The following is a 56,277-nucleotide window of genomic DNA, read 5'->3' as shown; positions in this document are numbered from 1 at the left end:
CGGGGTCCAACAACACCGCCGAGGCGATCGAGCTTGCCCGGTATGCGGAGAAGGCCGGCGCCGACGCGCTGCTGGTCGTGACCCCTTACTACAACAAGCCGAACCAGGCCGGGCTCTACGCGCACTTCAAGGCGATCGACGCGGCCGTCGGGATTCCGATCCTGATCTACAACATCCCCGGCCGCTCGGTGATCGACATGACGCCGGAGACCATGGCGCGGCTCTACAAGGACTGCCGCAACATCGTCGGCGTGAAGGACGCCACCGCGAACATGGCGAAGGCCAGCCTTCAGCGCGCGGCGTGCGGGCCGGACTTCATCCAGCTCTCCGGCGAGGACGCGACGGCGCTCGGCTTCAACGCCCACGGCGGCACCGGCTGCATCTCGGTGACGGCGAACGTCGCGCCGAAGCTGTGTTCGGCCTTCCAGACCGCGTGCTTGGCCGGCGACTACGCGGAGGCGCTTCGGCTCCAGGACCTGCTGATGCCGCTGCATCAGGCGCTGTTCCTTGAACCGAACCCGACCGGCACCAAATACGCTCTTTCGGTGCTTGGACGCTGCGCCAACGAACTCCGCCTGCCGCTCGTGCCGGTGGAGCCGCAGACGGCCAAGGCGATCGACGCGGCCATGGCCCACGCCGGGATCGTCTAGCGCGTCCGGGCGTCCTTAGCGCCGGCGGCCGCCTTCGGACGGCGAGCCGGTATCGGTTTCCCTTCGACGGGATGTGTTCAATGATTGCCGGGGGCGCGGGCGCGCCCCCGTTCGCGGGAGTGTCGACATGAATACGAAGAAGAAGGGGCACGACCCGAGCACGAAGCCTGTGGCCGAAAACCGCAAGGCGCGCTTCAACTATGAAATCACCGAGACCTTCGAGGCCGGCATCCAGCTGCAGGGCACCGAGGTCAAGTCGCTGCGCCAGGGGCGCAGTAACATCTCGGAGGCTTATGCCGCCGAGTACGGTGGCGAGATGTATCTCTACAACGCCTACATCCCGGAATATCTGCAGGCGAACCAGTTCAATCACGAGACCCGCCGGCCGCGGAAGCTGCTGCTGCACAAGCGCGAGATCGCCAAGTTCGCCGGGGCCGTGCAGAAGGACGGCATGTCGCTGGTGCCGCTGCGCGTCTTCTTCAACGCGCGCGGCTTCGCCAAGGTCCTCATGGGGCTGGGTCGGGGCAAGAAGACCCACGACAAGCGCGAGACCGAGAAGGAGCGGAGCTGGAACCGCGAGAAGGGCCGGCTGCTGCGCGAAAAGGGCTGATTCGCCCGATCACCCGCCGCCGGACAGCGCCCGCCGTTCCGCCTCGAGCTCCGCGCGCCACGGAAACACCGCGCCCGGGCGGCGGCAGACATAGGCCGCCACGTCCTGCGCGGTCTCCAGTGCCGCACCGAGGCTCGCTTTGTCGAGGCCGGCGAGGCCCTCCGCGGTCACCGCGCCCATCTCCCACAACCGTGCCAGCAGTCCCGTCATGAACGCATCTCCGGCGCCGACGGGATCCTTCAGGGCGACGCGCGGCGCTGGCAGGCGCAGGTGGTGCGACCGGGTCGCCGCGATCACGCCGTCGCCTCCGAGCGTCACGATGCCGAGCGGGACGCCGGCGGTCCGCCAGCGTTCGAGGAAGGTCTCGGGCGGCGTTCCGGGCTCCAGGAAGGCGAGATCCGCATCGCTCGCCTTGACGATGGTGGCGACCGCGACCAGCCGGTCGAGACGCGCCCGGTAGGCGGCGAGGTCCGACACGCTCGGCGGCCGCACGTTGAAGTCCAGCGAGATCGAGACGCCGTCGGAGGCGGCCTTCACGAACGCCTCGATGGCCGCGCCGCCCGGCTCCAGCGACAGGATGGCCGAGCCGGTGTGCAGCACGCGGGCGCCTTCGGGAAGCCGGCCGCTGGCGGCTGGATCGAACGTGCTCATGATGCGGCCGGCATCGACGATCTGGAAATGCGGCTCGGGTCCGGACAGGTCCACGAAGGCCAGCGGCGAGGGGCGGGGGCCACGGGCGAGGCAGTCCAGCGCCACCCCGGCGGCCTCGAGCTCCCTGGCGAACCATTCGCCGAACGGATCCGTCGACAGTTCCCAGAAATAGGCGGCGGGCACGCCCAGCCGGCCGAGGCCGAGTGCGACGTTGAACAGTGAGCCGCCGAGAACCGGCCGGAAGAGCCGCTGCCCCTCGGGATCGGTTTCGGGGAGGAAGTCCACCACCGCTTCGCCGCAGGTCACGATCATGGCGTCGAGGCTTGCTCCGTTTTCAGCCGACCTTCGACCCGCACATGCGGTTGCCGTTGCGTCGGCGAAGGTCGCGAGACTATAGACCGCACTGATGGCCGCAACCGACACCCCCAATGCGATTTCCCCGCTGATCGCGGCGTTTCACGCCCGCTCGCCGATCCGTGCCTGGTCGCTGATGATCACCATCTACGGGGATGCCGTGGCGCCGCGCGGCGGCGAGCTGTGGCTCGGCACGCTGTCGCGGATCGTCGAGGCGATCGGCATCGACGACCGGCTGGTGCGCACCGCCATGTCGCGGCTTGCCGGCGAGGGCTGGCTGGAGCGCACCCGCATCGGCCGCAAGAGCTTCTACCGGCTGTCCGACGGCGGGAGCCGGGCCTTCGCCGACGCCACCCGCCGGATCTACTTCGCCGCGCCGCCCGACTGGGCCGGCAACTGGCGTCTGGCGATCCTCACCGCCTCCGGCGAGATCCGCACCGCCCAGCGCGACATGCTGAAGGGGCACGGGTTCGGCCAGCTGTCGCCGACCGTGTTCCTGGCTCCGGCGACCGCGGACGGTGACCTGTTCTCCGGCAACGCGCCCGCCTTCGCCGGCATCGTCTGGATGGATGCCGCCGGCAGTGCCGCCGACGCCCAGGTGCTGGCCGGCGAGGCGTTCCAGCTGCAGGCGGTGGCGAGCGGCTATCGGCGCTTCGTCGAGGTCTTCTCGGCGCTCGATGCGGCGCTGGAGCGGGGGGAGCCGCTCGCCGACCTCGACCGGCTGGTCGCCCGCATCCTGCTCATCCACGAATTCCGCCGCCTGGTGCTGCGCGACCCGCTGCTTCCCGGTGCGCTCCTGCCGGAAGACTGGCCCGGCCATGCCGCCCGGGCGCTTGCCGCACGGATCTATCGCCGGCTGGTGGAGGGTTCGGAGCGCTGGCTCGACCAGCACGGCGAGTGCGTCGACGGTCCACTGCCCCCGCCAGAACCTGATTTCTACAAGCGATTCCAGGATCTTAAGAAGCCGTCCGCAGAACCCGCGCGCTAGGGTCGCACGCGGAAGAGGAGGTCTGTTGCACCGCAATATGTGACAGAAAACGACTTGACGAAGGAGCTTTCTGTCACATATAATCGTTCCAGATAGGACGCCGATGGTGGACCCTCGTCCGCAGGCGGAACCGTCAGGGAGGTCTTTGGCATGTACACCCAGGCACTCAACAACCTCGACATCGAGACCGGCACCGACGACGCCGCGCTGGAAGCCCGCTTCCAGAAGCGCGTGGACGACGAGGAGCGGATCGAGCCGAACGACTGGATGCCGGAGGGGTACCGCAAGACGCTGGCCCGCCAGATCGCCCAGCACGCCCATTCCGAGATCGTCGGGATGCTGCCGGAGGGCAACTGGATCACCCGCGCGCCGACGCTGCGCCGCAAGGCCGCGCTGCTCGCCAAGGTTCAGGACGAGGGCGGCCACGGCCTCTATCTCTACGCCGCTGCCGAGACGCTCGGCAAAAGCCGCGAGGAGATGGTCGAGGAGCTGCTGTCGGGCAAGGCCAAATACTCGTCCATCTTCAACTATCCGACGCTGACCTGGGCCGACATCGGCGCGGTCGGCTGGCTGGTGGACGGCGCGGCGATCATGAACCAGATCCCGCTCTGTCGCTGCTCCTATGGCCCGTATTCCCGCGCGATGATCCGCGTCTGCAAGGAAGAGAGCTTCCATCAGCGCCAGGGCTACGAGCTGATGATCTCGCTCGCCAAGGGCACGCCCGAGCAGAAGGAAATGGCCCAGGACGCGCTGAACCGCTGGTGGTGGCCGTCGCTGATGATGTTCGGCCCGCCGGACGGCGAGTCGATCCACTCGGGCAAGTCGATGGCGTGGAAGATCAAGCGCTTCACCAACGACGAGCTGCGCCAGAAGTTCATCGACGCCACGGTGCCGCAGGCCCACTTCCTCGGCCTCGAGATCCCGGATCCCGAGCTGAAGTTCAACGAGGAAACCGGTCACTGGGACATCGGCGAGATCGACTGGGAGGAGTTCCAGCAGGTCGTCGCCGGCAACGGCCCGTGCAATCGCCAGCGGCTCAAGCAGCGCCGCGCGGCCCACGACAACGGTGCCTGGGTGCGCGAGGCCGCGATGGCCTATGGCGACAAGCGTCGCGCCCGCAAGGCCGCCGCTGCGGCAGCGACCGAGAAGCAGGCGGCCTGATCGGCCGGGGCAGTCCGCGCCGCCACGTTCACTGGTTCTGAAAGGGCAGCCCGAGCGAGGGCGCCCAGGAGACATCGTCATGGCTGAGAAGAAGATCCCGCTCTGGGAAGTGTTCATCCGCTCCCGCAACGGCATGGCCCACCGGCACGTCGGTTCGGTGCACGCCGCCGACGCCGAGATGGCGCTGCAGGCCGCCCGCGACGTCTACACGCGCCGCAGCGAGGGCCTGTCGATCTGGGTGGTGCCGTCCACCGAGATCATCGCGTCCGATCCGGACGACAAGGGCATGCTGTTCGAGCCCACCGGCTCCAAGATCTACCGCCACCCGACCTTCTACGAGATCCCGGAAGAAGTCGGAAACATGTGACGGACGACCGCTTGCACCGCGTCGAAGACGGTGGAAGCGGGGAGGAGACCACGATGACCACCCTTCATATCGACGACGCCTCGCCGCTCGTCCTCTACACCCTGCGGCTCGCGGACAACGCGCTGGTGCTTGGCCACCGCATCTCCGAATGGTGCGGCCATGCGCCGATGCTGGAGGAGGACATCGCGCTGACCAACGTCGCGCTCGACCTCATCGGCCAGGCGCGCGCGCTCTATGCCTACGCCAGCGAGGCGGAGGGCAAGGGGCGCGACGAGGACCAGTTTGCCTACCTGCGCGACGCCGAGGGCTTCCGCAACGTGCTGCTGGTGGAGCAGCCGAACGGCGATTTCGCCGTCACCATCATGCGGCAGTTCCTCTATTCGGCGTTCATGCTGCCCTACTGGCGCAAGCTGATGGGCTCCAAGGACGAAACGCTGGCCGCGATCGCCGCCAAGGCCGAGAAGGAGGTCGCCTACCACGTCCGCCACTCGGCCGAATGGGTGATCCGCCTGGGCGACGGCACCGACGAAAGCCACGAGAAGATCGCCTCGGCGCTCGAGGACCTGTGGATGTACACGGGCGAGATGTTCGAGGTCGACGACGCCGACCGGGCGCTGATCGAGCGCGGCATCGCGGTCGATCCGGCGGCCCTCAAGGCCGAATGGGAGGCCGCCATCGATGCGGTCTTCGCCGAGGCCGGCCTCACCCGGCCTGCGGGCGGATGGATGCAGACGGGCGGCCGCGGCGGCCGTCATTCCGAGCATCTGGGCCTCATCCTGGCCGACCTGCAGTTCCTGCAGCGCGCCTATCCGGGCGCGAGCTGGTAGGGCGGGAGGCCGCGACATGGCGAGCGGACCGATGACTGCCGATCGCACGGAGCTCGAGCGCCGCGCCTGGGGCGCCGCCTCGACGGTGACCGATCCGGAGATTCCGGTGCTGACGATCGCCGATCTCGGCGTCCTGCGCGGCGTTCGCGTCGACGGCGAGGGTGCCGTCGTCGCCGACATCACGCCCACCTATTCGGGCTGCCCGGCGATGAACATGATCGCGATCAACGTCGATGTCGCGTTGCGCAACGCCGGCTTCTCCGACGTGAAGGTCAACACCGTGCTGTCGCCGGCCTGGACCACCGACTGGCTGACCGACGAGGGCCGGGCGAAGCTGAAGGACTACGGCATCGCGCCGCCGTCCGGGCAGACCGGCCGCCACGCGCTGTTCGGCGAGGACGAGGTCGCGTGCCCGCGCTGCGGGTCGCATGAGACCGAGCGGCTCGCCGAGTTCGGCTCCACCGCCTGCAAGGCGCTGTGGCGCTGCACCAGCTGCGGCGAACCGTTCGACTACTTCAAGTGCCACTGAGGCTTCGCTGAGGCCCGGGACGGGCCGGAACAGGCTTCCGTCCGGCCTTGCGCTGACAACAGATCGAGATCCGCGCGCTCCGACGTGCGCCGCGGGCAGGGGAGAAACCGGGAATGTCGCCTCGCTTCCACACGCTGACCGTCAAGGACGTCCGCCGCGAAACCCCCGACGCGGTGTCGATCGCGTTCGACGTTCCGTCCGATCTCCAGGACGCCTACCACTACGAGCCGGGCCAGTACCTGACGCTCAAGACCGACATCGACGGCGCGGAAGTGCGCCGATCCTATTCGATCTGCTCCGGTGTCGACGACGGCGAGATCCGCGTCGCGGTGAAGAAGGTCGATGGCGGGACGTTCTCCACGTTCGCCAACGACGGTCTCGCCGCCGGCACCAACCTCGACGTGATGACGCCCATGGGCCGCTTTGTGGTGCCGGTCGATCCGTCCCAGTCGAAAGTCTACGTGGCGATTGCCGCCGGCTCGGGCATCACGCCGATCATGGCGCAGATCAAGACCATCCTCGCCCGCGAGCCGAAGAGCCGCTTCTTCCTGTTCTACGGCAACCGCTCCGCCCAGAGCATCCTGTTCAAGGACGAGATCGAGGACCTGAAGGACCGCTTCCTGGACCGCCTGTCGGTGGTCCACGTGCTGTCCGGCGAGGCGCAGGACGTGCCGATCCTTTCCGGCCGCCTGGACCCGGAGAAGGTGAGGGCGTTCCTCACCCACGTCATGCCGGCCGCCGAAGTCGACCATTTCCTGGTGTGCGGCCCGGGGCTGATGATCGAGGGCGCGCGCAAGGTCCTCGCCGACATGCACGTGCCGGAAGACAAGCTGCATGTGGAGCTGTTCACGCCGGCCGGCAGCGAGATCACGTCCGCGCCGCCGGTCCGCAAGACGCCGGTCGAGGACACGGCCGAATCGGCCTCCGCCGACGTCATCGTCGACGGAACCACCACCACGCTGTCGGTGAAAGACGGTGAAACGATAATTGATGCCGCAATTCGGGCAGGTCTGGACCTCCCATATTCGTGCAAGGGCGGCATGTGCTGCACCTGCCGGGCCAAGGTTCTGGAAGGCTCGGTGACGATGGATCTCAATTATTCTCTAGAGCCTTGGGAGCTTGAGGCGGGTTTCGTGCTGACCTGCCAGTCGCACCCGACGACGCCGAAGGTGGTGCTCGACTACGACGCCATGTGAGCGAACGTGGCGAGAAGGCGGCGAAAGCGGGGCGGGCCGGACGGGCTGCCCTCTCCCCGTCCGCGAAAGCCTGTGTTAGGCACCGCACCATGGTTAGTCCCCTACGCGCCGGCGTCGTGGGCGTCGGCTACTTCGGCCGCTTCCACGCTCGCCATTATGCGCTCAACCCTGATGTGACCCTGGCCGCCGTCGTAGACGCCGATCGCACCCGTGCGCAGGCGATCGCCGACGAGCATGGCTGCGAGGTCTTCACCGATCCCGCCGACCTCGTCGGCCGCGTCGACATGGTCTCGATCGCGGTGCCGACGCCGTACCATCACCGGACGGCGCGCATGCTGCTGTCCGCGGGTATCCACTGCCTGATCGAGAAGCCCATCACCTCGACGCTTGAGGAGGCCGACGATCTGATCGCGCTCGCCGATGCGCGCGGCCTGGTTCTGCAGGTCGGGCATATCGAGCGGTTTTCCGCGGTCTACCGCGCGCTGGCCGCGCGCGTGCGCAAGCCGCTCTTCATCGAGAGCGTGCGCACCGGCCCGGTGCGCGAGCGCGCCAACGACGTCGACGTGGTGCTGGACCTGATGATCCACGACATCGACATCGTTGCGGGGCTGGCGGGCGCACCCATCGAGAGCATCGAGGCGGTCGGCACACCGGTGGTCAATCCGACCTCCGACATCGCCAATGCGCGCCTGACCTTCGCCAACGGCGTCGTCGCGACCGTGACGGCCAACCGGATCGGCGAGAAGGTGGAGCGCATCACCCGGGTCTTCGAACAGGACCGCTACACGGTCTGCGATTTCGGCCAGTCGGCGATCTTCGAGTTCGACCGCACCGGCGACCTGAAGACCGACGGCCTCGCCGCCGTGCGCACCCAGGCCCACGAGATCGAGCGCGAAGACAGCCTCGCCAACGAGATCGCCCACTTCGTGGACTGCGTGCGGACAGGCGCACGCCCGATGGTCGACGGCCGCGTCGGACGCGAGGCGCTCGAAATCGCCCAGGGCGTGATGGAGAGCGTCGAGGGACGTCTCGGCCGCTTCGCCCTGCCGGGCCACACCCCGCCGCCGGTCGATGGCCGGTCGGCGCCGGAGATTCTCTAGAGCCCCAGTCGCCCGGGTGGGATCACCAGGGCGGCCGGACAAGGCTCCGGACCCAATGCCAAGAGCAGGCCGGACGGCGCGATGGTCGCGCCGGATCCGAGCCTGAAGCCCCGTGTTCTTGCGCCCTTTCGCATTATCCGGCGTCTGGGCCTGTGAAGGAGGATAGGTTGTTGCGTAGCAGTGAAGCTGTCGTCGCCGCGTCTGCCCCGGTCCGCTCCGTGCCGCTGTTCGACCTGAAGCGCCAGCAGGCGCGTCTGAGGGCGGACATCGACACTCGCATTTCCCGGGTGCTCGACCATGGCCAGTTCATCCTCGGCCCGGAGGTCGACGCGCTGGAGCGCGAACTGGCCGGCTTCGCCGGCGCCCGCCACTGCATCGCCGTCTCCTCCGGCCGCGACGCCCTCATCATGGCGCTGATGGCGCTGGGAGCAGGACCGGGCGACGCGGTCTTCGTGCCGGCCTTCACCTTCTCCGCCACCGCCGGCGTCGTCGCCTCGGTCGGCGCCTCGCCGGTCTTCGTCGATGTGGACGAGGCGACCTTCAACATGAACCCGGCGGCGCTCGACGCCGTGGTGAGCCAGGTCGTCGCCGACGGCATGCTGCGGCCGCTCGCGGTCATGCCGGTCGATCTCTACGGCCGGCCGGCCGACTATCCGGCGATTTCCGAGGTCGCGGCCCGCCACAACCTTCAGGTCGTCGCCGACGCCGCCCAGAGCTTCGGCGGCAGCCTCGGCGAGACCTCGGTCGGCGCGCTGGCGCCGATCTCGTGCACGAGCTTCTATCCGACCAAGCCGCTGGGTGCCTTCGGCGACGGCGGCGCGGTCTTCACCGAGGACGACCAGCTGGCGGAGGCCGTCAGCCAGATCCGCACCCATGGCCGTCAGGGCGACGGCGACGAGGCCCTTCGCCTCGGCATGACCGGCCGCCTCGACACCATCCAGGCCGCGGTCCTGCAGGCCAAGCTCTCGGTGTTCGCCGACGAGCTTACGCGCCGCCAGGAAGTCGCCGAGCGCTACAACGCGGCGCTCGCCGATGCCGTCGCCACGCCGATGAACGAGCAGGGGGTCGGCTCCGCCTGGGCGCTTTATACCGTCCGGCTGCCGAACCGCGACGCCGTGCGCGCGACGCTCCAGGCCGACGGCGTCTCGACGGCGCTGTTCTACCGCATTCCGCTCAACCGGCACCCGGCCTTCGCCAAGTACCTGACGGGCCGCGAGGACCTGCCGGTGTCGGAGCGCCTCGCGTCCGAGGTGCTCAGCCTGCCGATGGGCCCGGACATCACCGACGACGAGGTCGACTACGTGATCGAGCGCCTGCTCGCCGCCGTCGCCTGACCCAATCTGATCGACGTGCTCTGCAATCGCCGCGCGGGCCAGCCTGCGCGGCGATTTGCGTTGGCGATCACCATTCCGTGCCGTGGCACGCGATTGTGCCGGCCGGCGCGGGGGATTATGTGTGATGGCAAGCGTTGGCCGGCCGCACGTCCCATGCGCTTCGCCCTGGCCGGCTGACAGAGCCGCTCGCCACCGGTCTTGCCGGCGGCGGGCGCCGGGGCCTTTTCCGATCGGGTGGCGCTGCCGGCCGGCCGGGAGCGGGCTTCGGGTTCACGTGTCTTGAGCCGTTTTCCCACCCGGACCGCTATGGTCCGGACGGGAAATGCTGCAGGCTCGGTTCCAGGAAGCGCGCAACGGACCGGAGACGTCCCCCATGGCTGCCACTCAGACCGCCCCGCTCGAGCTCTACTACTGGCCGACGCCGAACGGCTGGAAGATCACCATCATGCTCGAGGAGCTGGGCGTTCCCTACAACGTCAACTTCGTCAACATCGGAGCCGGCGACCAGTTCAAGCCGGAATTCCTGGCGATCTCGCCGAACAACCGGATGCCCGCCATGGTCGATCCGGAAGGGCCGGACGGCAAGCCGATCTCGATCTTCGAATCGGCGGCGATCCTCATGTATCTCGGCCGCAAGTTCGGGAAGTTCTACCCGGCCGACGAGCGCAAGCGTGTTGCCGTGGAGGAATGGCTGATGTGGCAGATGGGCGGCTTCGGCCCGATGCTCGGCCAGAACCACCACTTCTCCAACTACGCCCCGGAGAAGATTCCCTACGCCATCAAGCGCTACCAGGACGAGACGCATCGCCTCTACGGCGTGCTCAACAAGCGCCTCGAGGGGCGCGATTTCGTCGCCGACGAATACTCGATCGCCGATATGGCGATCGTCGGCTGGGCGCGCTCGTGGAAGAACCAGCACATCGAGATCGACGAGTTCCCCAACGTGAAGCGCTGGTTCGATGCGATGATGGAACGTCCGGCGGTGGCCAAGGCCGTCCTCGTCGGCAAGGAGGAGCGCGAGAAGATGCAGCTCGCCTCCGACAAGAACGCCCAGTCCGTTCTGTTCGGCCAGCGCGCGCGCTGACATTCCCGGAGATCTGCCTGATCCAGACGGCGCCGGACCTTCGGGTTCGGCGCCGTTTTCATGTCGCGCGCCTGTGGGCTCCGTCGAGCGGCAGGCCGCTGCCTGCCCGGCAAGGGCCGCCATCGCGCCGGTTGACGGGTGATGCCCGGGCGTCGTGTAAATGCGACTGGAGGTCAACAGGGCGGCGGGCGACTTCGGATGCAGACGCGTCGGTCCGTTGACCTGATCGCCTTCCAACGGCAGCCAGATTCGGGGCGGACCGCGTGAAGAAAGAGCTCATCGTCAACGTGGCGCTCCCCTACGGCACCTATCTGGTGCTGTCCCATTATTTCGGCCTGTCGACGGTGATGGCGCTGGCGATCGGCGCGCTGTTTCCGGTTGCCTCGATCATCGTGACGGCGCTCGCCGAGCAGCGTGTACAGGCGATCGGCATCATCGTCCTGGCGGCGACCGGTGCGTCGATCCTCGGATCGTTCGTTCTCGACGATCCGGTGCTGCTCCTTGCCAAGGGCTCGCTGATCACCGGGATCGTCGGCCTCGTCTTCGGCGTCTCCCTCATGCTGAAGCGCCCGCTGGTCTATTACATCGCCACCTCCGACAGCGCCGAGGCGCGGAGCGAGGGCGAGGTGCTGTGGGAGATCGAGCCGCGCTACCGCCGGGCGATGCGCACGCTCACGTTGGCCTGGACGATCGCGCTCTTCGTCGAGGCAATCGTCCGGCTGATCCTCATTCCGCTGCTGCCCCTGGAGGTCTTCCTGCCGGTCAGCGAGACCATGTGGATCGCCGTGTTCGGGCTGATGACGGCGTGGAGCTGGCGCTACGGGCGCCGCGTGATCGGCCCGATCATGGCGGAGCGGGGCGTAGGCACGCCCCCGGGCGACGCCGCGACGTCCACCCACCCCTGAATGGGACTTCCGAAGGTCGGTCGTTGCGAACGGCTCGATGTACGCGCGGTTCTGCGCGTGAGATGATCGGTCGCCGGAAGAAGGGCGGATTCGCAGGGAAGGGACGAGGACATGATCAGGGAGTTTCGGGACTTTATTGCCAAGGGCAACGTCATGGACCTTGCCGTCGGCATCATCATTGGCGCCGCGTTCACAGCGATCGTGCAGAGCCTGGTGAACGACCTGATCAACCCGGTGATCGGACTGATCATCGGCGGCATAGATTTCACGTCGATGTACGTCGTCCTGTCCGGCGACGTGCCGGCGGGCTCCAGCCTCGAGGCGGCCCGCGAAAGCGGCGCGGCGATCTTCGCCTACGGCGCGTTCCTGACGGCCTGCATCAACTTCCTGATCATCGCGTTCGTCGTCTTCATGCTGGTCAAGGCGGTGAACCGCATCCGCGCCGAGGCGGAACGTCCCAACGACGTCGAGCCGTCGGTGAAGACCGGCCCGTCGCAGCTCGACGTTCTCATCGATATCCGCGACCAGCTGAAGTCGCGCCCGGCTCCGTAGCCGGTCGCCTCTGGACGGGCAAGGCCTCCTGATCGCGCCCGTCAGGGGCACACCGCCGGCCGATGTGCCCCGGGTTAGCCGGCCGCCAGCCGCCGCTCGATGACGCGGGCGAGGATCGAGGCGCCAACGGGCAGGATGCCGTCGTCCAGGATGAACGCCGGATTGTGCAGGGGCACGTCGCCGGCGTGGCCGACCCAGCAGTAGGCGCCGGGCACCATCCGCAGCATGTCGGCGAAGTCCTCGCTGCCCATGACCGGCCGCGGCGTGGTGTCGACACCGTCCGTGCCGACCACGTCGCCGATGGCCTCGGCCAGCGCGTCGGTCTCGTCCGGGTGGTTCTCCAGCACCGTGAACACGTCCCGGACGTCCACCTCGATCGCCACGTCGAAGCTCAGGGCGAAGCCCTCGCACATCCGGGCAAGCCGGCCCCGCACGAGGTCGCCGACGGCATCGTCGAAGTAGCGGATCGTGCCGGCAAGCAGGGCTTCCTCGGGGATGACGTTGTAGGCCGTTCCCGCCATGATTTTGGTGATGGAGAGGACCGCGGCCTTCAGCGGGTCGACGTTCCGGCTGACGATGCTCTGCAGGCTCTGGGCGAGTGCGGTCGCGACGACCACGGGGTCCTTCGCATCGTGCGGGCGTGCCGCATGGCTGCCGCGGGCCCGGATGCGGATGTCGAAGAACGACGCCCCGGCCATCGCCTTGCCGGGAAACACCGAGACCTGGCCCGGCGGCAGGTCGGGCGCGTTGTGCAGCCCGTAGACCTCGTCGCACGCGAAGCGGTCGAACAGCCCGTCGGCGATCATCGCCCGGGCGCCGCCCAGCCCTTCCTCGGCCGGCTGGAAGATGAACACCGCCGTGCCGGAGAAATCCCGCGTCTCGGCCAGATAGCGCGCCGCGCCCAGCAGCATCGTCGTGTGGCCGTCATGTCCGCAACCGTGGAACCGGCCGGGATTGGTCGAGCTGAACGGCAGGCCGGTCTGCTCGTCCATCGGCAGCGCGTCCATGTCGGCGCGCAGGCCGATCCGGCGGTTTCCCGGATGGCGCCCCTGCAGGATGCCGACCACCCCGGTGCCGCCGATCCCCGTGTGGGTCTCGATGCCCCAGGCCGCAAGGCGCTCCGCTACGATGGCCGAGGTGCGCGTTTCCTCAAAGCCGATCTCGGGATGGGCATGCAGGTCGTGGCGGATGGCGACGAGATCGTCGGTGAAGTCGGAGATGCGGGAAATGACGGTCATGTCCGGGTCCTTCGTGGGCTGTGCGCGGCGCGGCGGGCGCTCAGTCGGTATCGGGGTCGGCCTCGGGGCCGGACGGCTTGGCCCCGAGCATGGCGATCGCATCGGCGAATGCGTTGAGCTGCTCCATCAGCGCCTGCCGGCCATCCTCGCCCAGCGGTTCGAGGCGCTGGGCCTGGGCGGCGAAGACGATCGGAATGACCTCGTTGATGACGTCCTCGCCGGCGGCCGTCAGCTGGATGCGGACGGTGCGCCGGTCCGACGGCTCGGGCAGGCGGGCGACGAAGTGGAGATCTTCGAGCCGGTTCAGCCGGCTCGTCAATCCGGCACCGCTCAGGAGGAGATGCCGGGACAGCACCTTGGGGGTGAGGCAATAGGGGGCGCCTGCGCGCCTCAGCGCCGTCAGGACGTCGTAGGTTCCGCGCGCCAGCCCGTAGGGCGCCAGCACGTCGTCGATGAACGCCGTCGCCTGCAGGTGGATCTGACCGATCAGCCCGTAGATGCGCACCGGGGTGGGGTCGATGTCCGGCCGCGCCGTCTGCCACTGCCGGAAGATCTCGTCGACCTGCTCACGCGCCGCGCGGGTTTCCGCCGACCGCCGGCGTGGGCGGCGGGCCGGTCCCTCGGCCGCCGCCGTCGTCCCGTGTCCATTCTGGTCCGGGCGGTCTTCAGCTGCCATGACGGTTTCCCTCGCTCGCTCCGGCGGCGTTGCGCATCCGCCCGCCGGTCCTCACGTGGTCCAGCCCACGACCCTGCGCTGCACCAGCTCGATGGCGCCAAATAGCACGACGCCCATCAGGGTGAGGACAATGATCGCCGCGAAGGCAAGCGGCGTCTGCGACTGGGACGTGGACATCAGGATGAGGTAGCCGAGCCCTTCCTGGGCGGCAACGAACTCGCCGATGACCGCGCCGATGATGGCGAAGGTGATCGCCACCTTGCAGCCGGTGAAGAGATGGGGCAGCGCGTAGGGCATGCGCAGCCGGCGGAAGATCATGATCTCGGAGGCGCGCAGCGAGCGCATCAGGTCGAGCATGCCCTTCGGGGCCGATTCCAGCCCCGCCACCACGTTCACCAGGATCGGGAAGAAGCAGACCAGCACGACGATGACGATCTTCGGCCATTCGTTGATGCCGAACCAGAGCGTCACCAGCGGCGCGATCGCCACCTTCGGGACCGACTGCAGCGCCAGGACCAGCGGATAGATTACGCGCCGGGCGCGCGCGCTGAAGGCGATGATCATCGCAAGCGGCACCGACAGCACCAGGGCGAGCACGAAGCCGACCACGGTCTCCCGCAGCGTCACGATGGTGTTGAAGGCGAGCTCGGGCGCCCACAGGACGGCCGCGCTCCAGATCTCGCTGGGCGCCGGCAGGATCCAGGTCGGCACGTCGAAGGCCTGCACGCCGATCTCCCACAGGGCCAGCAGCGCGATGTAGATGAGGGGAGTGGTCGCCCGGTCGGCGATGCGGGAGGACGTGCTCACGAGCCCGCCTGCCGCCGGTCCTTGCCGAAGAACATGGCTCTCACCGTCTGCATGATTTCCTGAAAGCGTGGGTGGTTTTCGGTCTCGATGGTGCGCGGGCGGGGCAGATCCACCTCGATGTCGGCGCGGATGACGCCCGGCCGCGCCGACATGACGATCACCCGGTCGCCGAGCAGGATCGCCTCGCCGATGTCGTGGGTGATCAGGAGGGCGGTGCGCGCGAGCTCCTGCCAGAGGCGGGAGAGCTCCAGCGACAGCTCCTCGCGGGTCAGTGCGTCGAGGGCGCCGAACGGCTCGTCGAGAAGCAGCAGCTGCGGATCGGACAGCATCGCCCGGCAGAACGCGGCGCGCTGCTTCATCCCGCCGGACAGCATCTGCGGCTTGTGGTGGGCGAATTCCTTCAGGCCGGTCAGCTCCAGCAGCCGGAAGGCGCGCTCGCGCGCCTCGTCCTTCGCCATGCCGAAGACGTCGGCCGGCAGCAGCACGTTCTCCAGCACGGTCGCCCACGGGAACAGCACATGGTCCTGGAACACGATGCCGACGTCGCGGGACGGGCCGTCGAGCGGCGCTCCCGCCCGCGTCATGGTGCCGGCGCTCGGCGCTTCCAGGCCGGCGATCAGCCGCAGCAGGGTGGACTTGCCGCAGCCCGACGGTCCGACGACCGACACGAAGCTGCTGGTCTCGATGGTGAGGTCGATCGGGCCGAGCGCGTGGACGGCCTTGCTGTCGGCGCCGTAGGTCTTGGTGACGCCCTTGAGGTCGATCATGGCAGGGCAGGTGCCTTCGCTTGCAGGAAAGCCGCCCCGGCCGGATGCCGGGGCGACAGGCGGGCGGGTGCCCGTGGATGGATCGAGGCTCACTCGACGAAGCCGGGGGCGTAGACGTCCTTCGCCTCGACCGGGTTGTTGAGCTGGAAATTCTCGGAGATCACCTCCACCGTGCTCTCGACCCGGGCCGGATCGATCTTGCCGAGCGGCTGGCCGGGCACCTGGGCGAGCTCGGCGACGGCCTCCGTCTCGCCCTTGCCGACTTCCGGCGCGATCTGCTTCTGGTACTTGGCCAGGATTTCCGCCGCCTCCTCGGGGTCGGCGAAGGCGTCCTTCATGCCCTTGATGGTGGCGCGCACGAACGCCTTCACCATCTCCGGGTCCGTCTCGATCGTCTCTTCGGTGGCGATGATGCCGTTGCCGTAATAGTCGAGGCCGGCATCCTTGTAGGCAAGGCGCGCCAGCTTCTTCGGCGCGGCGGTGGCGGCCAGCAGCGGCTCGCCGACGATGAACTGGCCGATGGCGTCGACGCGGCCGTTGGACAGCAGCGAGGGCAGGGAGCCGCTTTCCGCCGCCACCCACTCGACCTTGTCGGGATCGATGCCGGCGGCCTTGGCGTAGGCCGGGAAGAGCAGCCGGATCGAGCTCGACGCGGTGTCGGCGACCGTCTTGCCCTCCAGGTCCTTGGGGCTGGTGATGCCGCTGTCGGCGAGCGCGTAGAGTGCCTGCGGCGGGGAGGCGTAGACGATGGAGACCAGCTTAACCGGAACGCCGTCATTGCCGCGCGCCAGGATCAGGGAGCCGGCGTCGGCGAACCCGATGTCGGCGGCGCCGGAGGCCACCTTCTTGATGGCGTCGGCCGATCCCTGTCCGCGCAGGATCGTCACGTCGAGGCCTTCGTCCTTGTAGTAGCCCTTGTCCAGCGCGACGTAATAATAGGCGTGGCGGCCGTTGAAGCCGAAGTCGGTGATGAAGTTCACGTCCTCGGCCTGCGCCGACTGCGCGGCGCCGACGATCAGCCCGGCAAGGGCGGCATGCTTCAGGATGTTCATGGTCTACCTCGATTGCTGAAGGCGCTGGTCCTGCGAAGAAGGTCGATGCGTGGGGCCGTCAGGGGCATCCATCCCCCGAACCGCCGGTACCCTCCCGCTCCGAGCTGTCCGGGCAGGGTCCGGAATATCGTTCGCTATCGAATGAAATGAGCCTATGGGCGCCCCGGTTGAGGGTCAACGCGGCGGCCTCGCAAATGATAGGCAGATTGACCGCTTCTCCTGCCTAATCGGTCGGCTGACTGGTCAATTTTGATGCAGATGCGGCGGTATCAGTTGGGCCTGGCCGGTTTCGGGTCGCCGTCGCTTGACACGGTCGATCCCGCCTGAATACCGTTATTCATTCGCTATCGAACGATTTGGTTTGACGGTGCCCGCCGGTTCCAGGCGGGCCGGGTGCGGCGGCTTGTTCTGCGCCGCACCGGTGTCGTTCCTGCAGTCAGAAGGTCGAGCAATGGATCTCGGAACCAGAATCGCGGTCGTGGGCGGCGGGCTTGGCGGTCTGAGCGTGGCCGGCCTCCTCCAGCGGCGCGGCTATGCCGTCACCGTCTACGAACAGGCGGAGACCTTCTCGCGCATCGGCGCCGGCATCATCCTGAGCGCCAACCCCGTCAAGGTGCTGCAGCGGCTCGGGCTGGAGCCGGGGCTCGTCGGCCGGGGCATCAAGCCGGACGCCTATGTGAGCCGGGACTGGGAGACCGGCGAGACCACCTACGAGATCGAGTTCGACGCGGCCTCTGAGCAGCGCTACGGGGCGCCCTACTTGAACATCCACCGCGCCGACCTGCACGACGTGCTGCAGGAGCCGCTCCGGCCCGGCTCGCTGCTGTTCGGCCACCAGCTTGCCGGCATCGAGACGCGCGGCGACGCGCTCCGCCTGCGCTTCGAGAACGGCGCCACGGCGGAGGCCGATCTGGTGATCGGCGCCGACGGCATCGACTCCCGGGTCCGCGAGGCGCTGTTCGGCGCCGAGCCGCCGCGCTACACCGGCCGAATCGCGCCGCGCGCGGTGTTCCCGAGCGCGCAGATGGACGGCCTGGCGATCCGCGACTGCACCAAATGGTGGGGCCCCGACCGGCACATCCTGACCTATTACATGACCAAGCGCCGCGACGAGGTCTACGTGATGGGGTCGACGCCGGCGCCCGACTGGGACCTGGACCAGGGCGTCGTCCAGGGCACCCGGGACGACTTTCTCGACACCTTCGGCCACTTTCATTCCGACCTCGTCAGCGTGATCGAGAAGGCCTCGAACGTCACCGTCTGGCCGATCTGCGACCGCCCCCGCAACGACCGCTGGAGCGACGGGCGGATTGTGCTCCTGGGCGACGCATGCCATGCGATGCGGCCCTACATGGCGGCCGGCGGGGCCATGGCCATCGAGGACGCGGCCATTCTCGACCGCTGCATCGCGGGCTTCGACGACCCGCGGACCGCCTTCGCGGTCTACGAGGCAACCCGCATCCCGCGGGTCGGGGAGGTGCAGCAGATCTCCATCGACAACACCTGGATGCACGGCCCGACCGAGGTCGACTGGTTCTTCTGCTACGACCCGTGCACCGCCGAACTCGCTCAGCCCGTCGCCGCCTAGCGCCGTTTCCGGTCGGGGGGCCGCTCCCGGTCGTGCTACCGGCCGGCACTTCCCTCCGCTCAAGATCCAAGGTCCATCAGCGATGCCCCTTCTGCCCCCTGACCCGATGATCGAGCGCGACCTCGTCGGCTACGGCGAAACGCTGCCCGATCCCGCCTGGCCGGGCGGCGCCCGCATCGCGGTCAACTTCAACCTCAACGTCGAGGGCGGCGGCGAGGCGAGCCTCGCCAACGGCGATCCCATCTCGGAGGGAATGCTCAACGACATCGGCGTGGAGACCAAGACCGGCAAGCGGGTGCCGCTGGTGGAGTCGCTGTTCGAGTACGGAGCGCGGCGCGGCGTCTGGCGGGTGCTGGAGATCTTCCGCGAACACGACATCAAGATCAGCGTGCTCGGCGTGGTGCGCGCGCTGGAGCAGAACCCGGCGCTCGCCCGCGCCTTCGTCCGCGACGGACACGAGGTGGTCAGCCACGGCTACCGATGGATCGACTACGTGGAGGTGCCGGAGGACCTCGAGCGGGAGCACGTCCGGCTGGCCGTCGAGGGCCTGACACGCCTGCTCGGCGAACGGCCGCTCGGGTGGATGACGGGCCGGCCCGGCCCCAACACGCGGCGGCTCGTGGCGGAGGAGGGCGGGTTCCTCTACGACCGGGATTCGCTGGCCGACGAGCTGCCGTACTGGGTCCGCATGCCGGCCGGCCCGCATCTGGTCATCCCGTATTCCTACGAGACCAACGACAACCGCTTCAACGAGAACAGCGGCTTCTCGACCGCCGACGACTTCTTCCACTACATACGCGACGCCTTCGACCTGCTCTACCGCGAGGGCGAGCAGGGTTCGCCCAAGCTGCTCTCCATCGGCCTGCACGACCGGCTGATCGGCCGCCCGGGCCGCGCCGTCGGGCTCATCCGGCTGCTGGAGCACATGCGCGGCTTCGACGGCGTCTGGTTCTGCCGCGGCATCGACATCGCCCGCCACTGGCGCACGACGTTCCCGCCGGAAGGCTAGCGCGCTCCCGTCCCGCTCACGCGCTCGCCCGCCGCAGGATGTCGAACCCGGTGTCGGACGTGGCCGGAAAGTCGATGGCGGCCTCAGGCCGCCAGGACGACCTGGTCGCGGCCACCGGCCTTGGCTTCGTAGAGAGCCTTGTCGGCGCGCTGGATGGTGTCGTCGATGTCGCGGTCGGTGTCCTCGGCGAGCGCCGCGCCGATGCTGACGGCCACCGACATCTCGGGATCGATGGTGTCGAACCGGATGGCGGCGATTTCGGCGCGGATGCGATTGGCCAACGCCTCGACGTCGAGCTCCCCGATCTCGCGCAGCAGGACGACGAACTCGTCGCCGCCGAAGCGGGCGACCTTGTCGGTGTCGCGCATGTGCGTCAGCGTGACCTCGCCCACCCGGCGGATCACCTCGTCGCCGGCCGCGTGTCCGAAGGTGTCGTTGACCTGCTTGAAGTGGTCGATGTCGAACAGCAGCACGCCGATGTTGCGGCGATAGCGCTTCCAGTAGTCCATCGCCTCGTTGGCGGCGAACAGGAAGGCGCGGCGGTTGAGCAGGCCGGTGAGGGGATCCGTGTCCGCGAGCTTCCGCAGCGTCTGCAGGTCGCCGTCGAGAATGCGGGTCGCCTGTTCCACCGCGGCCTGGCGCGCCTCCGCCTCGCGGCGCAGGTCGTTGACCTCGTCGTGGGCGCTCGCGCTCCTGGCCTCCGCCGTGCCGATCCGGCGCAACAGGGAGCGGATCGACGACGACAGCTGCACGATGTCGCGCGAGCCGTTCTGCCGCCCGATGATCGTGACCGTCGGCTCCCGGCCCACCAGATCGACGTTGCGCGACAGCTTCGCCAGCGGCTTCGTGACCGTGCCGGCCAGGAACCAGGCCAGCAGTCCGGCTGCGATGGAGATGCCGATGCCGGCGATCATGATCTTCAGGCCGAGCGCGTTGGCCGGCGCCTCCACCACCGCCCGCGGACGCTGGGCGGCGACGACCCAGCCGAGGCCCGGGTAGCTGCCCTGTCCGGCGGTGGTCGCCAGCGCGGTGATGATCGGATCGCCGGGGTTCTCGATGACGACCGGGCTCTGCGTCCGCACCGCCTCGATGAGCGCGACGGTCCGCTCGGACTGGTCACCCGGTCCGATCAGCACGCGGCCGTCCCGCGACAGGACCCGCAGGTCGGTGGTGTCGGCCACCCCGGCGCGGGTCAGGATCGACGCCTGCACGTCCTGCGCCCACCGCCAGCTCAGATGGGCGCCGACCACGCCGGCGAGCGTCCCGTCGGGCGCCAAGACCGGCACCGCAACGTCGACGAAGCGAAACGGCTCTTCCTCGGGCGACTTGCGGAGATAGGAATCGAGCAGCTTGGCGTCGTGGACGTCCTGAACCGTGATCCCCTTCAGACCCTCGATGAACCAGGGCCGCTCGGCGACCGATACCCCCTCCAGCAGTCCGCCGGTTGCGACCTTGACGACCCCGTCGGGCGTCGCAAGGCCGATCCAGGCATAGTCCGGCACCGTGTGCTGCAGGTCCTGCAGGACGCTCCGCGCCTCTTCCGGGCGGCTCGTCCAGATCGGCCGCAGCACCTGCAGTCCAGCGATGTTGCCGATCTCGCGATACCGCTCGAACATGTGCTGATCGAGCCGCTCGGCCAGTGTCTCCGCCAGTTGGACAAGCTCGTGCTGGCCGCTTTCGATCGCCACCTGACGGGCCACGCTCGCCGACCAGGTGGCCGCCAGCATCACCGCGGCCAGGCACAGGGTGGCCGTGAACAGCGCCATCTGCTCGCGCAGGCTCAGCCTGTTGCGCAGCACCCGGAACGGATTGACGATGGTGTCGATCATCAGCATGCGGGGGCAACGCGGACCGAGGCGGCGTCGAGACGCTCGCCGACGCCGGCGCGCGGCTTCGAGGAGGCGTGGTCGCGATCGCTTTGCTGCACTTTTGCGTCAATCCGGCTCGCCAGCGCGCAGCGTGCGCTCGCATTCATCGGGGGATCGGACGAGAGGCCGCCGGGGATCCACTTCGGGTCCCCGCATAGTCGGTCGGCATGCTTGCGACAAGCTTGCAGATGCAATCGACGTCGATGCGGCACCGCGCTCCCGATCAGCTTTGTCCGCCTCACCCGGAGCGGGACCCGGCTTCCGGGATGGGAGGTGCGGCTTGCCCGAGATTGGCCCGTTGTCCGGACTCGATGAAGTCCTTCAGCGCGGACAGGGGCATGGGCTTGGCGAGAAGATAGCCCTGGATCTCGTCGAACCCGCCGGCGGCCAGCGCCCGACACTGCTCTTCGGTCTCCACGCCTTCGGCCGTGACCGACATGCCGAGCGCGTGTCCGATCCGGAGCACCGCTTCCACGATCGACCTGGCGCTCGCGGAGTCTTCCGATTCCCTCACGAAGGACTGGTCGAGCTTGATCTTGTCGAACGGGAACCCGCGGAGGTTTCCGAGCGAGGAGTAGCCGGTGCCGAAATCGTCCAGGGCGAGGCGTATCCCTCTGGCCTTCAGTTCGTCGAACAGCTCGCGGCTTTCGGCGATCTCCTCCATGAGCGCATATTCGGTCAGTTCCAGCTCAAGCCTGCTCGGCTCCAGCCCGCTCTGCTGCAGCACATGGGACACCGTTGCCGAAAAGGCCTCCTGGTGCCGGATCTGGACGGGGGAGACGTTGACCGCGACCCGGAGATCGTTCAGCGGTTCGATCTCGCGGCATGCGGTTTCCAGCGCCCAGGCGCCGATGGCGTCGATGATGCCGCTTTCCTCGGCAGCGCCGATGAAGACGGAGGGCAGCACCAGTCCGTGGACCGGGTGGTTCCACCGGATGAGCGCCTCGACGCTGGTGGGTTTCAGCGACCGCGCGTCGAACTGCGGCTGGTAGTGAAGGACGAACTGGTTCTCCGCCATGGCCGTGCGGAGGTCGGAACGCAGCTGAGCCCGTTCGGTCGCGGCCTGATCGAGATCTTCGGAAAAGAAGCAGTAGCTGCCGCGCCGCCGGCGCTTCGCCTCGACCAGGGCGATATCCGCCTTCCGAAGGAGATCGCCGGTCGACGTCGCATCCTTCGGGAAAAGGGCGATGCCGGCCGTCGCCCCCAGTCGAAGCGTATCCCCATCGAGGTCGAGGGGGATCTCGAGCGCGGACAGGAACGTTTCGCACCATCCGGACACGTGGAGCTCGTCATTGACGCTGAGCGCCACGGCGAACTTGTCGCCGCCCAGGCGGGCCAGGAACGCCTTGGGGGGCAGGATCGTCTGAAGCCGGTCCGCGAACGCCGCCAGCGTCATGTCTCCGGCCGAGTAACCCTTGCTTTCGTTGACCGACTTGAAGTCGTCCAGGTCGAGGCAGATCAGGGCGGACGGCTGCGGCCGGACGGCGTCGACCAGGCTGCTGACGTAGTCTTCCAGCATCGGCCGGTTGGCCAGGCCGGTGACCAGGTCGTGGCGGGCAAGGCGATCGATCTCGTTGAGGGCGGCCATCTCGTCGGTGATGTCGGTGACGGTTCCGCGGTAGCCCGAGATGACACCCTCCTGGGTAAGGACGGGCTTGCCGCAGATGCGGCCCAGCCGGCTCAGGCCGGCGCTGTCCAGATAGGTGCAGACCAGGTCGGGCAGCTTTCCCGGCGCGGCCTGCTTCCACAGCGCGGAAATTTCCTCTAGGTCCGCGAGCAGGAAATCGCCGAGCGGCTGGCCGAAGAGTTCGCGCCTGTCGCGGCCGGTGATGATGGAGAACCGATCCGAAAGGTAGGTGGTCCGGAGCTCCGAATCGGTCTCCCACATCCAGTCCGACGCCGCCTCCGCGATGTCGCGAAAGCGGGCCTCGCTTTCGAACAGGCTCTTGCGTCCCTCGTCGATGGCCCGCGCCGCGATCATCGCGTGGCGATAGGCGAGGAAGGTGGTGAGGGCCAGCAGCACCGTTCCTGCCGCGAGCCACGGCAGGACGGCGGTCAGGAGATCCATGCCCGGCCGCGGCGGGGTCCAGGCGAACGCGACCGGCTCCCCCGTGAGGCTCGGCACGGTCAGGTGCACGTCGGAGGTGGGTAGGGACGCGGCGCGAAGCGCGGGGACGGCGAACTGGTCGCCCAGCTCGAGAAGCTTCGCGGCGTTCAGCGAGTCGACGAAGACGAGGACGGACGCGGCGCCGGGCAACGGTTCGACCTGCGAGTCGTCTGCGGTCGAGAAGGCCGCGGCGGCAACCAGCTGGTTGCCCGTGCCGACCGAGACATAGCTGGAGACGGGAACGGTCTCGTTCTCCGGCGCCGACCGCGCGCGTTCCACGAGCTCGATCCCGGTCTGGCCAAGGACGGACTCCAAGGTGACGTCCGCGGGCTGTCCATCGACGAGCGCGTAGGTCGTCCGGCCCGCCGGATCCACGACCAGCACCCCGTTGATCTTGAAATCCGAATAGAGGCTGCCGCCGAGATTCCCGCGCGTGAAGGCCCAGTCCTGGTTGGTCGTGGCGCTGAGGTTCTCGTACGCCGCGCCCCAGGCGCCGTAATCCACGATGGTGCGCTCAAGCGTCGCCTGGCGGGTCATCAGGGCCGTTTCGACGGCCTTCGTCGTCCGCTCGACGGCTTCCCTGTCCAGGGAGATCGAGATCTCAAAGAGGGCGGCGAAAACGACAGCGATCGTGAAGGCGAGGAGGCCGGCACCCACGAGCGCAAGCCGGCCACCTATCCGGGAAAATACGCCAGGCCTGGGCGGCATGATCTCTGCCTGTCTGTGTTGATTAGAACGTGTCTAGCCAACCATCACACGCCAATTGGTAAGTGGGCCAGATATTTCAGCGGCGGCGGCCGACGGCGGAGACCACCCGCTCACGGGAGGCACGCTGATACTCTGCTTCCGGTCTTTTCGGAAGCGAAGCTTGCGCGAGGCTTGCATGGGCGAGGGCGCCCGACTTTCGCCGAGCCCCCTGGGACCCGCGGCCGCTCCCTCCGGAACGGCCGGGCCGATTCCACGGCAACCCGCCGGAAACGTCATCTGGCAGAGCGTCGAGAGCCTCCGGCGCTTCGACAACGCGCTGAGGATGCTCGGGACCGAAGAGGCGTGCGGTCGCGAACAGTGCTGTGAACCCGGTCGGAAGCGCGATCTGGACCCCCAGCTGTGCCGAGCCAGCCGGTTCACGGTCCGGCCTCAATAGGTTGAGGTTGGGACCACGCACGACGGAAGGGTCGCTCAAATCCCCTCAGCCCCGAAGCCTCTCGGGCGATGCCAGATAGCCGGCCACATCGCTTGCAGGCATCGGCCTTCCTAACAGGTAACCTTGCCCGAGGTCTCGACGACGCGACGCTGCAGGAATACTTGGACAAGGCCGCCGGCCTGGCGGGCCTGAGCGGTGTCAGCGTCTCTGAAAGCCTCGCCGGCATCGCGCGCGACCATTGGTCGGCCGAGGGAGAGAGCTTCCCGCATCTAGGCCAGCGACTGGCGCGCGAACTCGGCGCCACCTTGAAGATCCGCGGCGACAGGGCGGTGATGAAGGAGAGGGGCGCCGGCCGGGCGCCGTCCGGAGAAGTGCTTCCGACAGTCTTCGGCCGAATTGATGATGATGGCAACGTCTCCAATTGGGACATCTCGCCATTCAAGGGGCGTTCCGCATCCGCCGCGCCAAGGTCCGCTACTTCAACCGCGAGGATGCGGCCTTTCGGGAAGAAGAGGTTGACTTCGAGCTGGAGCGGGAAGGGCCGGACGCCACCAATCTTGTTCGCCTTCCGGCGGACGACCGTGACCAGGCCCGTCAGGTTGCTTCTGCCCGCAAGCGCGATGCCGAGCGCGATATGGGTGGCGGTCTGTCGAGCTCGCTCTCGTCGAGACGGCCTATGCCGAAGCGGACTTCGTGTTGACCGGCGCCCGACCCGGAATTGACGGCACCTACCGGATTGTCGCGGACGCACCGCGCGAACAAGAATGGCGGTGCGGTGAGGGCAGTGGAGATCAAACAGCCAAAGGATGGGGAAGGGGCGGATGGGAGAGTTGGCGAGTAGTCGGTTCAGGTCTACGTTGCCATACAGGAAGTGGCAAGGGAGGCTCAAATGCTGGGATCCGCGTTGAGGATTGTTGCTGTGCTTGGCGCGATGACACTGGGGGTCAGCACCTCCTACGCGCAGTGGACGACAGATGTGACTGACGATCTGTTCTCCGACAACAAGAATGCGTCCATGGTTGGCATGATTAATTTCAACAGCGGCATGTATCTCTCATGTTCGGGGCCGGAGAAGCTTACATTCTCTTATATTGAGCGCGGGGACTGGGAACCGGGTATGGACGGTGTTCCTGCCAAGTTGATTGTGCAGGTGGATGGCGGCGAGAAGCACGCGCTGCATGGCGTGTTCTACGATCACAACGCAGATTTCTATGGGGTAGAGTCTGACGAGGTTGATAAGATCAGGCCAATCGTCGCCGCCATTAGGGATGCTAAATCGAAAATCATGGTTGGTCTGTTGATTGAGTCATCTGGTCGGAGCTATTCGGCTTCCGTCTCTGTGAATGGATCGACCAGAGCAGCAAGCCGCTTCATAGAAGCATGCAATATCGATCTATCGGATCCTGGATCTTAGCTGACTGCTGAATCTTGCAGCTGCCGCTGGTGGTGGTTGCATTCTAAGTGACTGAAAAGCCCCGCCCTCAGCGGGGCTTTTTGTTTCCAGGAGACACAAGTGAGCATACCCGCCTCGTGGCTTCCGGCCGCGACGATGACGCGCATCTTCCTTCACTGGTCGACCGCGCGCACACCGCTTCGGCCTTCGACCGCGCCACTATCACTTCATCATCGAGGGCGCCGAAAACGCCGTCCCCGGCGATCGTTCGATCAGGGACAATGAGGGGCCGATCCGCGGCAACTACGCGGCCCACACCCGGGCCTGCAACACCGGCTCAATCGGTGTTTCGCTCGCCTGCATGGCCGACGCCACGGAGAGCCCTTCCGGTCTGGCCGCTATCCGATGACGGAGACGCAGTGGGACGCGATTATCGACTTCGTCGCCGATCTCTGCCGCGCCTCCGATATCGAGCCGACGCCCGAGACGGTGCTCTCCCATGCCGAGGTCGAGGGCAACCTGGACATCTGGCAGCGCGGCAAGTGGAACGACACCCGGCTGTCCTTCGACGAGTCGATCAAGGGCGCGCGGGAGATAGGCGACCGCATCCGCATGGCCGTTACAGATCGTCTGGCGGTAGGCATCGTTGATCGCGAGATCGAGGAGCCGCTGGGCGGAGGTCGTGCCGAGCCGGTCGCCTTGGCCCTTCATGGCTTCACCACGGCGCCGTGGCTTAACTTCCGCCGGGCACCCGTGGGCGACATCATCGGCGGTCTTCCACTCGGAACCGTGCTGACGATCCAGGACGTCGACAACGGCTGGTACCAGGCCCGCACGCCGGCCGGTTACCTCGGCTGGGTCAGCGCCCACTGGCCGTGCGGCGAAACTCTGAAACGCTTCGAGACGCACGAGGATGGAGATGGCAGGTGGAAACTTGGATGACGATCAGATCACTAAGGCAGCCCTTGGCGCCTTGGGGGAGTGCGTCTCGAGCATAGAGGCGATGACGAAGGAAGCACGGACGGATCGGAGCCGCATGGAGCTCGAGATCCGTGAGCTTCGTCAGGAGGCCCGCAAAGCATTCGGCGAGTTCCGCAAGGCGCTGATGCCGCTCGTGACCATGGCATTGGCAAACAAGATGCTGCTCGCTCTGATGGTTGCCGGAATCACTGCTGCGGGCGTTCTGTTTGCGATAGCGGACCGCGTTTGGGCGTGGACTGCAGAGAGGTCAGTGGCCATCTCATCCTTGACTTGCCGCTTGAGCTTGGTCTCAACTCAACCACAATGAGGATGGGCGTCAAAGACTGGCAGCATGAGGACGGATATGTGCTTTGCACGTTGCTCTTTCCATACTTCGCCTTTTTCAAACATCGCGAAATTTGGAATCGTTCTTGTATCCCTCCAAGTTGGATTCTCAATTCCCTCTCACGCCAATGACGATCTTCTTCGAAGCATTTTGGGACTCGGAAGTGCCGTTGTTCAGAATGAGATTAATCGCCAACAGGCCTATCCGGCTCGTGGCCAGCCAATAAAGGTCTCGGAGCCAAGGTTAACGCCCGATCAGATATTTGCTCTGCAGATCCGCCTCAATGCACTGGGTTACGATACCGGCACGCCCGACGGCGGGCTGGGAAGGAATACCCGACAAGGTATTAGGCAGTGGCAGAAGGCCACTGGCCAGCCGGCAACGGGGTACCTCACGAACGAGCAAGCATCGACGTTGCTGCAGGGTGCCGATGCTGCGATCCGAGCGGCCGCAAACCGAGATGGTCAGCTCCTACCTTCCGAGGTCCAGCAACTGCAACGCCGGCTTAACGAGCTCGGCTACGATGTCGGAGAGCCGGACGGTGTCGCCGGTCCGCGAACAGACAGAGCTCTCTCCCAATTCCTTCGCGATCAAGGCCGTGATCCCAAGACAGTTTCAGCCCGCTCGGCATTGAGCTTGGCGAGCGCTGGAGGATCGGAGCCGGCGCCACAAGCAACACCCCTTAATGCCGGGGCGGGCCAGGGTGTTAGGGTCGCAAATGTCGACGTTTCAGGCATCGAGTTCGAGCGACTGGTACTCGATAGGGGAAATGCAAACCGTCAACTTATTCGGATGATGGTTGCCGCACGCCCCCAGGTTCTCGACAACAAAGACAATCTGTCTCGCCTATTTAGGATTGAAGGCAATCGACACGGCTCGACTTATAGAGTTGATGAAGATCTCGACAAATTCAAAGCGGAGTATCTGGCCAGTCCGGTTCCTGAAAGCGCAAACGTTACTCTCGTTGATAGTTATACTTTGGAGAGATCCGCGTATTCGCGCGAAAAAGGAATATTTCCATTCCGTTCATATTCAATGGTGACGGAGGGTCTGGCTAATTACACGAGTATTGATGGTGGTCCTATAAGGGGGTCGGCCATTAATTTGCATATTCCTGACCTTCCTGCGCTGAGCGGTATCCCCATGACATTGGAGGAGGCGGAGAGTTTTGAGCGCAAATTTGGATACGCAGAGGCTTACTTTATAAGTGTCGAGGCTCAGGTTCAAATATATGATCTTAAGTACAATCCGGAGCGAAGGTTATTTGAGGCCGAGGCACGCCTATTCTCTATTGAGGCGCGGTCATTAGGCAAGCGCCGTGAAGCTGAACCGATTTTCGTTTGGCCCCTTGAAAACCGCGCAACAAGTGCGGTTTCCCAAGGTGATCCGCCCCAAGTCATGGGCACAACTGGAGCAGAAGTGCCCGGCGTAGTTGAGACGAACGGGCATATCGATTTGGCTCGACTGAGCGATGTCGGCGGCTTGGCAGCATCGTTGATGCTAGCGAGCTACCCTAGTGCAATCGACGACGATTTGCTCCTTGCAGCAGCGGGAAAGGCGCTGCTTTCGCGGGCGGAGCAGCTTGAAATTTGGCGTGGCAATGAGCCAGACGAATGGGGAAGGGGGCGACTTCGTGACGAAGAGCTTCAGAGTATTTCCTATTTCGCATCCGAGATTAGGAAGCGATTTATTAATTCTCTTTCTGTGAAGGTGATCGATCCAAACATAAAAATAGTTGAAAAGATCAACGTTCGGCTTGGGGATCCCGACGCGCCCGGGGACGCGATCCCTCTGAACTACGAGTATAAGCAACCTGCCTTGATAAGGGACACTTACGATTTTGCTGAAATTAGGTGGGGTCATTCGGGGGTCGTGCTGCCTCGTAAACTGCCATTGGATGGCGGCCTTTCTCGTGCGTTGATTGAGCGCTGGGGAAACAAGCTCGCCGGACAGGAACTCTACTTGGCAATATATTCGGACGTTTCGGGGGTGGCTGCGGAGCCATTTGATACGCGCAGTGGGTTCTATTCTGTCGAGCTGACGCCGATTGTCACCAGAATTGCTTTGTACTTTGACGATGGTCTGGAGGATCTTGCATATGATTTCTACGAGGGGTCTGACGGATATCTGTTGAGTGAGCAGCGTGAGCAGAGCCGGATAAGCTCACTATTGAGCGAAAAGCGAACTGGAGTGGACGCTCTTCATTCCTTGTACGGTCAGTTGTCTGCGGACGATGGTTATTTAACCGAGCTGATTGTCGGCGTAATCCGCCAGGAGAGCGTCAATGAATTTGCTCGGGCAAAAGCTGAGCGCGAATTGATGAATGCTCTTGAGGCCGCAGGGGATAGCGCGAATATTGTTTTCGACTGGGAGATGAAGCTCGGAAGATACGATATGGCCCGCAATGCATTTGCGGTAATCGGATCTGATGACGGGTCTGATGCCGGATCTTTGACATTCTCGGAGAGTGACCAGGGACTTGGTCTTGAATCGCTCACCGTTGATATAGTCAACCAGCCCAAGTGGCTGGAAGTGTCCCGGAGTGCTGCGCAGCAGTTTGTGGAGCGTTTTGAAGCTGAAGATAGAAGGCGGGTTGTCAGGGCTGTCGTCAACGCGGACGCGGTGAGCGCCAAAGTGACCGCTGATCGGCACGACAGAGTTCATCATCACCTGGGCGTGTACGTGCGCCAGATGGTGCTTCTTGCCCGCGATTCAACCAGCCTCACCGGCTACGAGATTCTTGGCGAAGTCGACTACGGACCCTACAGAGCGTCAGAGATTGTGGACGTCGAGGTAGCAGGGAATTGGGGGCCTTCGCCGCAACTCGATCAGGAGATGGCTGCAATTCTTTCCCTCCGAATTGGGAATGACGGCTTCACTGACTCGGATCTTCGCCGGCTGTACGCTGATCGGTGGCTTCGCGAACAAGAGCGCGGCTTCCCCGCGAGTTCTGCCGCCTCCATCTTCAATGGTGGCGGTCAAGTCCCGACGATCTCTGATTTTGAGAAATCTCGATCCTCGTTTCTGCAGTGGATGGAAATGCAAGCTCAGGCCGAGCTTCCGGAGGTTGCCCAGATACGGATGGCGCTGCCCGGGTGGGGCGGGCAGCAGTTGAGGGCAGGGCAATGCTCGGACATGCGTGCCGTCACTGGCGGAAGCGACGCTGGCGACATCGCCGCGGTCAAATCCGCTCTCGGCATCTCGCTTTGGGACTACGAAAACGAATTGAGGAAGCAAATGGGTCGCGGCGCCGCTGATAAACCGGCTGTCCTCGAAAATGTAATGTTCACGTTCGTATATCCGTCCATTACCGATTGCGCAGTCCCTGAGGCTGTTGATGTTGCACGCTCTGTCTCTGGAGGGCGCGACGCTACGAGGCACGTCGCTTATTTGCTCGTCGACCGGCTGCCAATCCCGCGCAATTACGTTGAGGAGGGCTACAGTTACGGCACCGTCGAGTTCACCATCGAGGAGGTCTCACCGCTTAGAACGGATGACGGTGTGAGCGGCGTCATCGTGCGTGGAAGCTTCAGGGATGTCTCCTACACAAAGGAGGATGACCGTAGCGAGAATGCAAGCGCCAATGGCCTGCGTTGGTCTACTGATGACATTGTCCGCGAGTCGATAGACCTAGACATTCTTGGTTTGCGCCTCGGTATGGCCGAAGCGGAGGCTGACAAACTGGCGCGAGAGTATCTCGGTGAAGACGTGATTGTCCTGAAATCCCGTCCTGACCAATCCCCTGCAGTGCCTGCATTTACAGATACCGTCTTTTATTTGAAGGCGGATCTGAGGGAACGTGTGGCGCTCTTCTATGAAGAGGGGAAAGGATCAAGGGACGTTCTTGCGATTCAGCGAATTGTTTCTTCGCCAAATTGGGCTCTGCCTCGTGATCAGGTCGCAAAAGGCCTAATTGCCAAATACGGTGAACCGATCCACGCCGAGTATGGTCAGTATCAGACGATGCTCGCTTGGGGCCCCGGGGCGGGAACATATGAGTGTCAACGGTTCGACAACGGTGGTGGGCTGGTCGAGAATTGGGTCGATCAGAAAGGTGATTCAGTAAGCATAACGGACTTCATGGATTGGAATCTTGCTCGCGATTCCACGATGGCTTACGTCCCGGAACCTTTCACTCCGGAGTCCACAAAGCATTGCCTCGGTATTCTGCTGGCTGATCAAAACTCGAACCGGCTAAGCATGTTGCTGGTCGACCCGGCCGAGTACATTTCCGCGTGGCGGCGAACTCAGGCGCTGAATGAACCCGGTCGCAATGCACCCACGGCCGCTGCGGGAAGTTCTGGAGGTACCAGCTTGGGTATTCGCTTTTAGCTGCGCCCCGGAGCCAACTGCGGGTTCGGTGAATACTCTTTCTGGGGTGTTATTCCGCGAAAGGGGCGACGGCGGCGCTGCTGGGTCAGGGAACGTTTGGCTTACTCGACTGGATCTTTCCGAGCTCTGTTTGCCACACGATCCGTAGTGTGTCGTTTGCCAACGGCGGTTGCAGCAATTCGGCTTCTGACCATTCCGCCCGCATTCACGCATCCATTTCCTCGGCGGTGGTCAGGATGACCGGCATGGCCTTCGGATGGATCGGCGCGACGAGTGCATTGGGGGCGCATGTCGGGAACGAATAGAGCTGATGCTCGCCTTGGACCGGCTCAGCCTCGGTGCGGCGCGCGCCGGTCCAGGTGCACCACATGCCGGCGAATACGAACAGCGGGCGGCTCTCGTCGAGTCTAAACCAGGCAGGTGTCTTCCGCGGCTTGGTGTCTCGTATTCACAGAAGGATGTCGCTGGCACGAGACACCCGTGCGCCGGGCCTAGCCATCTCCGCCAGTGCGGGCTCTTGGTGTTCCGAATATTGGTCACCGGCCGCTCGCGGAATCGCTTCGGCCCTGGCATGCCCCGACGCATCATGACCAGCTCGCGCTCGCCGTTCCTGGCTGTGCGGGCCACCGGATCTAGATAGTCCGCGAAGATCGCGGGGAGGGACGGCAGGTTGCCCGTTCTGTCGCCGATAGCCTGTGTGAAATCCCGGATGGCCTGCTGGCCTTGGGTGAGGCTATAGGGGTTGCACATGGTGCCGAGCATGGCTGACGCCCGTCGGGTCCGGAAGCGGCGCAGTCCTTATATTCAGCGTGCCAATCGGGAGACAGCTGCCTCGAACGGGCGCCGGCTTCCTCCTCGGCAATGTCGAGCAGGGAGGGAATGAAATCGAGCCCTTGATACCTGGCGATAGAATTGAGCCGGGCGCACTCCGTCTCAATGTTCTGCGCCTCTTGCCGAGCAACATCCTCAGTGGCGGGGAATGCACGACATTGCCGCCTTTACTCACGGTTCATCAGCCTCGGGGTGTCAGTGCCTCTCTCCGTGCAATTCGTCGTCTGCGGAAGGATGGGCCATGCCCAACATGTAGGCCAGAAATCCCAGATTCGCCGCATGCGCCATTTGATCCGGTTAGTGCGACATCGTCCCCACGTGGTCTACGATTTCGGCTTTTTGGCATGTGGTCCCGTTCTTGCCGATCTTCGTCGTGTCCGCCAGTTGCCGCTTCAATATCGCAACACTAAAAGCCTGTGTCAGGCTGGGGTGAAGGCCGACTAGCGCCTGCTCCAGCCGATGCCGCGATGCGATGAACGTTTCAAGAACATCGTGTACGGGATTTGTACGAGCGCGACCGCATTTGCACCGCATGTTCCGACATCGTTCGCATTTCGTCGCCCTATAGGCCGCCGTGGATTGGTGCGCCTCTGCCGCCCAAATCCCTTGACCCACTGCGGGTTCGCCGCTACCCAGCCCACAACGGAGACGTGGCCGAGTGGTCGAAGGCGCTCCCCTGCTAAGGGAGTAGATGGCAAAACCGTCTCGTGGGTTCGAATCCCACCGTCTCCGCCATCGATGGCCGTGCGCGGCCGAGCCCCGGACGGTGCGTCCTGGGTTGTCAGGTCGAGCCGCCGTCCAGCCGGTCCGCCATCTCCCCAAACGAACACGTCATCCGCCGAGCTCGATCGCGTAGATGCGCTGGTCCACCGGCCGCGCCAGCTGCCCGTACAGGCGCTGGGCGTCGACGTTGCTGCTGTCCGTCACCCAGTAGATCTTCCGCCAGCCGTTGAGGCGTCCCGCCTCGGTGATTGCCTGGATGAGCGCGCGTCCGATGCCGCGCCCGCGCGCGGCGGGCACCACGAACAGGTCCTCCAGGTAGCAGACCTGCTTCAGCGTGAAGGTGTGCGGATGCAGGATCGTGTGGGCGAGGCCGATCGGGCCGGCGCTCTCGTCGTCATCGGCAAGCCAGGCATCCATCGGGTGCGCCGGGTCGAGGATCCGCGCCCACAGCGCGTCGACGGTGAGGGCGTCCATGGCGGGGGCCGAGAAGTGGCGGCAGTTCTCCGCCCAGATGGCTTCCCAGCCCGCCCGGTCGCCTTCCGTCGCCTTTCGCAGCCTGTGCATCGCGCCCGCGTCCCCCTGAGCCAAAATCGCCGGTCCGGCGGACCCCATTTCGCCGGAATCGGTGCGATCGGACCAGCGAAATCTGCGCGTCCGGAACTGCCGGTGGGAACGGCCGGGAGAGGCCGTCCTGCGGTGCGATCGGGGAAGGTAATTCGACCCGGTGCGCGGGCGCTATCGCAGGGTGGGAAAGGGGCGCCGGAGGGGGCCGGCGCCCGGTGCGTCTGGCCAGTGTCGCTGGCCGCCACGGCGAGCCTCGCCGGCTCACTGCATCTGGTTGGCGAGCATGCAGAGGTCCTGCATGGCGCGCGTGCTGCGGTTCTGGTTTTCCAGCACCGCCACGCACTGGGCGAGCAGGGCCTCCCGCCGTGCCGGCGTCATCGAGGCGATCTGCGCGTTCACGGTGTTCACCGACCGCGGCGCGGGCGCGGCGAGGCCGGACACGGAGCTCTGGGTCGCCGTCGGCGCCGAGTTGGACGCCAGGCTGCGGTTGCCGCCGAACAGGCCCGACAGGAAGCCGCCCTGGCCGACGCCCGACGTGCCGCCGCCGGTGCCCGCGACGTCGGTCGATCCGGATCCGCCGTTGCCGCCGACGCCGCCGACCGTGCCGCCGGTTCCTCCCGTCCCGCTCACACCGACGCCGCCGGAGGCGCTGCTGCCACCCACCGACGCGCCGACGCCTGCGCTGGCGACCTCGTTGGCTCCGCCCACGGACGCGGTGGCCCCGGCATTGATGCCCTGGGCGCCTCCGACCGAGGCCCCGATCCCGGCGCCCGCCACGCCGCTGGCGCCGCCGACGGACGCGGTGGCTCCGGCGGTCACGCCCTGGGCGCCGCCGACCGACGCGTCGGCGGTCGCGCCGAGCCCGCCGGTTCCGGTGCCGCCGACGCCCGCATCGGCGCTCACCCCGCCGAGATCGGCGCTCACGCCGATGCCGCCGCCGCCGATGCCCACATCGACCCCGCCGACCGACGCGCCGATGCCGTCGCCGCCCAGCCCTCCGCCCCCGATGCCGCCGACACCCTGCGCCATGGCGGGGCTGCCCGCATGCGCGAAGAGGGCCACGACGGAGGCGGCTGCGATTGACTTCAGGTCGAGAGAAATTCGGTTGATCCGAGGCATGGTTGCTTCCCTCCTTCTGGTACGTTCCGGTTTTCTTTTCTTCCGGATACTGAAGGGGTACGGGGGCACATGAGCGCCGGATCTTTGGTTGTATTCACGAATCTGTGAGCCTGGGGGTTGTGCGCCGCAGCAGAAAAAGGCCCCGCCGCAGGTGCTGCGGCAGGGCGATGGGAAGGCCCGGGCGTTTCCGGCTTCCGGTTGACGGGTCGCTGTTCCGGCCCCGGGCGTCAGGACAGGTGCGGCTCCAGCGGGTCGGGTCCGTAGGCGTTCGGTCCGCGGTCGCCGCGCTGCACGTGGAAGACCAGCAGGACGATCATGCCGATCAGCGGCAGCAGCAGGATCAGGTACCACCAGGCCGAGCGGCCGATGTCGTGCAGGCGGCGGAAGCCGGCGGCGAACGACGGGAGGATGTGCACCAGGCTGATGATGCCGGCGACCGGCCCCGTGCTGCCTTCGTCCCAGTGGAAGCCGAGAATGCCGTCGACGAGGCCGCCGATCAGCATGAGGATGAAGTAGGCAAGCACGTACCACCAGTAGTCGGACCGGGCGATGCGTCCGCTGAACGTCACGTAGTTGCGCATCACGCCGAGATAGCTGTCGATCATTGCCCCGTTCCCCTGTCAGGTCTCTCGCCCGCTCCCGGGTCGGGGCGGTGCAGTCGGCATCATGAGCGCGTCCCGCGGGATTCGTCCATAACCGGCCTGCCGAGACAAACGCGCGGAATTGCGCATGATGGTCGGACCAACGCGCCGGCGCGGAGCCGGTGGCTCACCCGACCGGAGCGCGGACCATGACCTCGCTGTTGTCCTCCTGGCAGATCTGGGCCGTGCTTGCCGCGGTCTTTGCGGCGCTGACCGCGATCTTCGCCAAGATCGGCGTCGAGAACGTCGGCTCCGACTTCGCGACATTCGTCCGCACCATCGTCATCCTGGCGGCGCTCGCGGCCATTCTCACCGCCACCGGGGGCTGGCAGAGCTTCCGCTCCATCGCGCCGCGTTCGGCGCTGTTCCTGGTGCTCTCGGGGCTGGCGACCGGCGCATCCTGGGTCTGCTATTTCCGCGCGCTGAAGATCGGCGATGCCGCCCGCGTCGCGCCCGTCGACAAGCTGTCGGTGGTGCTGGTGGCGATCTTCGGGGTGATCTTCCTGGGCGAGAAGCTGTCGAAGCTGAACTGGCTCGGCGTCGCGCTTATCGCCGCAGGCGCGGTGCTGGTCGCCTATCGCTGACCCCGGCCCGGCAAGGCCGTGCCGTCCGGTCTTCGCCCCGGCCGGTGCCGACGCGCGAAAGCCTCTTGCGTCACATCGACTTGAGGGCCGCCGCTCCGAATTCGGTGATGGTGGCCTGTTCCCGGCCGTTCAGTTCGACGAACTGCTTGCGGGCGAGGCCGTGGAGCACGTTGGAGACCACCGTGGCGTCTTCGCCGGGCAGCGCGCTGGCGATGGCATCCGCGCCCACGTACTCGCCGTGGTCGGAGTGCAGGCGCACGAGGGCGTCGAGCACGGAAAACTCCTGGTCCGACAGGTGCATTGATCGACTCCGTTTCTCCGCTTGTCCCGCAGGCTCCACCCGGAACAATTGCCGGCGGCTGAAGGTTTCCTGGCCGGCCCCGCCGAAGCAAGGTCCGATCGGGTTGCCACCTGCGGACGGGATGGGCTGTCAGCGTGAGAGTATTTCAGTCGAAACGGAGCGAGATCATGGCGGACGGAAGCCAGTTGCCGCAGGAGCGCGTGCGCGAAAGGGCCTACCAGATCTGGATCGAGGAAGGCCGGCCCGACGGGCGCGAGGCCGACCATTGGGAGAAAGCCTGTGAGCTCGTCGCCATGGAGGAATCCGGTGACGGTGCCCTCCTGCCGCTCGAGACCGGGGCCGGCGACGTCGTCGAGCCGCCCGAGGCGCTGGAAAATCAGGGCGACTTCCCGGAGATGGTTGATCAGGGCGAGGGGGTGCGGGTTCCCCACCGCGAAGCGGCCGCACAGACCCTCAAGGAACCCACGCGTCGTCGGCGCTGAGGTTTTGGCCGGGAGCAATCCCGGCCTCGCTTCCCGGTGATCGAACGACCCTCGGCGTCGATCGGGCGCATCCGCCCGATCGGCAAGGCCACGCGCTAGTGCGTGTAGCCCTTGTCGGTCAGCATGCGGATCACCTCGTCGGCCAGGTCGTCGGGCGAACGGACCGACGTGTCGAGCCGCAGCTCGGGGTTTTCCGGCGCCTCGTAGGGGCTGTCGATGCCGGTGAAGTTGGCGATCTGTCCGGCGCGGGCTTTCTTGTAGAGCCCCTTCGGATCGCGCGCCTCGGCCACCTCGATGGGCGTGTCGACGTGGATCTCGATGAACTCGCCGTCATCGACCAGCCCCCGGGCCAGCTCGCGCTCGGCGCGGAACGGCGAGATGAACGACACCAGCACGATCAGCCCGGCATCCACGAACAGCTTCGCCGTTTCCCCGACCCGTCGGATGTTCTCCACCCGGTCGGCCTCGGTGAAGCCGAGGTCGCGGTTGAGGCCGTGGCGGACGTTGTCGCCGTCCAGCAGGTAGGTGTGGCGTCCGCTGGCGGCGAGCTTCTTCTCCACCAGGTTGGCGATCGTCGACTTTCCGGCGCCCGAAAGCCCGGTGAACCAGAGGATCGCCGGCTTCTGGCCCTTCAGCGCGGCGCGCGCCGGCTTGTCCACGTCCAGCGCCTGCAGGTGCACGTTCGAGGCGCGCCGGAGGCCGAACTGGATCATGCCCGCACCGACCGTCCGGTTCGTCAGCCGGTCGATGAGGATGAAGCCGCCCGTCTCGTGGTTGTCGGCGTAGGCGTCGAACGCGATCGGCTCGGAGAGGGCGAGGTTGACCACGCCCACTTCGTTCAGCGACAGCGTCTTCGCCGCCAGCTGCTCGAACGTGTTCACGTCGATCTTGTGCTTCAGCTCGGTCACGGTGGCGCTCACCGTCCGCGCGCCGCACTTCATCAGATAGGGCCGCCCCGGGATGAGCGGATGGTCCTCCTGCATCCAGATCAGCCGGGCGGCGAACTGGTCGGAGACCTCCGGCCGCTCGGCGGCCTTGGCGAGAACGTCGCCGCGCGAGATGTCGATCTCGTCGTCCAGCGTCAGCGTCACCGCCTGGCGCGCATAGGCGACGGGCAGGGGGCCGTCGTGGGTGATGATGGCCTTCACCTTCGAGGTGCGGCCGGAGCGCGCCACCACGATCTCGTCGCCGGGACGTATCGATCCCGAGGCAAGCGTGCCGGAGAAGCCGCGGAAGTCGAGGTTCGGGCGGTTGACCCACTGCACGGCCATCCGGAACGGGCGCGCCTCCAGGTCGTCGGTGACCTCGACGGTCTCCAGGTGCTCCTTCAGCGTCGGGCCGTCGTACCAGCCCATCCGGGCGGAGCGCTCCATGACGTTGTCGCCGAAGCGCGCCGAGATCGGGATCGCCTGCAGCGTCTCGAAGCCGAACCGATCGGCGAACGCCCGGTAGTCCGCCGCGAGCCGCTCGAAGGCCTCCCGCGAATGGTCCACCAGATCCATCTTGTTGACCGCCAGCACGACGTGGCGGATGCCCAGCAGGGACGCCAGGAACGAATGCCGCTTCGTCTGCGACAGGATCCCGTTGCGCGCATCGACCAGGATCACCGCCAGCTCGGCGTTTGAGGCGCCGGTCGCCATGTTGCGGGTGTACTGCTCGTGGCCGGGGGTGTCGGCGACGATGAACTTGCGGGCTTCGGTGGTGAAGAAGCGGTAGGCGACGTCGATGGTGATGCCCTGTTCCCGCTCCGCCTCCAGCCCGTCCACCAGCAGCGCGAAATCGATGTCGTCGCCCGCCGTGCCGTGCTTGCGGCTGTCGCGGGTGAGCGCCGCCAGCTGGTCCTCGAAGATCAGCTTGGAATCGTAGAGCAGCCGGCCGATCAGCGTCGACTTGCCGTCGTCGACCGAGCCGCAGGTGATGAACCGCAGCAGCCCCTTGGCGGACTGTTCGGCCAGATACTCGGCCGCGAAGGCGGCGGTGGCGGGGACGTTGTTCATCAGAAGTAGCCCTCGCGCTTCTTGCGCTCCATCGAGGCGGCCTCGTCGGCGTCGATCAGCCGTCCGGACCGCTCGGAGGTGCGGGCGATCAGCATCTCGCCGACGATCTCCTCCAGCGTGGCGGCCGGGCTCTCGATGGCGCCGGTCAGCGGGTAGCAGCCCAGGGTGCGGAAGCGGACGATGCGCTGGCGCGGCGTCTCGCCGGGATGCAGCGGCAGCCGGCCGTCGTCGACCATCACCAGCGTTCCGTCGCGCTCGACGATCGGTCGCTTCGCGGCGAAATAGAGCGGCACGATGGGGATCCGTTCGGCCAGGATATACTGCCAGATGTCGAGCTCGGTCCAGTTGGACAGGGGAAAGACCCGGATCGATTCGCCCTTGTTCACCCGCGTGTTGTAGAGGCTCCAGAGCTCCGGCCGCTGGTTCTTCGGGTCCCAGCCGTGGCTGGCGGTGCGGAACGAGAAGATGCGCTCCTTGGCGCGGCTCTTCTCCTCGTCGCGCCGCGCGCCGCCGAAGGCCGCGTCGAAGCCGTACTGGGTCAGCGCCTGCTTCAGCGCCTCGGTCTTCATCACGTGGGTGTAGTGCGACGATCCATGGTCGAACGGGTTGATGCCCTGCGCCTGCCCCTCCGGGTTGGTATGGACGATCAGGTCGAGCCCCAGCCGCTTCGCCGTCGCGTCGCGAAACGCGATCATCTCGCGGAACTTCCAGGTGGTGTCGACGTGGAGCAGCGGAAACGGCGGCCGGGACGGATAGAACGCCTTCATCGCCAGGTGCAGCATCACCGAGGAATCCTTGCCGATCGAATAGAGCATGACCGGATTGCGGAACTCCGCGGCCACCTCCCGCATTATCCGGATCGACTCCGCTTCGAGACGCTGAAGGTGGGAAAATCGCTCGGATGACATCGGTTGTGCGCTCTCGTCGACCGACGGCTCCGCCGCGGCGGCGGCCGCTGTGCGGAGTGTCGATCCAGTCCCGTGCAATCGAAGCGCCTGTGCTCCGACCGGTTCGTTCTCTCGAACCGCCGGCAAGACTATGGCACGAGTGGAGGGCATCCAAGAAAACCGCTGCCCCGGTCCGGCCCCGCCGTGAGAAAACAAATGCGGCATATGTCGTGCCGGCGAGGATGGCGAACCCGCCCGCCCCGGCGGGGCGTGTCGCGGAGAGAAGGGGCTTGCATGGCGTGTAGCAAGGAAACCGCCAGCGACTTCCTGGTCGAAATCGGCCGCGCGCTCGGCGGTGCCGCCATCTTCTCCATCCCCATCTTCATGACGATGGAGATGTGGGAGCTGGGCGCCACCATGGACCGCTACCGGCTGGCGCTGCTGGTCGGCATGCTGCTGCCGCTGCTGATGGGCATTTCCCGTTATATCGGGCTGGAGAAGACCCGGAGCTGGAGCCAGGACATCGCCGACAGCTTCCTGGCGATCGCCGTCGGCTTCGTCTGTTCCGGCGTCATCCTGCTGCTGCTCGGGGCCATCGGCCTCGGCATGGGGATCGACGAGATCGCCGGCCAGATCGGGCTGCAGACGGTGCCGGCCAGCATCGGCGCCATGCTGGCGCGCAGCCAGTTCGGCCAGAAGGACGAGGACGACGGGGAGCAGGAGGAGCGCCAGACCTCCTACGGGTCGGAAGTCTTCCTGATGGCGGCCGGCGCGCTGTTCCTGAGCTTCAGCGTGGCGCCGACCGAGGAGGTGGAGCTGATCGCCTCCCAGACCACCGTCTGGCATCTGGTCGTGCTGATGCTCCTGCTGCTCGTGGCCATGCACGCCTTCGTCTATTCGGTCCGCTTCCGCGGCCAGGAGGTCGGGCGCGTCGAGGGCGTCGGCTTCCTCAGCATCTTCCTGCGCTACACCCTCGTCGGCTACGCGGTGGCCTTTGCCATGAGCCTCTACGTCCTGTGGACGTTCGGCCAGATCGACGGCGAGGGGCTGCAGGCCGTCGTGGCCACCACCGTCGTGCTTTCCCTGCCGGCCGCCCTCGGCGCGGCCGCGGCGCGGCTGATCCTGTAAGAGAAGGGCCCGTGTGGGCGGTCCGCCCCGCACGGCAAGAAGACACAGACCCCAGGAGGCAAGGCAGCAGCCCATGGCGAACGAAAGCGGCAAGCGGTCGCGGTTTCACCCGGTCTACCCCACGCGGCTGCACTGGATCGCGGCGGGCTTCGGCGCGGTCATCTTCGTCGGCGTCATCGCGATCCTCGTCGGCTACGGGGTCAGCGAGGGCGGCACGCCGCCGGTGATCACCGTGCATGCCGCCCCTCCGATGCGAGTCGCCGAGGGCTATTCGGTCGTGGTCACCGTCGAGAACATCGGCGGATCCACCGCCGCCGACATCGAGATCGAGGGACGGGCCGGGGCCGCCGACACGGAATGGGCGGTCGCCCGCGCGCGGCTCGACTACCTGCCCCCGGGCTCCGACCGCGAGGCGACGCTGATCTTCACCCACAACCCGGACGCCGGCGACCTCCGCGTCCGGGTGCTCGGCTATCGCACGCCCTGACCGGCGCGCGGGTCGCCGGCTGCCGGCGGCCCCGGATCGGCGCGTTTGGCGGGAACGTTCGCCGGCTTCCGGAGTTGTGAAGCCGGTCCCGGGCGTTGCGTGGTCAGACCGATCTGGCGGAGCGGGAACGGGCCGGGAATTTCCATCTGAAGCCGTTCCCTCGATCGGGTGCCTTCCCCGATCGGACAGGCTCCTGCCATCGAGGCTCCGATGAAGTCGCGCATCGACACCACCCAGCTCGCGCCTCCCGCCCCGCACGCCTCCGCGAAGGCGGCCGAGCTGGTCTACATGAGCGACGACGTGCCGGGGATCGTGCGGCGCCGCGCGGGCCGCGGCTTCTCCTACCGGGACCCCAAGGGCGTGCTGGTGAAGGATCCGCTGACGCTGTCGCGGATCCGCGGCCTCGCGGTGCCGCCGGCCTATGTCGACGTGTGGATCTGTCCCCTCGACACCGGCCACATCCAGGCGACCGGCCGCGACGCGCGCGGGCGCAAGCAGTATCGCTACCATCCGCGCTGGACCGATGTCCGCGATCAGGCCAAGTACGACCGCCTGATCGCCTTCGCCAACGCGCTGCCGGACATCCGCGCCCGCGTCGAGACCGACATGCGCCGCCGCAACCTCGATCGGGCCAAGGTGCTCGGATCGATCGTCTGGCTGCTGGAACACACCTTCATCCGCATCGGCAACACCGCCTACGCCCGCGAGAACAAGAGCTTCGGGCTGACGACGCTGCGCTCGCGCCACCTGAAGCTCGAGCCGTCGGCGATGCGCCTGAAGTTCACCGGCAAGTCCGGCAAGGCGTGGAACCTGTCGCTCACCGACCGCCGGATCATGAAGGTGGTGCGTGCCTGCCACGAGCTGCCCGGCCAGCACCTCTTCCAGTATCGCGAGGACGGCGAGGTCCGTCCGGTCGCCTCCCACGACGTCAATGCCTACCTGCGCGAGATTTCCGGGGCCGAGTTCAGCTCCAAGCACTTCCGCACCTGGGCGGGCACGGTGCTGGCCGCCACGCTGCTGGCGGAGGCCGAGCCCCCGACCAGCAAGACCGACGCCGCCCGCAAGATGAACGCCGCCATCGACCAGGTCTCCCAGACGCTGGGCAACACGCGTGCCGTCTGCCGCAAGTGCTACGTCCATCCGAAGGTGTTCGAGCGCTTCGTCGACGGCACGCTCAAGGCGCGGCTGCGCGCCGCCCGCCGGATCGACCCGGACAGCGGTCTCGACGAGGACGAGCAGCGCGTTCTGTCGTGGCTCACCCGCGAGCGCCGGGACGGCAACGGCGTCTAGACGACGTTGGGATGGGGCAGGGGCGATGCGATCGCGAGGGTCACCAGCTTCCGGCTGTTCGGCAACGCGGCCGGTATCGGCGCGACTTGCAAACGGCAGGGAGAGACTTTTCGCGGCGCCGGGTTCACGACACACTCACGGAGGCGTGCTTTCGCACCCCCCGATCCGTGCAGATCGCCCTAGGATTGTAGGCGATCGACCCAATAGGCGGAGCGGAAATCGTGCGGCGGTTGGCCGATTTCGCAAGAGGAGGCTGGGAAATCTGAGCAATCCTCAATTGTATTTAAGTAATTCTATTTCTGAATCTGGTATATACATTCGTATGTGTCATTTTTTAAGTCAGTTAGCATATGTTAAGTGAGGTTCTTCGAATACACGTGTGAGATTTATTTCGAGATCGCGGAACCGCGACTTGTCGCGTGCGTTCATCCCCGAAGGTTTCTTGCCGTTGGGAGGTTTGCATGTCCGCAGGTCATCGCTCGCCCGTTCTCGCCCACCCCGCCGTCCCGCTGTCGGTCGATCCGGCAACCGCCCACATCGACGGTGATCTGGTGGCGCTGATCCCGGCTCTGCGGATGTTCGCGCGCACGTTCTGCAAGAACACGTTCGACGCCGACGATCTGGTGCAGGAGACGCTGACCAAGGCGATCGCCAACGCCACCAAGTTCCGCCCGGGCACCAACCTCAAGGCCTGGCTGTTCACCATCATGCGGAATTCGTTCTACACCTCGGCCAAGGTGCGGCGGCGCGAGCAGCCGGGCCAAGAGGACTGCGTCGCCGACGTTCTCTCCGTCGCCCAGTCCCAGGACTGGTCGGTGCGCGGCACCGAGATTCGCTCGTCGCTGGATGCCCTGCCGCCCGAGCAGCGCGAGGTGCTCGTCCTCGTCGGGATTCTCGGCGTCTCTTACGAGGAAGCCGCCGAGATGACCGGCTGCGCCATCGGCACCATCAAGAGCCGCCTCAACCGCGCCCGCCACCGCATGCTCGAGCTGCTGCACGCCGAGAACGTCGCCGAGCTCTTCGAGGGCCGGGTCCACTGATCCTCGGTTGCGCTCGCGCTGGCTTCGCCTCGCCGAGGGTGGCCGGACGCCGCGCTTCTCCGGTTCGGCCGTCTGTTTTCTGCCGCTCCGAAGCCTCCCGCCTTCCTTGATGTACTGATGTCCCTCCGCCCGGGCGTGCCCAGGCGGAGGTTTGTTGCGTGTGCGGATGGGCAGGGCTACGGCGCCGATCCGCGGGCTGCGAAGCTGCGAGGCGTCAGCATCCCGGCGAGTGGATGTTGCGGCCCTTCTGGATCTCGCCGTCGCGATACGGCCAGATCGTCGTCTTCACGCACTCCGCGCTCAACGACCAGCTGCTGACGAGTTCGCGGTTGCGCCCGTCCCAGGCGAGGCTGCCGGCCAGGCTCTCGTCGGTGGTCTGGCCCTCGACGACCGTCGGCAGCTCGGCGGGGGCCGCGGGCGCATCCTTCTCGGCCATGATCGCGATGGTGGGGGCGTTGTTGCCCGGCCGGCCGCACGGCAGCAGGTAGAGCGTGGTGTCGGCGTCGAGCGCGACCGACGCCGCGTCCGCCTCGCTGAACGAGGTGTCGTCGATCCGCCCGCACTGGTCGGCGGACGATTCCCACAGCTTGGCGACGTCAGCGGGCAGGGCGCCCGGTGCCGCGATCACGGTGGCGGCGGGCCCGTCGACCGGCGGGGTGTCGCCCGGTCGGGCGAGTGCTGTCGTCGTCCCGGTCCGGTTCTGCCGGTCGTCCAGCCACAGCGCCAGCGCGGTAAAGCCGCTGGCCGACACCGTCGCCGGCGTCTCTCCGCCGACGAGCTCCGCCGCGCTCGTCGCCTCCAGGGCTTTGGAAACCTCGGCCGTGAAGGGAACGGCGTGGACGCACGGGGTTGCCCCGACGCCCGCCAGCTTGCGGGCGAACGCCGCCAGCGGAGACGCGTCGGTGCCTGCGGCGAGGTCGGAGAGGCCGGGCGTCAGGCGGTCGGCGTCCGCGCTGCCGAGCACGGCTCGGCCGTCGATGGTCAGCGACCAGTCGGCGGGCGCGTCCTCGCCGATCGGCAACAGGCAGGCATAGGCGGCGTCCGCCGCGTTAGGGCCGCGGAAGATGGACAGCAGCCCGTCACCGGCCGCGGTGTAGATGGTGCACACGCCGGAGCTCAGGCAGTAGCCGCTCCAGTCCTTCGAGGTCTTGTAGAACGGCGGCGAATCCTCGGCCTCGGCCGGCATTCCGGTCAGGCTCATGGCGGCGGCAAATGCGATCGGCAGCGTCAGTCGCATCGGGTCCCTCCCGGTTCGGTGCCGCCAGCCCCCGCATCACTGATAGGCGCCTTCTGCGTGCGTCGCCAGCGGAACCGCTCTCATGGTGCAATGCAGCAAAATCATCGATAATCAGAAAGGCGTGGATCAAATCGCCGCAGACTTGCGCCGAGAACGCCTAGATTGCGCGGCTGAGTCTCGTCGCGAGCCATCCAGGATTATCGATTATTCGTTGACAGCCTCCGGACCCCTCTGCGATGGTCGGACACCGATGTAGTTCCAACGAAATGGATCCGCCGTGCAGCTCGAACAGCACAAAGACTACTACCGGGAAATGATCGGCCTCGTACCGCCGAAGGTCTCCAAGCGGCTCGACTTCGCCGCCTCGGTCGATCCGGAGGGCCTCGACCAGCTCGAGGCCATGCGCAAGAGTGTCTTCGAATCGAAGCATCTCGACGCCAAGCAGGTGCAGATCCTCGCCTACACGATCCTGCTGACGCAGACGTCGCCGGCCGCCGAGTTCCATGCGCGTGCGGCGATCAAGGCCGGCGCGACGAAGGAAGAACTCTTCGACGCCGCGAAGATCGCGTTCCTGTTCCGGGGCCTGTCCGCCATCAACCATGCCGGCGACGTGCTCGCGAAGATCTACGGACCCGACGAAGCCGACAAGGCCTGAAGCCCGGTCCACGGGTTCTTCAAAAACCAACGGAGGAATTTATGCTCAAGCGTTCACTCATCCTCGCGGCCGCGCTCGCGATGACCGCCGGTGCCGCCCATGCCGAATATCCGGACAAGGGCCTCACCTTCATCGTGCCGTTCCCGCCCGGCGGGGCCAGCAACTTCATCGGTCGCGCCATCGCCACCGAGATGGCGACCGATCTCGGCCAGGACATCACGGTGCTGAACAAGGCCGGTGCGGCCGGGACCGTCGGCGGGGCTGACATCGCGCGCGCCACGCCGGACGGCTACACCATCGGCATCCTCACCTCGACGCCGCTCCTGATGAAGCCGCACACCGCCGAGCTTCCCTACGACCTGTCGAGCTTCGACGTGGTCTGCCGCGCCTTCGACAATCCGCTGATCCTGACGGTCAGCGCCAAGTCGGACATCACCTCCTTCGAGGATCTGATGGCGAAGGCCAAGGAGCGTCCCGGCGCGGTGAAGTACTACACCGAGGGCCCGGGCTCGCTGCAGGACATCGCCATGAGCGATCTGGAGAGCAAGGCCGGCTACAAGGCCATCGGCGTGCCGATGAAGGGCCACCAGGCCGCCGTCCAGAACCTGCTTTCCGGTGTCATCGACGTCGCCCCGCTGACCGCCGAGGCGGTGCTCGGCAATCCCGATCTGCTGCGGCCGATCGCGATCATGTCGGAGGAGCGGGTGGAGTCCCCGGACGTGCCGACCATCGCCGAGCTCGGCTATCCGGACGTGGTCTACAGCCTGACCGGCGCCATCGTCACGCCGAAGGGTGTCGAACCGGCCGTCTACGACCGGCTCGTGAAGGCCTGCGGCGCCGCCCAGAAGTCGGCCGGCTTCACCGAGACGCTGACCAAGTTCTCCATGCCGAAGGTGTCGGAGACCGGTGAGAAGTCTGCCCAGTCGATCGAAAAGCAGTACAACACGATCGGCGCCTACATCCAGAAGAACGGCCTCGGCGCGAAGTAGCGCCGGCGCGGATCGGACCGACCCATGTCGAAGGAACTCAAGACCGTCTCGGCTGGCTTCGCCCTGCTCGTGTTCTGGGGCTTCCTCGCCGTGTACACCTCGCAGATGTCGCTGCCGGAGTTCGGCGGCGGCATCGCCTACGATCCGCTCTTCTTTCCGCAGATCCTGATCGGGGCGGGGGTGATCCTCGCCCTCGTCCTCATCCTTCAGGGCGGGCGGCCGCTGCTGGCCGGTCTCCGGTCCGGCTCCGACGACGAGCCGCAGAACGTCGGCCGCATCATCGCGGTCATGGCCATGGTCGGCTGCTACTTCGCCGCCATGCCGGTGCTCGGCTTCCCGATCTCCACCGCGGTCTTCCTGCTCGTCTTCATCCTGGCGCTCGGCTACCGCAATCCGATCGGGATCGCGGCAACCGTGGTGCTCGGGCCGCTGGTGATCTGGTACGTCTTCACCGCCGGCCTGGAAGCACCGCTGCCCGCATGGCCGTCGTTCTAGGGGAGGGCGCCTGTCTCCCGGGCGGTCGGGTTCGCCGCCGGGCAGATGCCGGCGGGGAAGCGCCGTTTCCGACGAGGCGGTCTCGCGCGATCGACACGAACCGGCTTTTGAATCAGACTCTTGGGCAGCGTTCTTCGCTCCGGTCGCTTCGATCTGAACGGGGCGTGCTCTAGCATCGCGGTCCAGCTGCGAACGGGCATTCCGCCCGGTCGGCACCTGGATCTTTCTCGCCCCGCGCGGCAGCCGATTTTTCCGGCGCGCCGCCCGGAGGGCTGTCAGGTCCCGCCCCGGACAGGGGTCGGTGACCGCGTCATTCAGGTCTTCCGATGGATATCCTGGTTTCCGCCGCGGACATGATCTTCACCCTGCCGACGGCGCTCGCCATTCTCGGCGGCACGCTGCTCGGCGTGGCGATCGGCGTCCTGCCGGGTCTCGGACCCGCCGTCGGCGTGTCGCTGGCGCTGCCGCTCACCCTCGGCCTCGACCAGGTGCCGGCCATCGCCATGCTGCTCGGCATCTACGCCGGCTCCATCTACGGCGGCTCGGTCACCGCGATCCTCATCAACACGCCGGGCACGCCGGCCTCCGCCGCCAGCTGTCTCGACGGCTACGCGATGACGCTCAAGGGCAAGGCGGGCAAGGCGCTCGGCATCGCCGCCGTCGCCTCGGTGTTCGGCGGGCTCTTCTCCGTCGCCATCCTGGCGCTGTTCGCGCCGCGCCTCGCCGCCTGGGCGCTCAACTTCGGCCCGGCCGAGATGCTGGCGCTGGCGCTGTTCGCGCTCACCTGCATTGCCGCCGTCTCCGAGGGCTCGATGGTGAAGGGCCTGATGGGCGGCGTCATCGGCCTGTTCATCTCGGTCATCGGCCAGGACACCTTCACCGGCCAGGTGCGCTACGATTTCGGCATCTTCGAGCTCTCCGCCGGCCTCTCGCTGGTGCCGGTGCTGGTCGGCCTGTTCGCCCTGTCGGAGGTGTTCACCCGGCTCGGCGGCGCCTACGGCCCCACCACCACGACCACGGCGGCCGGCTTCCAGATGCCGACGCTGCGCGAGTTCCGCACCCTCACGCCCACCTTTCTGAAGGGCGGCGTCATCGGCACCATCCTGGGCATCCTGCCCGGCATCGGGCCGACGGCGGCGTCGTTCGTCAGCTACGCCGAGGCGCGCCGCTCCTCCAAGGAGCCGGAGACTTTCGGCAAGGGCAACCCGCACGGGCTCGCGGCGAGCGAAAGCGCCAACAACGCCGTCACCGGCGCCGCCCTGGTGCCGACGCTGGCGCTCGGCGTGCCGGGCGATCCCATCACCGCCATCCTGCTCGGCGCGCTGGTCATCAAGGACATCGTGCCCGGGCCGCGGCTGTTCATCCAGCACGCCGACACGGTGGCAGCCCTCTACATCGTGCTCACCATCATCAACATCCTGCTGCTGCCGATCGCGGCCGGCTTCGGCGGCGTCTGGCGGCGCATCCTGGCGCTTCCCGAGGCGCTCTTGATGGCGATGGTGGTCGTGCTCGTCACCGTCGGCATCTACACCCTCAACAACTCCGTGCTCGACCTGGTGACGACGTTCGTCGCCGGCGTGGTCGGCTATCTGCTGCGCCGGGCCGGCTTCCCGTTGGCGCCGATCATCATCGGCTTCGTCCTCGGCGGCATGGTGGAGGAGAACCTCCGCATGGGCATGATCGTGTTCGAGGGCGACTGGACCAACTTCTTCACCCACCCGATCGCCGCCGTGCTGCTCGTGCTGTCGGTGGTGCTTTTGGCCCGGCCGCTCTATTCCGGGCTGTGGGGCCGTTACGTCACCGCCCGCAAGTCCCGCTGAAGGTCCCCTGACATGCGTCCCTGCCTCGCTCCCGATCCGAACCCGCATCCGCCGCGCATCGCCGCCCCCGCCGGCACCTGCGACACCCACTGCCACGTCATCGGGCCGCAGAGCCGCTACCCGTTCTCCGAGCCGCGCAGCTACACGCCGCCGGATTCGCCGGTCGAGGCCTACCGGCGCCTGCGCGAGACGCTGGGGATCGAGCGGTCGGTCATCGTCCAGCCCGGCGCCCACGGCTTCGACAACACCGTCACCACCGACGCGATCGCGGCGCTGGGCGACAGCGCGCGCGGCATCGCCGTGGTGCCGCCGGACATTTCCGACGAGGAGCTGGCGGACCTCGACGCCAGGGGCATCCGCGGCCTGCGCCTTTCCACGTTGCTGTCGGGCGGGGTGGGGACCGAGAACATCGAGCGCATGGCCGAGAAGGTCGCGCCGCTCGGCTGGCACATCCTGCTGCACCTGAAGAGCGCCGACGAGCTGCCGGACCTGATGCCGATGCTCCGCCATCTGCCGGTCGACGTGGTGCTCGATCACATGGCCCGGGTGACCGGCGTCGAGGGCGTCGACAGCGCGCCGTTCCGGGCGCTGCTGGAGCTGCTGACCAGGACCGACACCTGCTGGACCAAGGTCTGCAGCTGGTACCGGCTGTCGGGCGAGGCGGCGCCGTTCGACGACATGCGGGTAATGGCCGAGGCGGTGCTCGCCGCGCGGCCGGACCGCGTGCTGTGGGGCACCAACTGGCCGCACCCGCTGCTCTTCGACGGCCCGATGCCCAACGACGGCGACCTGATGGACCAGTTCATGGGCTGGGCCGGCACCGACGCCGTCCGCCAGGCCGTCCTGGTCGACAACCCGGCCCGCCTCTACGGGTTCTGACGAACACGGAGCCCGGTGCGGCGCGCGCCGCACCGCCATCGATCAGGTCTCGGGCAGGCGGCCCGACCGCTTGGCGGTGGCGTAGACCCGCTCGATGTGGCGCTCCAGCAGCAGCGCCGCCATCTCCGCGTCCTTGTCCAGCGTCGCTTCCAGGATGCGCTCGTGATCCCTCTGGATCTCCGGGTTGATGCGCCGGCCGTCGGAATAGAGGCGCCGATAGCGGTCGGCCTGGTCGAACAGGATGCCTTGGAAACGGATCAGCCACTCCGAGCCCGAGCCGGCGATGAGGGCGGCGTGGAACAGCCGGTGCTGGTTCTCCCAGGCGATGTAGGCGCCTTCCTCGCCCCGGCTGCGGCCGGCGTCGAGCTCCGTCATCTTGGCGTAGGCGTCGCGTAGCGCGCCGTCGAAGGCCTTGCCGCCGCGGGCGATCGACAGCCGCAGCGCCTGGGCCTCGATCAGCTTGCGCTGGTCGGTGATGTCGCGCAGCCGGGCCAGCGACATCGGCGGCACCCGGAAGCCGCGGTTGTCCTCGCCGATGACGAAGCCGTCGGCGGCCAGCCGCGCCAGCGCCTCGCGCAGCGGCGTCGGGCCGATCTCGTAGCGCTTCTGCAGGAACTGGATGGTGATGCGCTGGCCGGGCGCGAAGGCGTTCGACAGGATGTCCTGGCGCAGCCGCGCGTAGGCCTCGGCCGTCCGGGTCATCGGTGCCGGCTGGCCGGCGTCGTGGACCGGGAAGGGGGCTTGGGCGGTGTCGGCCAAGAGCTGTGGACCTTCTGCTGCGCGAGGGACGCCCTCAGGTCTAGAGCATTTCGAGGCAGGGTGGAATCGCCGGGCCGACGCGATCCGTCCTGCCCGCGTCAGCCGTTCACTTTTTGCGCGATTGCCTCTGGCCCGCGAAGGCCCCATGCCGCTATACCGAAGCCAGTGTCCCCGTAGCTCAGCAGGATAGAGCACAAGATTCCTAATCTTGGGGTCGCAGGTTCGAATCCTGCCGGGGACACCACGCTTTCTGCCCTCCCAAATTACGGCTCAGGCCTCCGGGGCCGGGTCCTCGCCGGCCACCACGAAGGTCGTGCAGCGGCTGCTCTTGGCCCGGTACATCGCCTCGTCGGCCCGCCCCAGCAGCGCGTCGCGGGTCAGGCCGTGGTCGGGATAGGCGGCCACCCCGATGCTGACGCCGACCCGTTTCCCCTGCCACGACAGCTCCCGGATCGCCGTCCCGAGGCGCCGCAGCATGCGCTCGGTGGCCTGGCGGTCGCGGGCGTCGGGAAACAGGACCACGAACTCGTCTCCGCCCATGCGCGCGGCGAGGGGAGCGGCCGCGCCGGCATCCTTGCCGCGCCGCGGTCCGTAGGGATCGTACGCGCGGATGTTGGCCTCGATGCTCTGGGCGATCTCGACGAGGGCCTCGTCGCCGACGTTGTGGCCGAGCTCGTCGTTGATCGCCTTGAACCCGTCGATGTCGAGGAACGCCAGCACGATGCGGGCGTCGCCGTCGCGGGCGCGGGCGATCTCGATGTCGAGGCGCTCCTCCAGCGACCGCCGGTTGGCGAGCCCGGTCAGGCTGTCGAACAGCGCCAGCCGCTCCAGCATGCTGCGGTAGTGCTTCGCCTCGGCCAGCGCGAAGGCGGCGCCCGTCGAGCCCAGGAAGCACAGCGCGACGACCAGCCCTCCGTAGAAGAGCACCGCGCCGGACGGCTCGCCGATCGCCTCGTCCAGGGTGGGCGCGTCGACGAAGGTGCCGACGTACCAGCGCTGCTGGCTGTCGGTTCGTCCGGCCGCGGCGCGCGGCGGGACGAACCCCTCGAAGTCCCGCACGCCGGTCATGATGTCGCTGACCGGATCGACGACGCTGTAGCTGAACAGGCCCTCGGACGTCAGGATCTGGCGCGATCCGCCCGCCTCGATCGCCTTCCAGGTGAGCGGCATCAGCACGGGCATCCGTTCGTCGCTCTCGTCCGGGAACATGAAGCCCCAGGTGGGCGGCGGGGTGCGCGAAACCAGCCAGAAGCCGTCCGAATTGAGCATCATCGCCGCGCCGGTCGAAAGGTCGGCGGCGCTTTCCACGGCGGTCAGCATCGACGTGGCGAGATAGTTGAGGATCAGGATGCCGACCCGCTCGCCGCCCGCCGTCTCGATCGGCGTCGAGATGCGGATCGTCGGCTTGAACGGGCGCGAGACGACGCCGTCCTCGACGTTGAGGTCGAGCGGCGAGACGTAGACGTCGTCGTACGGCAGCTTCATCGCCTCGCTGAAGTACGGCCGGTCGCTCTTGTCCTGAAGGCGGTCGGGCGCCACGCTGATCGGCGAGCCGCCGTTGTAGTTCACCCGGATCCCCTCCATCCCCGAGGGCCGGATGATGCGGATCTGGTCGTAGATCCCGCGCGAGCGCGAGAAGTTCTTCAGCTCCGTCTGGGTGATGCGGTCGATGTTCTCAGGGGTCTGGCCCGGCGTGTTCAGCAGATACTCGTACTCGGCGCGCAGGAACATGAGGTCCGAGCGGACGAGGGCGAGCCGCTCCCTGATCGCGCCGAGCTGCGCGAAGACGATGCCCTGCTCCTCCGCCTTCAGCTCGTAGAGGCGGCGGCTTTCTTCCTGGTTCTTGACCGCGTAGAGGCCGGATGCTGTCACCACCAGCGACCCCAGGAAGAAGATGCCGAACCACTTCAGCACCGACCGGCGAAACGCCGCGTCGGCGCCCTTGCGCGCGAACATCCCCCTCCGCGGGCGGGCGCCCGCGTCATCGGCCGTCGGCGGGCCGGGCCGGGGGCTCTTGTCGCTCGCTCTGGTCCCGCGGCTCATGCCACCTTCCTCGGTCGGGTCGTCGGCGGTCTCCCGCCGCCGCAATGCCGGGGGAACGGAACCACCCGGGGGCCGGTCGCGGCATTGATCACGGTCATGCCCGTCAGGTTCCGATCGGCTCTGACGCGGGCGTTTTCTCGGCCAGCAGCTCCGCCAGCGGCTTGGGACGGGAGAGGTAGAAGCCCTGGGCCCGGTCCACCCCGAGCCGCTTCACGACCTCCAGCGTCTCCGCATCCTCCACCCATTCCGCCACCGTGGCGATGCCCAGCGCCTTGCCGACGCTGATCATCGCCTCGACGATCTGCGTGTTCGCCGGGTTCTCGGAGATCTGCCGGATGAAGCTCCCGTCGATCTTCAGCTCGTCCACCCGGAAATCCTTGAGGTAGGAGAACGAGCTGAGGCCGACGCCGAAGTCGTCGAGGGAGATCCGGCAGCCGTGCTTCTTCGCCGAATGGGCGAAGAAGGTCGCCGCCGTTAGGTTGTTGATCAGCGCGGTCTCGGTGATCTCGAAGCAGATCCGGTGGGGGGCGATCTCGGCATAAGAGAGCTGGTCGTGCACGAACGGCCAGAGCAGCGGGTCGTCGAGCGAGTTGGCGGACAGGTTGATCGAGACCGACAGCTTCGGATCCCGACTGAACGCGTCCGCGTTGCCCTGAAGCACCTCCACGATGACCCAGCGGTCGATGCCGGCCATCATGCCGTGGCGTTCGGCTGCCGGGATGAACGCGCCGGGCGACAGAAGCTCGCCGCTTTCGCCGCGCATCCGGATCAGGATCTCGATCTGCCGTTCGTCCGAGCCTGGCGCGGCATCCAGCGAAACGATCTCCTGGCCGAACAGCGTCATCCGGTTGGAATCGATCGCCATGCGCAGCTTCGCCGCGACGTTGATCTCCCGGTGGTTGCGTCCGGCGTCGCTCTTGTCCGGATGGTAGATGGACACCTGCCCGCGGCCCGCGGCTTTCGCCGTGTAGCAGGCGACGTCCGCCTCCTTCATCAGCTCGGCAGGGTTCGGCTCGGGCCCGCGGATCTCGGTGATCCCGATGCTCGCGCCGATGTCGTAGACGTGACCGTCCCAGTGGAAGACGAAGTTGCGGATGACGTTGACGAGTTCCTCGCCCACTTCGCGCGCGCGCTCCTGGGAGCAGTCCGGCAGCAGCAGCGCGAATTCGTCGCCGCCGATCCGCGCGACGAGGTCGCCGGTGCGCAGCGTGGAGGTCAGCAGCATGCCGATGTCGACGAGAAGCGAGTCGCCGGCGGAATGGCCGGCTGAATCGTTGACGATCTTGAAGCGGTCGAGGTCGATGAAGCAGAGCGCGTGACGCACCGACTTGGTGCGGGTCTCCGCGCAGAGCGCGTTCAGCGCCTGCTCGAAGGCCAGCCGGTTCGGAAGACCGGTCAGGCTGTCCGTGTGCGCCGCGTAGATGAGCTCCTTCTGGAGCATGCGGGTGCGGGTGACGTCCTGGAAGATGAGCACCGCGCCGATGACCGTTCCGTCCGGCGCGCGCACCGGGGCGGCGGAATCCTGGATGTGCAGCCGCGTGCCGGACTTGGTGAGCAGGATGGCTCCGTCCTGCAGATAGTACGGCTCCATGCTCGCGATGCAGGCCTCGACCGGGCTCGGGATCGGCTGGTTGGTCTCGTCGTCGAAGATCCGGAACACATCGCCCAGGTCCATGCCTTCGGCCTGCGCCAGGCTCCAGCCCGACAGCGACTCGGCGATCGGGTTCATGAAGGTGATCTTCAGGTCGGCATCCGTGGTGATCACGGCGTCGCCGATCGAGTGGAGCGTGATGCGCAGCCGCTCCTTTTCCTCGAACAGCTCTTCCGCGAGCGCCCGGTCGTCGGTCGTGTCCCACTGGGTGCCGATCACCTTGATCGGCTGCCCGCTGATGTCGCTGATCACCTCGGCCAGGGCGCGGACGTAACGGGTCGCCCCGTCCGCACGGATGATCCGGAAATCCAGCTCGATGCGGCCGCCGTTCTGCAGGCCCTCGTTGAACCTCCTGGAGGCTTCGGCCCTGTCTTCGGGATGAAGGAAGGCGCCCCAGGTTTCGCGGGTGCCGTCGAACGTCCCTGGAGCCATACCGTAGAGTTCGTACATCCCCTGCGCCCAGGTGATCGCCCCGGTCGCGGTGTCGAGTTCCCAGATGCCGACCCCGCCGGCATCGACGGCAAGCGCGGTCCGCTCGTTGGCGAGCCGGATCTCTTCTTCGCGCTGCTTGCGGCGGGTGATGTTGGTGTGGGTGCCGATGATCAGCACCGGCTCGCCCATCTTGTCGTATTCGGCGATGCGGCCGCAGTCGAGGACCCAGACCCAGTGTCCGTCCTTGTGGCGGAAGCGCACCTCGACCTCGCTGACCGGGCTGTGCCCTTCCAGCATCGCCCGGTCGGAGGCGATCAGCTTCTGGCGATCCTCGGGATGGATGAGCTTGAGGAAATCCTCGGCGCCGGTCGGGATGTCGCCCTTCTCGTATCCGAGCATCGAGTACCACTCCGGCGAGCGGTAGGTCTTGCCGGTCTTCAGGTTCAGTTCCCAGACGGCCTGCCGGCCGCTCTTGAGCGCGAACCGCCAGCGGTTTTCGCTTTCCGCGATCGCCTCTTCGGCGAGCTTGCGGGCGTTGATGTCCTCCACCTGGGCGACGAATTGGAGCGGCGCGTCGGTTTCCTCGTCGCGGATGAGGGACACCGCGAGCATGCACCAGATCACCGAGCCGTCCTTGCGCAGGTATCGCTTCTCGAACTTGGCGCTGGCCGTCTTGCCGGAAAACAGCGACTTCAGCACGGCGGCCGAGGCGGCCGCGTCTTCGGGAAGCGACACGTCGCGGAAGGTCATCGTCAGGAGTTCTTCCTGGTCGTAGCCCAGGATGGTGCACAGGACCTGGTTGACCCGGGCGAACCTCCCGGTGAGGTCGACGATCGCCACGCCGATGGCGGAATCCTGCATGGCCCGGCGAAACAGCGTCTCGCTGGTCTTGGCGTCGTGTTCGGCGAACACGAGCGCATCCCGCTGCAGCGCGTAGAGGAAGGGGGGCAGGACCGCCACCGCGATGCTGACGTAGCCGGCGAGCATGGTCTCCAGGCCGGTGACCGTGTCGCGGAAGAGCGCCTCTTCGATCAGGTAGGTGATGATCGTGACGACGATCACCGCGGACGTGCGGCACGCTCCGAACAGCGCCGCGGCCAGCAGGATCGGCAAGGCGATGTAGACGTAGGGATAGGGAAGGAAGTGGATCGAAACGACCGTGGTGCAGACCGCGAGCGCGAGAAGTCCGAGAAATTCCGGTGTCGCGCAGTCCGACATCTTCATCGGTTCGCCCGAGAGCGAGGTCCGGAAGGTCAGCGTCATGGGCAGCACACAGATGCCGCTGATCAGGCCGGCGCACCACCAGATGCGGAAGAAGGCGGTCCAGTCGTCGCCGGCGAGAAGCCCGGTCGCCACGGCAGCGCCGGCAATGGGCACCAGGATCGCGGTGATGATCAGGGCAAGGCAGAACGCCCGGATCGTCGGGACCCGGTCGTAGCTCCAGCCGGCCATCTTGAGGCCGACGACGGCGGCGGCGATCTCCAGCCCGAGCGCGGCGCTGATGACGAGCGGCGCGACGAGCCCGGGACCGGCGATGAGGGAGGCAACGGCGATCGCGGCGACCGCCGCGGCAATGCGGGTGACAAGCGCCTCGTAGCGCCAGCGCAGGATCAGCCCGGTGGCCAGCGCGCCGCTCGCCGAGACCATC

Annotated in this window: 50 protein-coding genes and 2 tRNA genes (2 of these 52 cut by a window edge); 33 read left to right on the top strand and 19 right to left on the bottom strand. The window is 66.8% G+C overall.

The genetic code is table 11. From position 1 onward, the window contains the following. Nucleotides 1-650, top strand: partial view of a 4-hydroxy-tetrahydrodipicolinate synthase gene (dapA, locus tag AB7M35_RS04835; RefSeq protein ID WP_453957704.1) — the 3' portion only. The gene continues 226 nt to the left of window position 1, outside the view; the window shows 650 of its 876 coding nt (coding positions 227-876); its start codon lies off the left edge, out of view; it ends in the stop codon at nucleotides 648-650. A 127-nt stretch (nucleotides 651-777) separates the two neighbouring features. Continuing rightward, nucleotides 778-1,260 carry an SsrA-binding protein SmpB gene (gene smpB / locus AB7M35_RS04830; RefSeq protein ID WP_453957703.1) on the top strand — a complete coding sequence of 161 codons (483 nt, stop codon included), beginning with the start codon at nucleotides 778-780 and terminating at the stop codon, nucleotides 1,258-1,260. Between the two features lie 9 nt (nucleotides 1,261-1,269). Here smpB and AB7M35_RS04825 read toward each other — a convergent pair whose 3' ends face one another. Then, nucleotides 1,270-2,223 carry a carbohydrate kinase family protein gene (locus AB7M35_RS04825; protein WP_453957701.1) on the bottom strand — a complete coding sequence of 318 codons (954 nt, stop codon included), beginning with the start codon at nucleotides 2,221-2,223 and terminating at the stop codon, nucleotides 1,270-1,272. Between the two features lie 94 nt (nucleotides 2,224-2,317). On the opposite strand from AB7M35_RS04825, the gene paaX reads away from it, so the two are divergent. The 11 genes from paaX (at nucleotide 2,318) to mscL (ending at nucleotide 12,308) form a co-directional block, all read left to right on the top strand. Beyond that, a complete protein-coding gene (gene paaX / locus AB7M35_RS04820; RefSeq protein ID WP_453957699.1) occupies nucleotides 2,318-3,253 on the top strand; it encodes a phenylacetic acid degradation operon negative regulatory protein PaaX in 936 nt (311 codons plus the stop codon). A gap of 150 nt (nucleotides 3,254-3,403) precedes the next feature. Further along, nucleotides 3,404-4,414: a 1,2-phenylacetyl-CoA epoxidase subunit PaaA gene (gene paaA / locus AB7M35_RS04815; RefSeq protein ID WP_453957697.1), complete on the top strand. Its 1,011-nt coding sequence runs from the start codon at nucleotides 3,404-3,406 to the stop codon at nucleotides 4,412-4,414. 79 nt (nucleotides 4,415-4,493) lie between these two features. After that, nucleotides 4,494-4,781 (top strand): 1,2-phenylacetyl-CoA epoxidase subunit PaaB, encoded by a 288-nt coding sequence (paaB, locus tag AB7M35_RS04810; RefSeq protein ID WP_453957695.1) that lies wholly within the window; start codon nucleotides 4,494-4,496, stop codon nucleotides 4,779-4,781. Between the two features lie 53 nt (nucleotides 4,782-4,834). Next, complete coding sequence (gene paaC, locus AB7M35_RS04805) at nucleotides 4,835-5,608, top strand: 1,2-phenylacetyl-CoA epoxidase subunit PaaC (protein ID WP_453957693.1); 774 nt, start codon at nucleotides 4,835-4,837, stop codon at nucleotides 5,606-5,608. A 31-nt stretch (nucleotides 5,609-5,639) separates the two neighbouring features. Next, a complete protein-coding gene (paaD, locus tag AB7M35_RS04800) occupies nucleotides 5,640-6,137 on the top strand; it encodes a 1,2-phenylacetyl-CoA epoxidase subunit PaaD (RefSeq protein WP_453957691.1) in 498 nt (165 codons plus the stop codon). 113 nt (nucleotides 6,138-6,250) lie between these two features. Then, complete coding sequence (gene paaE / locus AB7M35_RS04795) at nucleotides 6,251-7,333, top strand: 1,2-phenylacetyl-CoA epoxidase subunit PaaE (RefSeq protein WP_453957689.1); 1,083 nt, start codon at nucleotides 6,251-6,253, stop codon at nucleotides 7,331-7,333. A gap of 89 nt (nucleotides 7,334-7,422) precedes the next feature. Then, nucleotides 7,423-8,433, top strand: a complete 1,011-nt coding sequence (locus AB7M35_RS04790; protein ID WP_453957688.1) for a Gfo/Idh/MocA family protein — start codon at nucleotides 7,423-7,425, stop codon at nucleotides 8,431-8,433. Nucleotides 8,434-8,600: 167 nt separating this feature from the next. Then, nucleotides 8,601-9,767, top strand: a complete 1,167-nt coding sequence (locus AB7M35_RS04785; protein WP_453957687.1) for a DegT/DnrJ/EryC1/StrS family aminotransferase — start codon at nucleotides 8,601-8,603, stop codon at nucleotides 9,765-9,767. A 373-nt stretch (nucleotides 9,768-10,140) separates the two neighbouring features. After that, a complete protein-coding gene (locus AB7M35_RS04780) occupies nucleotides 10,141-10,851 on the top strand; it encodes a glutathione S-transferase N-terminal domain-containing protein (RefSeq protein ID WP_453957686.1) in 711 nt (236 codons plus the stop codon). A gap of 263 nt (nucleotides 10,852-11,114) precedes the next feature. After that, nucleotides 11,115-11,756, top strand: coding sequence for a VC0807 family protein (locus tag AB7M35_RS04775; protein WP_453957685.1), 642 nt, complete (start codon nucleotides 11,115-11,117; stop codon nucleotides 11,754-11,756). 111 nt (nucleotides 11,757-11,867) lie between these two features. Further along, nucleotides 11,868-12,308: a large conductance mechanosensitive channel protein MscL gene (mscL, locus tag AB7M35_RS04770; protein WP_453957684.1), complete on the top strand. Its 441-nt coding sequence runs from the start codon at nucleotides 11,868-11,870 to the stop codon at nucleotides 12,306-12,308. Between the two features lie 74 nt (nucleotides 12,309-12,382). Here the strand turns inward: mscL and AB7M35_RS04765 are convergent, their stop codons facing one another. The 5 genes from AB7M35_RS04765 to AB7M35_RS04745 all read right to left on the bottom strand — a co-directional run bounded on the left by AB7M35_RS04765 (nucleotide 12,383) and on the right by AB7M35_RS04745 (nucleotide 16,848). Beyond that, the gene (locus AB7M35_RS04765; RefSeq protein WP_453957683.1) at nucleotides 12,383-13,546 is read right to left on the bottom strand and encodes a M20 aminoacylase family protein; all 1,164 of its coding nucleotides are present in this window, start codon (nucleotides 13,544-13,546) and stop codon (nucleotides 12,383-12,385) included. 40 nt (nucleotides 13,547-13,586) lie between these two features. Beyond that, the gene (locus AB7M35_RS04760) at nucleotides 13,587-14,222 is read right to left on the bottom strand and encodes a MarR family winged helix-turn-helix transcriptional regulator (RefSeq protein WP_453957682.1); all 636 of its coding nucleotides are present in this window, start codon (nucleotides 14,220-14,222) and stop codon (nucleotides 13,587-13,589) included. A gap of 51 nt (nucleotides 14,223-14,273) precedes the next feature. Further along, nucleotides 14,274-15,029 carry an ABC transporter permease gene (locus AB7M35_RS04755; RefSeq protein WP_453957681.1) on the bottom strand — a complete coding sequence of 252 codons (756 nt, stop codon included), beginning with the start codon at nucleotides 15,027-15,029 and terminating at the stop codon, nucleotides 14,274-14,276. Beyond that, entirely contained in the window at nucleotides 15,026-15,796 is a 771-nt protein-coding gene (locus AB7M35_RS04750; protein WP_453957679.1) for an ABC transporter ATP-binding protein, read from the bottom strand. The genes AB7M35_RS04755 and AB7M35_RS04750 overlap by 4 nt, the downstream gene beginning before the upstream one ends. An 89-nt stretch (nucleotides 15,797-15,885) precedes the next feature. Further along, nucleotides 15,886-16,848, bottom strand: coding sequence for an ABC transporter substrate-binding protein (locus AB7M35_RS04745; protein WP_453957678.1), 963 nt, complete (start codon nucleotides 16,846-16,848; stop codon nucleotides 15,886-15,888). Between the two features lie 451 nt (nucleotides 16,849-17,299). Here AB7M35_RS04745 and AB7M35_RS04740 point away from each other — a divergent pair, with 451 nt between their 5' ends. Next, nucleotides 17,300-18,436, top strand: coding sequence for an FAD-dependent monooxygenase (locus tag AB7M35_RS04740; protein WP_453957676.1), 1,137 nt, complete (start codon nucleotides 17,300-17,302; stop codon nucleotides 18,434-18,436). Nucleotides 18,437-18,518: 82 nt separating this feature from the next. After that, nucleotides 18,519-19,445, top strand: coding sequence for a polysaccharide deacetylase family protein (locus AB7M35_RS04735; protein ID WP_453957675.1), 927 nt, complete (start codon nucleotides 18,519-18,521; stop codon nucleotides 19,443-19,445). A gap of 83 nt (nucleotides 19,446-19,528) precedes the next feature. Here AB7M35_RS04735 and AB7M35_RS04730 read toward each other — a convergent pair whose 3' ends face one another. Together AB7M35_RS04730 and AB7M35_RS04725 are read right to left on the bottom strand one after the other, a co-directional pair. After that, the gene (locus AB7M35_RS04730) at nucleotides 19,529-21,280 is read right to left on the bottom strand and encodes a sensor domain-containing diguanylate cyclase (protein ID WP_453957673.1); all 1,752 of its coding nucleotides are present in this window, start codon (nucleotides 21,278-21,280) and stop codon (nucleotides 19,529-19,531) included. A gap of 271 nt (nucleotides 21,281-21,551) precedes the next feature. Continuing rightward, complete coding sequence (locus tag AB7M35_RS04725) at nucleotides 21,552-24,077, bottom strand: bifunctional diguanylate cyclase/phosphodiesterase (protein ID WP_453957672.1); 2,526 nt, start codon at nucleotides 24,075-24,077, stop codon at nucleotides 21,552-21,554. 908 nt (nucleotides 24,078-24,985) lie between these two features. On the opposite strand from AB7M35_RS04725, the gene AB7M35_RS04720 reads away from it, so the two are divergent. The 5 genes from AB7M35_RS04720 (at nucleotide 24,986) to AB7M35_RS04700 (ending at nucleotide 31,595) form a co-directional block, all read left to right on the top strand. Beyond that, nucleotides 24,986-25,264, top strand: a complete 279-nt coding sequence (locus AB7M35_RS04720; protein WP_453957670.1) for a hypothetical protein — start codon at nucleotides 24,986-24,988, stop codon at nucleotides 25,262-25,264. Between the two features lie 189 nt (nucleotides 25,265-25,453). Beyond that, entirely contained in the window at nucleotides 25,454-25,978 is a 525-nt protein-coding gene (locus AB7M35_RS04715) for a hypothetical protein (RefSeq protein ID WP_453957669.1), read from the top strand. Between the two features lie 384 nt (nucleotides 25,979-26,362). Beyond that, nucleotides 26,363-26,899: an SH3 domain-containing protein gene (locus AB7M35_RS04710; RefSeq protein ID WP_453957668.1), complete on the top strand. Its 537-nt coding sequence runs from the start codon at nucleotides 26,363-26,365 to the stop codon at nucleotides 26,897-26,899. A 94-nt stretch (nucleotides 26,900-26,993) separates the two neighbouring features. Then, nucleotides 26,994-27,245, top strand: a complete 252-nt coding sequence (locus tag AB7M35_RS04705; RefSeq protein ID WP_453957667.1) for a hypothetical protein — start codon at nucleotides 26,994-26,996, stop codon at nucleotides 27,243-27,245. Between the two features lie 24 nt (nucleotides 27,246-27,269). Next, on the top strand, nucleotides 27,270-31,595 hold the full coding sequence (locus tag AB7M35_RS04700) for a peptidoglycan-binding domain-containing protein (protein WP_453957666.1): 4,326 nt from the start codon (nucleotides 27,270-27,272) through the stop codon (nucleotides 31,593-31,595). Between the two features lie 205 nt (nucleotides 31,596-31,800). On the opposite strand, the gene AB7M35_RS04695 is transcribed toward AB7M35_RS04700, so the two are convergent. Beyond that, nucleotides 31,801-31,965, bottom strand: coding sequence for a hypothetical protein (locus AB7M35_RS04695; protein ID WP_453957665.1), 165 nt, complete (start codon nucleotides 31,963-31,965; stop codon nucleotides 31,801-31,803). 1,105 nt (nucleotides 31,966-33,070) lie between these two features. On the opposite strand from AB7M35_RS04695, the gene AB7M35_RS04690 reads away from it, so the two are divergent. Then, nucleotides 33,071-33,161 (top strand) — tRNA-Ser (locus AB7M35_RS04690). Between the two features lie 96 nt (nucleotides 33,162-33,257). Here AB7M35_RS04690 and AB7M35_RS04685 read toward each other — a convergent pair. From AB7M35_RS04685 to AB7M35_RS04675, 3 genes are all read right to left on the bottom strand, one after another. Further along, nucleotides 33,258-33,713 (bottom strand): N-acetyltransferase family protein, encoded by a 456-nt coding sequence (locus tag AB7M35_RS04685; RefSeq protein WP_453957664.1) that lies wholly within the window; start codon nucleotides 33,711-33,713, stop codon nucleotides 33,258-33,260. A 261-nt stretch (nucleotides 33,714-33,974) separates the two neighbouring features. Continuing rightward, nucleotides 33,975-34,832: a hypothetical protein gene (locus AB7M35_RS04680; RefSeq protein WP_453957662.1), complete on the bottom strand. Its 858-nt coding sequence runs from the start codon at nucleotides 34,830-34,832 to the stop codon at nucleotides 33,975-33,977. A 227-nt stretch (nucleotides 34,833-35,059) separates the two neighbouring features. After that, complete coding sequence (locus AB7M35_RS04675; RefSeq protein WP_453957661.1) at nucleotides 35,060-35,437, bottom strand: DUF805 domain-containing protein; 378 nt, start codon at nucleotides 35,435-35,437, stop codon at nucleotides 35,060-35,062. A 185-nt stretch (nucleotides 35,438-35,622) separates the two neighbouring features. Between AB7M35_RS04675 and AB7M35_RS04670 the strand changes: the two genes are divergently transcribed. Beyond that, a complete protein-coding gene (locus AB7M35_RS04670) occupies nucleotides 35,623-36,057 on the top strand; it encodes an EamA family transporter (protein WP_453957659.1) in 435 nt (144 codons plus the stop codon). 70 nt (nucleotides 36,058-36,127) lie between these two features. Here AB7M35_RS04670 and AB7M35_RS04665 read toward each other — a convergent pair whose 3' ends face one another. Beyond that, nucleotides 36,128-36,358, bottom strand: coding sequence for a hypothetical protein (locus tag AB7M35_RS04665; protein WP_453957657.1), 231 nt, complete (start codon nucleotides 36,356-36,358; stop codon nucleotides 36,128-36,130). A gap of 167 nt (nucleotides 36,359-36,525) precedes the next feature. Here AB7M35_RS04665 and AB7M35_RS04660 point away from each other — a divergent pair, with 167 nt between their 5' ends. Next, complete coding sequence (locus AB7M35_RS04660) at nucleotides 36,526-36,840, top strand: DUF2934 domain-containing protein (protein WP_453957655.1); 315 nt, start codon at nucleotides 36,526-36,528, stop codon at nucleotides 36,838-36,840. Nucleotides 36,841-36,935: 95 nt separating this feature from the next. Here AB7M35_RS04660 and cysN read toward each other — a convergent pair whose 3' ends face one another. After that, entirely contained in the window at nucleotides 36,936-38,837 is a 1,902-nt protein-coding gene (cysN, locus tag AB7M35_RS04655; RefSeq protein WP_453957654.1) for a sulfate adenylyltransferase subunit CysN, read from the bottom strand. Beyond that, nucleotides 38,837-39,745: a sulfate adenylyltransferase subunit CysD gene (cysD, locus tag AB7M35_RS04650; RefSeq protein ID WP_453957653.1), complete on the bottom strand. Its 909-nt coding sequence runs from the start codon at nucleotides 39,743-39,745 to the stop codon at nucleotides 38,837-38,839. Before cysD ends, cysN begins: the two co-directional genes overlap by 1 nt. 273 nt (nucleotides 39,746-40,018) lie before the next feature. Here cysD and AB7M35_RS04645 point away from each other — a divergent pair, with 273 nt between their 5' ends. The 4 genes from AB7M35_RS04645 to AB7M35_RS04630 all read left to right on the top strand — a co-directional run bounded on the left by AB7M35_RS04645 (nucleotide 40,019) and on the right by AB7M35_RS04630 (nucleotide 43,669). Beyond that, nucleotides 40,019-40,852: a TIGR02587 family membrane protein gene (locus tag AB7M35_RS04645; RefSeq protein WP_453957651.1), complete on the top strand. Its 834-nt coding sequence runs from the start codon at nucleotides 40,019-40,021 to the stop codon at nucleotides 40,850-40,852. Between the two features lie 73 nt (nucleotides 40,853-40,925). Further along, a complete protein-coding gene (locus AB7M35_RS04640) occupies nucleotides 40,926-41,339 on the top strand; it encodes a hypothetical protein (protein WP_453957650.1) in 414 nt (137 codons plus the stop codon). 210 nt (nucleotides 41,340-41,549) lie between these two features. After that, entirely contained in the window at nucleotides 41,550-42,629 is a 1,080-nt protein-coding gene (locus tag AB7M35_RS04635) for a DNA topoisomerase IB (protein WP_453957649.1), read from the top strand. A gap of 461 nt (nucleotides 42,630-43,090) precedes the next feature. Then, on the top strand, nucleotides 43,091-43,669 hold the full coding sequence (locus tag AB7M35_RS04630; RefSeq protein WP_453957647.1) for a sigma-70 family RNA polymerase sigma factor: 579 nt from the start codon (nucleotides 43,091-43,093) through the stop codon (nucleotides 43,667-43,669). 214 nt (nucleotides 43,670-43,883) lie between these two features. On the opposite strand, the gene AB7M35_RS04625 is transcribed toward AB7M35_RS04630, so the two are convergent. Further along, complete coding sequence (locus AB7M35_RS04625) at nucleotides 43,884-44,906, bottom strand: DUF1176 domain-containing protein (protein WP_453957645.1); 1,023 nt, start codon at nucleotides 44,904-44,906, stop codon at nucleotides 43,884-43,886. Between the two features lie 277 nt (nucleotides 44,907-45,183). Between AB7M35_RS04625 and AB7M35_RS04620 the strand changes: the two genes are divergently transcribed. From AB7M35_RS04620 to AB7M35_RS04600, 5 genes are all read left to right on the top strand, one after another. Continuing rightward, the gene (locus AB7M35_RS04620; RefSeq protein WP_453957643.1) at nucleotides 45,184-45,561 is read left to right on the top strand and encodes a carboxymuconolactone decarboxylase family protein; all 378 of its coding nucleotides are present in this window, start codon (nucleotides 45,184-45,186) and stop codon (nucleotides 45,559-45,561) included. A 41-nt stretch (nucleotides 45,562-45,602) separates the two neighbouring features. Beyond that, nucleotides 45,603-46,550 (top strand): tripartite tricarboxylate transporter substrate binding protein, encoded by a 948-nt coding sequence (locus AB7M35_RS04615; RefSeq protein WP_453957641.1) that lies wholly within the window; start codon nucleotides 45,603-45,605, stop codon nucleotides 46,548-46,550. A gap of 24 nt (nucleotides 46,551-46,574) precedes the next feature. Then, entirely contained in the window at nucleotides 46,575-47,045 is a 471-nt protein-coding gene (locus AB7M35_RS04610; RefSeq protein ID WP_453957640.1) for a tripartite tricarboxylate transporter TctB family protein, read from the top strand. Nucleotides 47,046-47,371: 326 nt separating this feature from the next. Further along, a complete protein-coding gene (locus tag AB7M35_RS04605; RefSeq protein ID WP_453957638.1) occupies nucleotides 47,372-48,865 on the top strand; it encodes a tripartite tricarboxylate transporter permease in 1,494 nt (497 codons plus the stop codon). 12 nt (nucleotides 48,866-48,877) lie between these two features. Continuing rightward, nucleotides 48,878-49,744 (top strand): amidohydrolase family protein, encoded by an 867-nt coding sequence (locus tag AB7M35_RS04600; protein WP_453957636.1) that lies wholly within the window; start codon nucleotides 48,878-48,880, stop codon nucleotides 49,742-49,744. A 42-nt stretch (nucleotides 49,745-49,786) separates the two neighbouring features. Here AB7M35_RS04600 and AB7M35_RS04595 read toward each other — a convergent pair whose 3' ends face one another. Next, entirely contained in the window at nucleotides 49,787-50,503 is a 717-nt protein-coding gene (locus AB7M35_RS04595; protein ID WP_453957635.1) for a GntR family transcriptional regulator, read from the bottom strand. 167 nt (nucleotides 50,504-50,670) lie between these two features. On the opposite strand from AB7M35_RS04595, the gene AB7M35_RS04590 reads away from it, so the two are divergent. Continuing rightward, a tRNA-Arg gene (locus AB7M35_RS04590) sits at nucleotides 50,671-50,747 on the top strand. Between the two features lie 26 nt (nucleotides 50,748-50,773). Here the strand turns inward: AB7M35_RS04590 and AB7M35_RS04585 are convergent. Both AB7M35_RS04585 and AB7M35_RS04580 read right to left on the bottom strand, forming a co-directional pair. Beyond that, a complete protein-coding gene (locus tag AB7M35_RS04585) occupies nucleotides 50,774-52,459 on the bottom strand; it encodes a sensor domain-containing diguanylate cyclase (RefSeq protein ID WP_453957634.1) in 1,686 nt (561 codons plus the stop codon). Nucleotides 52,460-52,649: 190 nt separating this feature from the next. Then, nucleotides 52,650-56,277, bottom strand: the 3' portion of a protein-coding gene (locus AB7M35_RS04580; protein ID WP_453957633.1) for an EAL domain-containing protein. It continues 128 nt past the right edge of the window; only the last 3,628 of its 3,756 coding nucleotides appear in the window; its start codon lies off the right edge, out of view — the gene reads right to left on this strand; its stop codon occupies nucleotides 52,650-52,652.

This window comes from Amorphus suaedae, from assembly GCF_053629675.1.
This window is presented reverse-complemented; position numbering and strand designations above follow the sequence as displayed.

Coding starts and splice junctions, on each gene's coding strand:
- AB7M35_RS04630 (WP_453957647.1), top strand. CDS start 43,091: ATGTCCGCAGGTCATCGCTCGCCCGTTCTCGCCCACCCCGCCGTCCCG.
- AB7M35_RS04635 (WP_453957649.1), top strand. CDS start 41,550: ATGAAGTCGCGCATCGACACCACCCAGCTCGCGCCTCCCGCCCCGCAC.
- AB7M35_RS04715 (WP_453957669.1), top strand. CDS start 25,454: ATGCTGGGATCCGCGTTGAGGATTGTTGCTGTGCTTGGCGCGATGACA.
- AB7M35_RS04730 (WP_453957673.1), bottom strand. CDS start 21,280: ATGCTGATGATCGACACCATCGTCAATCCGTTCCGGGTGCTGCGCAAC.
- cysN (WP_453957654.1), bottom strand. CDS start 38,837: ATGAACAACGTCCCCGCCACCGCCGCCTTCGCGGCCGAGTATCTGGCC.
- AB7M35_RS04735 (WP_453957675.1), top strand. CDS start 18,519: ATGCCCCTTCTGCCCCCTGACCCGATGATCGAGCGCGACCTCGTCGGC.
- mscL (WP_453957684.1), top strand. CDS start 11,868: ATGATCAGGGAGTTTCGGGACTTTATTGCCAAGGGCAACGTCATGGAC.
- AB7M35_RS04585 (WP_453957634.1), bottom strand. CDS start 52,459: ATGTTCGCGCGCAAGGGCGCCGACGCGGCGTTTCGCCGGTCGGTGCTG.
- paaA (WP_453957697.1), top strand. CDS start 3,404: ATGTACACCCAGGCACTCAACAACCTCGACATCGAGACCGGCACCGAC.
- AB7M35_RS04760 (WP_453957682.1), bottom strand. CDS start 14,222: ATGGCAGCTGAAGACCGCCCGGACCAGAATGGACACGGGACGACGGCG.
- AB7M35_RS04600 (WP_453957636.1), top strand. CDS start 48,878: ATGCGTCCCTGCCTCGCTCCCGATCCGAACCCGCATCCGCCGCGCATC.
- AB7M35_RS04685 (WP_453957664.1), bottom strand. CDS start 33,713: ATGCACAGGCTGCGAAAGGCGACGGAAGGCGACCGGGCGGGCTGGGAA.
- paaE (WP_453957689.1), top strand. CDS start 6,251: ATGTCGCCTCGCTTCCACACGCTGACCGTCAAGGACGTCCGCCGCGAA.
- smpB (WP_453957703.1), top strand. CDS start 778: ATGAATACGAAGAAGAAGGGGCACGACCCGAGCACGAAGCCTGTGGCC.
- cysD (WP_453957653.1), bottom strand. CDS start 39,745: ATGTCATCCGAGCGATTTTCCCACCTTCAGCGTCTCGAAGCGGAGTCG.
- AB7M35_RS04710 (WP_453957668.1), top strand. CDS start 26,363: ATGACGGAGACGCAGTGGGACGCGATTATCGACTTCGTCGCCGATCTC.
- AB7M35_RS04695 (WP_453957665.1), bottom strand. CDS start 31,965: ATGTGGTGCACCTGGACCGGCGCGCGCCGCACCGAGGCTGAGCCGGTC.
- AB7M35_RS04660 (WP_453957655.1), top strand. CDS start 36,526: ATGGCGGACGGAAGCCAGTTGCCGCAGGAGCGCGTGCGCGAAAGGGCC.
- AB7M35_RS04645 (WP_453957651.1), top strand. CDS start 40,019: ATGGCGTGTAGCAAGGAAACCGCCAGCGACTTCCTGGTCGAAATCGGC.
- AB7M35_RS04745 (WP_453957678.1), bottom strand. CDS start 16,848: ATGAACATCCTGAAGCATGCCGCCCTTGCCGGGCTGATCGTCGGCGCC.
- AB7M35_RS04705 (WP_453957667.1), top strand. CDS start 26,994: ATGGAGCTCGAGATCCGTGAGCTTCGTCAGGAGGCCCGCAAAGCATTC.
- AB7M35_RS04825 (WP_453957701.1), bottom strand. CDS start 2,223: ATGATCGTGACCTGCGGCGAAGCGGTGGTGGACTTCCTCCCCGAAACC.
- AB7M35_RS04675 (WP_453957661.1), bottom strand. CDS start 35,437: ATGATCGACAGCTATCTCGGCGTGATGCGCAACTACGTGACGTTCAGC.
- paaB (WP_453957695.1), top strand. CDS start 4,494: ATGGCTGAGAAGAAGATCCCGCTCTGGGAAGTGTTCATCCGCTCCCGC.
- paaX (WP_453957699.1), top strand. CDS start 2,318: ATGGCCGCAACCGACACCCCCAATGCGATTTCCCCGCTGATCGCGGCG.
- AB7M35_RS04615 (WP_453957641.1), top strand. CDS start 45,603: ATGCTCAAGCGTTCACTCATCCTCGCGGCCGCGCTCGCGATGACCGCC.
- paaC (WP_453957693.1), top strand. CDS start 4,835: ATGACCACCCTTCATATCGACGACGCCTCGCCGCTCGTCCTCTACACC.
- AB7M35_RS04670 (WP_453957659.1), top strand. CDS start 35,623: ATGACCTCGCTGTTGTCCTCCTGGCAGATCTGGGCCGTGCTTGCCGCG.
- AB7M35_RS04700 (WP_453957666.1), top strand. CDS start 27,270: ATGAGGACGGATATGTGCTTTGCACGTTGCTCTTTCCATACTTCGCCT.
- AB7M35_RS04790 (WP_453957688.1), top strand. CDS start 7,423: ATGGTTAGTCCCCTACGCGCCGGCGTCGTGGGCGTCGGCTACTTCGGC.
- AB7M35_RS04740 (WP_453957676.1), top strand. CDS start 17,300: ATGGATCTCGGAACCAGAATCGCGGTCGTGGGCGGCGGGCTTGGCGGT.
- AB7M35_RS04765 (WP_453957683.1), bottom strand. CDS start 13,546: ATGACCGTCATTTCCCGCATCTCCGACTTCACCGACGATCTCGTCGCC.
- AB7M35_RS04625 (WP_453957645.1), bottom strand. CDS start 44,906: ATGCGACTGACGCTGCCGATCGCATTTGCCGCCGCCATGAGCCTGACC.
- AB7M35_RS04680 (WP_453957662.1), bottom strand. CDS start 34,832: ATGCCTCGGATCAACCGAATTTCTCTCGACCTGAAGTCAATCGCAGCC.
- AB7M35_RS04610 (WP_453957640.1), top strand. CDS start 46,575: ATGTCGAAGGAACTCAAGACCGTCTCGGCTGGCTTCGCCCTGCTCGTG.
- paaD (WP_453957691.1), top strand. CDS start 5,640: ATGACTGCCGATCGCACGGAGCTCGAGCGCCGCGCCTGGGGCGCCGCC.
- AB7M35_RS04780 (WP_453957686.1), top strand. CDS start 10,141: ATGGCTGCCACTCAGACCGCCCCGCTCGAGCTCTACTACTGGCCGACG.
- AB7M35_RS04750 (WP_453957679.1), bottom strand. CDS start 15,796: ATGATCGACCTCAAGGGCGTCACCAAGACCTACGGCGCCGACAGCAAG.
- AB7M35_RS04665 (WP_453957657.1), bottom strand. CDS start 36,358: ATGCACCTGTCGGACCAGGAGTTTTCCGTGCTCGACGCCCTCGTGCGC.
- AB7M35_RS04640 (WP_453957650.1), top strand. CDS start 40,926: ATGGCGAACGAAAGCGGCAAGCGGTCGCGGTTTCACCCGGTCTACCCC.
- AB7M35_RS04605 (WP_453957638.1), top strand. CDS start 47,372: ATGGATATCCTGGTTTCCGCCGCGGACATGATCTTCACCCTGCCGACG.